Genomic DNA, 55475 nt, shown 5'->3' with positions numbered 1-55475 from the left:
GTCTCGGCCGCGAACAGCGTCTCTGGCTCGCGCTGCTTGGCCGACGCGATCAATTCACGCCAGACCTCGGCCGGTACCTTGTAGGCGGCATCGCAGCGGAAGCCGCGCACGCCGAGGCCCTGGAGCCGCGCGACGTAGGCGTCGAAGATCCGCGTCAGTTCGTGCCGGGCGTGCTCCGTATGATAGTCGAGCTCGATCAGGTCGCCCCAGACGGTCTTCTTGGACGGATCGTCCGGATCGACCGCGCCGGGGCTGACCGGCTTACCCTCGCCATCACGCAGGAAAAGCTCGGGTCGTTCCTGCAGCAGGCGGGCGTTGTCGGCGGTGTGGTTCACGACGAGGTCGGTCATCACCGCGACGCCCTGCGCCTCGGCCGCCCGGCAGAAGCGAGCGATCTGCTCGTCGTCCGTTGTGCCGTCGCCATCGCGAAAGCGCTCGTCGAGTCGATCCGGATCCTGGACGGCGTAGAGGCTGCGCGAGCCACCGGTCTGGTGGAACGGATTGAGGTAGATCCAGTCGAAGCCGAGGCCGGCAACGCGCGGAAGCTCGGCCGTCCAATCGGAGACCGTGCCGACGAGGAGCGGGAAGAGGTTGTAGATCCGCGGCCCTTCGGCCCGCGGAGCCAGTGACGCCGGCAATCCCACCGTTCCGGCGTCGGTGCGCACTGCGGCGCTCTTAGGCGTGGTCGGTGCGTTCATGGTCGGCCTCCCTCGGCACGCGTCTTCCGCGCGTCGTCGTCACATGGGGGTAAGTCGGTGAGGCTCAGGCGGTTCGCCTGAGCACGGCATAGGGCAGCGCGTCGAACAGCGCGCCGAGGTCGAGCTGTCCGTTCTCGGCGGATCGGCTGGCGCCGCTGACGATGTCGGCCCAGCGGCTGCCATCCGGTACCGGAAGCGTGGTGGTCCGGAACGGCTCGGCCGACCATGCGCCGGCGTCGATAAAGCGCCCGACGAGGCGCGGCACGGCGACGAGCAGGTCGCCCTCCCCGCCCCCGTTCTCGGAACGGAGATACGCCACGACATGGTCGGCTCGCTCGCCGGTTGCCGTGACGGCCTGATATCCGGCATCGGCATAGAAGGCCGGCCGCGCGGCCCGGTCGGCCAGCAGGCGCGCCAGCGTCGCCTGCTTCACACGGCCATCCGGCCAGTGGGCAAGCAGCTGGCCGGCGGAAGCCTCCTCTGACAGCGCCCGCTCCCGCTGGCCGTAATCCACCGGCCGGCGGTTGTCGGGATCGACGAACGAGAAGTCCCAGAACTCGGTGCCCTGGTAGACGTCCGGAATGCCCGGCAGAGTAGCCTTGAGCACCGTGCGCCCCAGCCCGGCGATCATGCCGAGATGAGCGAGGCGCTTGGCGAAGGGCCGTACCCGCACCAGGAACTCCGAGCCCGGCGCGATCAGTTTGGCAAAGAGCACATGCACGGCGCCCTCGTAGGCCTCGTCGACATTCACCCAGCTCGACCGGCGCTTGCCCTCGCGCAGGGCCTTTTCGGAATAGGCGTCGAGGCGCTTGCGGAAGTCTTCGATGGCGTCCGCGTCGTCGGTCTCCAGCAATTCGAGCGGCCACGCCCCAAGGATGGCCTGCAGGAACATCCACTGGTCGTTGCGGTCTGGCGCCGGCTCGTCCTCGATGGTCGTGAGATGCGGCGCGGCGGCGCGGCGCCAGGCATCCCAGGCGCGCGCCCATTCCTCAGGCAGTTCCGACAGAGCGAGCTGACGCGAGCGGGCATCCTCGCCGCGCTTGGTGTCGTGCGTCGCCGTGGTGATCATCGCGTTCGGCCAGTCGCGGGCGCGGGCGGCCTGGAGCGCGTGGAAGTGGGGCACGTCGATGCCATACTCGCCAGGATCGCCGCCGACTTCGTTCAGGGCCAGAAGCTCGCTGAAGCGGTAGAACAGCGTGTCCTCCAGACTCTTGGCCATGACCGGGCCGGTGAGCTGCTGGAAGCGGCGGCGGAAGCGGAGGATCACCCGCGGATCGGGCCGCGCCGTCCCCGTCGTTTCGATCCGCCCGATCAGCGCGTCGGCCGCGAAATCGTGGACCGAACGGTCCGGCAGGGCGCTCCAGCGCTTGGCCTTGCGCACCGTCGTCTCGATCAGGCTCACATCCTCGGCCTCGACGTCGCTCTCGTCGAGATCGCCCGGCAGGTAACTGCGATAGGTCGGGAAGCGGGCGATGATCTCGATCAGCGCGCGCCGGATGGCGTTCATCGAGAAGTCGCGGGTGCTCCGGTCGGCGTCGGCGATCTCCTTCAGGTCCGCGGCGAGTACTTCGAGCTCGCTCGCGAAGCTGATCTCCAGGATCTCGGCCTTGGCCGCCCGAAGCTGGAACTTGTAGGGTTCGTCGACGCCGGTCGCCCACTCGTAGAAGCGCTTGATCCGCGGCTTGAAGGCTTGGTCGACGTGCAGGCCGTCGAGCTGGTTCAGAACGTCGTAGCCGGTGGTGCCGGCGACGGGCCAGGGACGCAGCTTCTCGCCCGGCTCTAGGATCTTCTCAACGACGACATAGAAGCCGGGGCCGACGGCGGCCTGCAGCGCGCGGGCATAGCCGAGCGGGTCGGCGAGCCCGTCGATGTGGTCGATGCGCAGGCCGTCGATCCGGCCTTCGGCGACGAGGCGAAACAGCAGCGCATGCGATTTCTGGAAGATGTCGGATTTCTCGACGCGCAAGCCGGCGAGCGAATTCACGTCGAAGAAGCGGCGATAGTTGATATCGCTCGATGCGATCCGCCAATGAGCCAACCGGTAAGACTGGCTCTCCAGTAGGCGATGCAGCGGCCCGAACGTGTCGGGATAGTCCTTGTTGCCGTTCAGGAGCTGCAGCGCCCGGTAGATCGCGGCGGCGATCTGCGGCGAGGCCCGCACGGCATCGGCGAGATCCTGCTTCAGGCCCTCGGCCTCGGCCGGCAGGGCACGGCGGCGGTCGAGGCTCGTCTCCGCGTTCATGCCGCGCAGGCGCTCCGAGATGGCGAGCACGTCGGCGGACGGGTCGTCGCCGATCTCGCCGAGCGCCGCGAGCGCTCGGTTGAGGATCGTCGGATATTGCAGCGGGCAGATCGGGAACTGGTGCTCGTAGTGCCAGACGCTGAAGGCGCCGGCTGCTTCATCGAACTTCAGTTCGAGATGGCCCTGCTCCAGCGCATCGCCGTAGCGCTCGCCGAGAAACGGGATCACGAGCTTGCGGTTCGCACCAAGGCGTTCCCAGTCGATGTCGAAGGCATGTGCGAAGGGCGACAGACCACCCCATTCGAGCACCGAGAGCCACCAGGGATTGTCGGCGCCGCCGACGCCCATGTGGTTCGGCACGATATCGACGAGGAGCTTCAGACCCTCCATCTGCAGCGCGTCGGAGAAGGCGATGAAGCCGGCCTCGCCGCCGATCTCCGGGTTGATCTGCGAATGGTCGACGATGTCGTAGCCGTGGGTCGAGCCCGGCCGCGCCATCTGCAGCGGCGAGGCGTAGACGTGGCTGATGCCGAGCTTCGCTAAGTACGGCACGATCTTCTGGGCATCCGCGAAGGTGAACCCCTCGTGGAACTGTAGCCGGTAGGTGGCACGCGGCGGCGGCGAGCTGAGACGCGCGGCGCCCGAGCGCGGGCCGCGATCCTCGTCGGCGAGCGAGGCGGCAAGCTTCGCGAGCGGACCGCCGGGGGCGGCGATGGCCTCAAGCGTGCGATCGAGCTTGCGCCGCCAGTTGGGATGCCCCTCGGTCGAACCCGGCACGTTCGCCTGGGAGAGTTCGGAGACGACGTCCTCGTACTGGACGGCGGTGAGGATCGAGGGCGCGCGGGCGAGATAACGTGCGGCAGCCTCGAAGGGGGCGGCGTCGGGCGGCTCCGCACCCGTGAGCAACTGCTCGGAATGCAGAGCCTCGGCGAGGCGGCGCCGCTCGGTGACACGCTCGGCCCGCTCGGCGTCGGCCCGCTCGGAATCGTAGAGGCCGAGCGACTGCCGCGTGTCGGTATCGACGCCGCGCCACCAGCCCAAAAAAGTCGGCAGGTCGTGGGTGGTGATCGCCGTCAGCGCGTCGTGCGGATAGGCCGCCGGCGGCTTGAAGGCACCGCCGTCCTGACGCTCGAAGGCGAGGATGCGGTAACTCAGGATGCCAGCCGCCATCAGCGCATCGGAGAAACCCTCCGGGGCCGTGCCGAGATCCTCGGCGATGACGAGGCATTTGGAACGGTGGCTCTCCAGGCGCAGCACCGCGAGCATCGGCTCGAACGGCATCGCCACGTAGGCCCCGGCTCGCGCGGACTGGCCGAGGGGAATGAGAAACAGCCGCGCCAGCTGGAAGGCGTGATCGATCCGGATCGCGCCGGCATGGCGCATGTTGGCCTGAACGAGGTCGCGAAACGCCTTGAGGCCATCGCGCTCCAGTTCGAGCGGGTGGAAGGCCGGCAGACCCCAATCCTGACCCTTCGGGGCGAGCAGATCCGGCGGTGCGCCAATGGAGACGCCATTGGCGAAACGCTCGGGATGCGACCAGATCTCGGAGCCGCCACGATCCGCGCCCACCGCGAGATCGCGATAAAGGCCGATGCGCATGCCGGCATCGAGCGCAGCCTGCGAGGCTTGGCGAAGTTGCAGATCGGCGAGGTATTGCAGCCAGATGTGAAAGCTCACACGCTCGGCATTTGCTTCGGCGAAGGCGCGGACGTCCGGCGTGCCGGCGCGCTGGAACGCCTCCGGCCACTCGCCGAGCCAGTGCGCACCCTCGGCCTTGAAGTGCTCGGACAAGGTCTCGAAGACGGCATGGGATTCCAGATTCTCTCCGCCTTCGGTGCGAAAGGCGGCGAAGCCGGCATCGGTGCCGTCGCGTGCGGCCGCTTCCAGCCACAGCGCTTCGAGCACCGGCGAGAGCACCGCCCAGATGCCGGCGTGGTCGACCAGGGTGGCGTCGCGCAGGGCGTCGAGGCGCGGACGCATCTCGTTGAGCAAGGTCTCGGCGCGGCTGCCAACGAAGCCCGGCATCGCGCCGGGCTCGATGTAGAGCGTTTCGAGAAACAGCCGCGACGAGGGCGAATACGGCGAGATCTTCTCGCGGTCGGTCGGGAAGAGCGCGTGGACCGGGCTGAGGCCCAGAAACGACGCGCCGCGCAGGCCGGCATCCGCTGCGGCGCGGCCCGCGTCAGCGAAAGTGCCGATGCCGAGATTGTGCGGCGAGCGCAGGCCATAGAGCTGTGCGGCGAGGCCCCAATCGCGGGCGCCCTCCTCCGCGTAGGCGCGAGGCCGCCAGCAACGCTGCGGCGCGGCGATGATCCAGGCCTGCCCCCGGCGCTCGCCGAGCGTCGCCGTCAAGTGGTGATAGCCTGGCGTCAGTGGCGGCAAGTCGAAGCCGGGGCCGCTTTCGGCGGCCGACAGGGAGGCCCGGCCTTCGACGGCACGGCCGCGCTCATCGAGCAACCGCCAGCTGATCGATCCGACCGCGCCATCGGTGAGAACCGGCACGCGCAGCACACGGCGCGCTTCCGCCGGCAGCAGCGGCGGGATCAGCCCGTTGCGAAGCGCCTCGACGCTTTGCAAGCTGTTCGCGATCTCATCGTCGGTCGCGACGGCGAAGCCGAGCGCCGCGAGCATGCCGCAGCGGGTCTCGTCGGACGTCTCGACGGCGTTGCCGAAAGCGTCGGTGTAGCCCTTGGCGATGCCGACGAGGTCGGCGAGGCGGGTCAGCTGGTCGCTCATGCCGGGGCTCCGACCAGGAACACGCCGGTCCATGGCGGCAATTGCAGCGCCTCTCGCGACAGGGCGCTCGACCAGATCACCTGACCACCCTCGCTCGACGCCGAATACTCATCGGTGCCGACATTGGCGACGAAGCGCAGGGTGCCGGCCTCGAAGCGCCAGGTACAGTCGACGACGCCGGGTGCCGGCACTTTCGCGTCAGCTCCGCGAAACGCGGTCTTGGTGAGAGGCACAACGGTCTGATGGCGGATCTGCAGGAGGTTGCGGGTGTCTGCCCAGACCCCGCGATGCGGAGCCTTTTCGGCCTCGTCCCAATCGATCTTGGACTGCGAAAACGTCGTCCCCTCGGTCGGATCGGGAATCACCGAAGTGTCGTCGGCAAACGCGGCAAAGCTCTTGAACTCGCGGCGGCGGCCCTCGCGGACGGCCTTGTTCAGCTCCTCGTCCGGCGCGAAGTCGACGAAGAACAGGAACGGCGTGGTGGCCGACCACTCTTCGCCCATCCAGAGCATCGGGATTTGCGGCGCCAGCAGCAGCCCGGCGCGGGCGAGCGCCAGCTTCTCCGGATCGGCCAGCTGGCACAAGCGCTCGCCGAGCGCCCGGTTACCGACCTGATCGTGGTTCTGGAGGAAGGTCACGAAGGCCGAGGGCGGCAAATGCGCGGATGGCTCCCCACGGGGATGGTCGTCCAGCGTCTTGAACGGCTCGCCCTGATACGCAAAACCCTCGGCGAGGCAGCGCGCGAGGTGCTGCACCGGCTTGTCCGCGAAGCTCTCGTAGTAGCCGGAATCCTCGCCCGTCAGCAGTACGTGCCAGCAATGGTGCAGATCGTCCGCCCATTGCGCGCTGTGCTGGACGGGCCTGGCGTCGGCATCGCGTTCCAGCCAGCGGGCCTGGTTCGCTTCGTTCTCCAGAACGAGATGGATATGGCGACCGGGCAGCCTTGCGCGGATGGTCTCGGCCAGCTCACCGATGAAGTGTCTTTCGGAATCGTCGAGGATGGCGTGGACCGCGTCGAAGCGGATACCGTCGAAATGGTATTCGTCCAGCCAGTAGAGCGCGTTCTCGATGAAGTAGTCCCGGACCGTGCGGCCGCTTTCCTTACCGTCGAAATTGATGCCGGCCCCCCACGGGGTCTGGTGGCGCTCGGTGAAGAAGCTCTTGGCGTAGGCGTGAAGATAGTTCCCAGCCGGGCCGAAGTGATTGTAGACGCAATCGAGCATGACCATCAGCCCTTTGCCGTGGGCCGTGTCGATCAGGTGCTTGAGTTCGTCGGGACGGCCATAGACGGCATCCGGGGCGTAGGGCAGCACGCCGTCGTAACCCCAGTTCCGGGTACCCTTGAAGTCGGCCAGCGGCAGCAGCTCGATGGCGGTGATGCCGAGATCGACGAGGTCGTCGAGTTTTGCCTCCAGCGCGGCGTAAGTGCCCTCCGGCGTCGCCGTGCCGACATGCAGCTCGTAGATCACCGCCTCTTCCCAAGTCCGGCCGGTCCAGGCGCCATCGGCCCAGACATAGGCGGCCGGATCGATCAGCTCGCTGAGTCCCGAGACGTCGTCCGGCTGGAAGCGGGATGCCGGATCGGGGACCACGAGGTCGCCGTCGATGCGGAAGCCGTAGCGCGCGCCGGCTTGGACGCCCGGCACCTCCGCCCTGCGCCAGCCCTCGCCGACATCCGGGATCGGGTGGTCGGTGCCGTCGAGGACGAGTGCCACATCCTTTGCCGAGGGGGCCCAGAGGGCGAAGCGGGCACCGCCGTTCCCGGTCAATTCGCTACCGTAGGCCATCGCATGGCTGCGCCGCATCAGGCCGTGATCCTTGTGTCTCGAAAGTCGCCGGGTCGGGCCGTAACGCCTTCAGGCAGAAGGCATGCCCCCGCGATCGGTTCCGCCACCGGACTTATGGCAGCCAAGCCAACCGACAACCGCATGGCAGCATGGATTTGCGAGGAATCTCGCAGATGCGAAAAGGGCTCCCCGCCGGATGCGGAGAGCCCTTTCGGATTGCAGACCGTCGAGGCCTGGATCAGGCGTCGATGGTCGGGCCACCGCCCTCGGAGCGCTTCTTGGCCATGTAGGCGTCGAACTGCTCGCGGTCCTTGGCGCGCTTCAGCTCGTCGACGAACTCGGTGAAGGCGCGGCTTTCTTCCTGAAGCGCGCGACGGCGGGCTTCGAGGCGGTCCAGTTCGGCCTTGCGGTACTCGTCGAAAGCGAAGTTGCCGGTGCCCGAACGGTGAAGACCGCGATCCTTTGCGGCCTCGTAGGCCTTGGCGAACCGCGACCCGCCGCTGGACGACCCGAAGCTCCATGACCCGTTCTGGGCATATTCACGCATCTGGCTGAGCGCAGGGTAACCCGCGATCTTCCACGCGACATAGGCGACCGCCAGCGGCCACCAGTAGATGAAACCGACGACGATGGCGCCGATCTCGAGTGAGCGGCGGGGAAAGGGACCGCTTCGGCAGGCGCGACCGCCGGCCCAGGGAGAGGAGGCAGAAGACGTGCTCACGGGTGATGGCTCCGGGGTGGTATGTGAACGACATTCACATGCGGAGCCGAACCCGTCGTTTCAAGGGGCCGAATCGGTGGCGGGGTCGGAGCTCCTCGTCGGCACGCCAGCGCCATGAACCAGGGCGAGCACGCCGGCCCGCAACAACTCGTACTTGTCCGGCCCGGTCTTCGGCAGGTGACCGGAGGCGGCGAGCGTGGCGATCCCGTGCGACAGCGCCCACACTTCCATGGCTACGAAGCGCGGATCGACGCCGCCGAAGCCATCGGGGAAGGTCGATCTTAGGGCCTCGACCAGCAGGTCGAACGGGTTGAGGCGGTCCGGGCTCGGATCCGCGCCCGGCATGCGCACGTCGAAGATCGCCGCGTAGTAGCCCGGCTCTTCCTCGGCGAAGGCGAGGTAAGCTTCACCCATGCGGGTGAAGCGCTCCAGCGGGGTGCCGCGGCCTCCGAGGGCTCGGGCGAGACGTTCGGCGAGATCCTTGAAGCCGCGACCGGCGACTTCTTCCAGCAACGCCTCGCGTCCCCGGAAATGGCGATAAAGCGCGGCAGGCGTGACGCCGACGAGACGGGCCGCATCGACCAGCGTGAAGCCGCCGACGCCGCGCTCCGCGATGAAGCGGCGTGCCGCTTCGATCAGCGCCTCCTTGAGGTTGCCGTGGTGGTAGCTGCGCCTATCGTCCGGCCGCTCACGCCAGGGTCGCACGAACCGTCTCCTCCAAGCTCACCGGCAGCCTGTTCGAAAAAGCCGCATCGGCTGGCGAGGTTGCACGCGATCATTGCCGATACGTTGCTATCGGGCATCCGTGTCGACGAGTCGACGATTTCTCGAAAACCGCGGTTGACAGATGTGGTCGAAAGAAATGTTATACTGTTACATAACGCGATGAGATTCGTATGACATCGATCGGCGCCCGCCTCCCCGTCACCGTGCTCTCCGGCTTCCTAGGGGCCGGCAAGACGACATTGCTGAACCATGTCCTGAGCAACCGTGAAGGCCGTCGCGTCGCCGTGATCGTCAATGACATGAGCGAGGTGAACATCGACGCCGACCTCGTGCGAGATGGGGGCGCCAATCTTTCGCGCACGGACGAGAGACTGGTTGAGCTGACCAACGGCTGCATCTGCTGCACCTTGCGCGACGATCTCTTGGCCGAGGTGCGCCGACTCGCGGAGGAAGGCCGCTACGACTACCTCCTGATCGAGGGTACCGGCATCGCGGAGCCGCTGCCGGTGGCGAGCACCTTCTCCTTTCGCGACGACGACGGTCATGCGCTGAGCGACGTCGCGCGTCTCGACACCATGGTCACCGTGGTGGACGCCGTGAACCTGCTGCGCGACTACGGCTCCAACGCCTTTCTGCGCGACCGCGGCGAGACGGCTGGCGACGAGGACAACCGCACGCTGGTCGATCTGCTGGTCGAGCAGATCGAATTCGCCGACGTCGTCGTCATCAACAAGGTCGAGGACGTCTCGGCCGATCAGCTCGCCCTCGTACGTTCGGTGGTGCGCGGATTGAACGCCGACGCCCGCATGGTCGAGACCTCGCACGGCCGGGCGCCGCTCAACGCCATCCTCGATACCGGCCTGTTCGACGAGGAGAAGGCGCAGGCGCATCCGCTCTGGTTCAAGGAACTCTACGGCGCTCACGAGCACGTGCCGGAGACCGAGGAATACGGCGTGTCCAGCTTCGTCTATCGGGCACGCCGGCCGTTCGACCCGGGAAAGTTCAATGCGTTCATCGACCGCACCTGGCCGGGCCTGATCCGCGCCAAAGGCCATTTCTGGCTGGCGACACGACCCGACTGGGTCGGCGAATTTTCGCTGGCCGGGGCGATCGCGCGGGTCTCAGCCATGGGCTTCTGGTGGGCGGCCGTGCCGCGTGCGCGCTGGCCCGACGAGGCGACCTGGACGGGTCATCTCGAAAAGAACTGGAGCGAGGTCTGGGGCGATCGCCGGCAGGAGCTCGTCTTCATCGGCACCGGCATGGACCGCGACGCCATCACCGCCGCCCTCGATGCCTGCCTCGTCGGCTCGGAGACCATCACGCGCTTCGACCCGGCCGCCTATCACCGCCTACCCGACCCGTTTCCGGAATGGCGTCGGGCGGCCTGAGCGCATGGGCTTCATCAGCCTCAAATCTTGGCGCGCCCGCAGCGCCGCCCAGACCGAGGCGGTCGCAGCACTCAAGCTGCAATTGGTCGAGGCGCTCGCCCTCGGCCCCGACGATGCGCTGACGGTGAACGCCATCGCCTGCGCAGATCCAGGCTGCCCGGACCTGGAAACGATCGTGCTGGTGATGCGTGTGGGCGAACCGACCCGCGCTGTAAAAATCCGGCGGCCGATCGAAGCGGTCGAACTGGCGGATGTTTTGGGCGTGGTGCTGGAAGAGCGGCGGCTTCGCGCAGGGCGGTCTGAGCGGGCTCGCCCTCCCCTTCGCCCCGCTTGTGGGGAGAGGGCCGAGCCCCCCTTGCCGGGGGCGAGGCAAGCGGAGGCGAAGCCGACCCGAGGGTGAGGGGCCGACTCCGAACGGGGCGTATCCGGCCAGGCCCCCGCAGCGTCGGCTGCCGCCTCGCCGCGCCGACGACGAGGTGGTCGCGGCCCGCTCCCCGCAAGCGGGGCAAGGGGTGCGCACCACCGGCCATGGCTCAAGTCGGCTACCACCAACTCTTGCCGGCCCCTGCGTCACTCAGCCCAAGGTGCCGCGCCACCGTCGCCCCGATGTCGGAAAACGTCTCGCGCCGCCCGATAGGCCCCGGCGCGACGCCCGGACCGAACGCCAGGATCGGTACCTGCTCGCGCGTGTGCTCCGTCCCGCGCCACGTCGGGTCGTTGCCGTGGTCGGCGGTGATCACGCAGAGATCGCCATCGCGCAGCGCCGCCCGGATCGCGGGAATGCGCGCGTCGAAGGCTTCCAGTTCGGCGGCGTAGCCCGGCACGTCGCGGCGGTGGCCGTGCTCGGTGTCGAAATCGACGAGGTTGACGAAAACAAACCCGCCGTCGCCGAGCCTCGCGAGGGTGTCGAGCGCAGCTTCGACGCCGGCTCCGTTGCTTGCGGTCTTCACCTCGCGGCCGGTGCTGCGATGGGCGAAGATGTCGCCGATCTTGCCGATGCTGACGACCTCCCTGCCGGCGGCCACGAGCCGGTCGAGCAGCGTCGCCTCCGGCGGCGACACCGAGAAATCCTTGCGGTTCTTCGTTCGCCGAAAGCCTTCCGTCTCCGAGCCGACGAAGGGCCGTGCGATGACCCGGCCGACGCGCCAGTCGTCGCAGATCGTTCGCGCGATCCGGCAGGTCTCGTAGAGTCGGTCCAGCCCGAAAGACTCTTCGTGAGCGGCGACCTGGAAGACGCTGTCGGCAGAGGTGTAGCAGATCGGCTTGCCGGTTCGGACGTGCTCGGCCCCGAGGGCTTCGATGACGGTGATGCCGGAGGCGTGGCAATCGCCGAGGATGCCGGGCAACCCGGCCTGCGCGACCAGGGCATCGGTCAGCTCTGCCGGAAAGCTGGGTCGCGTCTCCGGGAAGTGGCCCCAATCCTCCAGCACGGCCAAGCCGGCGATCTCCCAGTGGCCGGACGGCGTGTCCTTGCCCGTCGCCGTCTCGACGGCATGGCCGTAGGCCCCTTCGCTGCGGCCGACCGGCGCCAGTCCCGGCGGCACACGACCCGTTGCGCCTTCGGCGGCGAGGCCGAGACCGAGCGCTGTCAGGTTCGGCAGATGGAGCGGGCCGGAGCGCAGGCCTCCGCGGTCACCGTCCCCAAGGGCGCAGGCTTCGGCGATATGGCCGACCGTATCCGAGCCTGCATCGCCATAGCGGGCTGCGTCGGGTGCACCGCCGATGCCGACGGAATCGAGGACGATGAGCAGGGCGCGGGGCATGTCCGCCGGACGATCCCCTCAGGCCGGAACGGCGTCGGCATGTGCCGGCGGGGTCGCATCGTCGATCACCTCCGCCTCCATGTCGAAAGCGGCTGCGAACAAGGTGCGGGTGTACTCGGTCTTCGGGTTGGCGAAGATGTCGGCGGTCGGACCCTCTTCGACCACACGGCCGTTCTGCATCACGAGCACGTAGTTGGCGAGCGCACGCACGACCTTGAGATCGTGGCTGATGAACAGGTAGGCGAGGCGGCGTTCGCGCTGCAGGTCGCGGAGCAGCGTCACGATCTGCGCCTGCACGGAGCGGTCGAGCGCCGAGGTCGGCTCGTCGAGGACGATGAAGCGCGGGTTCAGAACGATGGCGCGCGCGATGGCGATGCGCTGGCGCTGGCCGCCGGAGAATTCGTGCGGGTAGCGGTCCATCGCTGCCGGATCAAGCCCGACATCGGTGAGCGCCTTGGCGACGATGGCGCGTCGCTCGGTGCGCGACTTCGCCTGCCCCTGCACCACCAGCCCCTCGGCGACGATGTCGGTGATCGACATGCGCGGCGAGAGCGAGCCGTAGGGATCCTGGAAGACCACCTGCATGTCGCGCCGGAGCGGCCGCATCGCGCGCGGAGAAAATTCGTCGATCGGCTTGCCGAGAAACACGATCGGTCCCTCGGAGGCGGTCAGACGCAACAGGGCGAGGCCCAACGTGGTCTTGCCCGAACCGGACTCGCCGACGACGCCGACCGTCTCGCCCTGGCGCACGATCAGGCTGACGCCATCCACCGCCTTGACGTGATCGGTGGTGCGCCGGAGCAGGCCCTGCTTGATCGGGAACCAGACCTTGATCGGTCCGGCATTGATCAGCATCTCGGCGCCGCTGCCGACCGGGTTGGCGCGGCCGGTCGGCTCCGAAGCCAGCAGGCGCTGCGTGTATTCATGCTGCGGCCGGTCGAACACCTCGGCGACCGGGCCGGCCTCGACGATGCGGCCGCGCAGCATCACGCAGACCGAGGTCGCGATGCGCCGGACGATGCCGAGATCGTGGGTGATGAACAGCATCGCCATGCCGAGCCGCTTCTGCAGGTCGGCGAGGAGCGTCAGAATCTGCGCCTGCACGGTGACGTCGAGCGCCGTCGTCGGCTCGTCGGCGACGAGCAGGTCCGGTTCGCAGGCGAGTGCCATGGCGATCATCACACGCTGGCGCTGGCCGCCCGATAGTTCGTGCGGATAGGCCCCGAGCCGGCGCTCGGCATCGCGGATGCCGACGAGGTCGAGCAGTTCGAGGATGCGGGCGCGCGCCTTCTTGCCCGTCAAACCGCGATGGAGCTGAAGCACCTCGCCGATCTGCCGCTGGATCGAATGCAGCGGGTTCAGGGAGGTCATCGGCTCCTGAAACACCATGGTAATGTCGGCGCCCCGGACCTTTCGGAGATCGCGCTCGGGCAGCTGCAGCAGGTCGCGGCCCTTGAAGACGATCCGGCCGCCCGGGTGATGTGCCGCCCCGTCGAGCAGCCGCAGGATGGACAAGGCCGTCACCGACTTGCCGGAGCCCGACTCGCCGACGAGCGCGAGCGTGTCGCCGGGCGCGATGGAAAAACTCACGCGGTCGACGGCCAGCGTCTCGCCCTCCGACGAGCGGAAGGCCACCGAGAGATCCTGAACGGAGAGAAGCGGGTCGGTCATCGGCACCGCGCGTGAGGCAGCCACGGCCGGGCGGCCGAGAGAAGGTGCGTGGGGTTATAGCGCCGCGATCGGCCGAGGGCGAATGCTCGGCGCCGACGAACGAGCGGCCCTGTACCGATTTCCTTCCGAGCCGGCGCACGTCTAGATGGCAGCCGTGCCGCGCCTTTCGCTCATCCTCACCACCTTCCTCGCGTTTCTCTGGGCTGCCCCGATCGCCGATGCCGCCGCGGGCGGGGCCGGCGGCGACGGCGAAACCGTGACACAGGCCCTCTGCCGGCTGATCGAGGATTCCGCAAAAGCGCGGGCGATCCCCGTGCCATTCCTGACGCGGCTGATCTTTCGCGAAAGTGCGTTCCGCGTGACCGCCGTCAGCCCGGTCGGGGCGCAGGGCGTCGCGCAGTTCATGCCGGGTACCGCCAGGGAGCGCGGGCTGCTCGATCCGTTCGACCCGGAGCAGGCGATCCCGCATGCGGCGCATCTACTCGCGGACCTGCGTACCCAATTCGGCAATCTCGGCCTCGCCGCAGCCGCTTACAATGGCGGCCCGGGCCGTGTGTCGAAGTGGCTCGCCGGCACCGGCGGCCTGCCGTCGGAAACCCGCGCCTACGTCATCGCCCTGACTGGCCGCCCCGCCGAGGATTGGCGTCCGGGGGTGCAGATCGAGATAGCGCCGGAGGAGGGCGAACCGGCGAAGAAGTCGGACGCGAAACCGTCGGAGACCACACAGGCGCCGGACGCGGCCAAAGGCGTGACGAAGGACGCCGTCGCCGAGCCGGCCCAGACCTGCATCCAGGTTACGGCCCTGTTGCGCATCCCCTCGCGCGGCGACCGCTTCGCGCTGCCGGTCGAGGGCGGGGTGACGGCACCCTGGGGTATCCAGCTTGCCGGCAACTTTTCGAAGTCCCTGGCGCTCGCGAGTTTTTCGCGGACACGCTCCCTCTACGCCGGTGTGATCGGCGACGTCCGCCCAATGATCATCGGGACGCGTCTACGCTTCCGCGGGACGCGGGCGTTCTATCGCATCCGAATCCCGGCCGAGACGCGGGCCGCGGGCGATACGCTCTGTAACCGCATCCGCAAGGCCGGCGGCGCCTGCATCGTTCTGCGGACCTGATGCGGCATTGAAAACCAGGCCGCGCTTCGCCGCGCCTCGGCCATGAATCCGCCCCGTCTGCCCCATCACGTGGCATCGAACGCCAGCCCTCGGGAGTTGCATGATCCGGGTCCTCGTCGCCGTACTCTCGTTCGGCTGCCTCCTGCTCTCCACCCTCGGAATGTCCGGCTGCTCGCCCCTGGCGCTGTTCGATGCGCTCGGACCGCGCGATGCCGGCGCGCGGCTCTCGCTGAGGGACGTGGCCTATGGCGAGGATCCGCGACAGCGCCTCGACGTATTCACGCCGATCACGGACGTGACCAACGCGCCGGTGCTGGTGTTCTTCTATGGCGGTTCCTGGAAGAACGGCTCGAAGGACGACTACGCCTTCGCCGCGCAAGCCCTGGCCGCTCAGGGCTTCGTGACGGTGCTGCCGGACTACCGGCTCTACCCGCAGGTGCGTTTTCCGGATTTTCTCGACGACGGTGCCCGGGCCATAGCCTGGGTGCGCGACAACATCGCAGCCTATGGCGGCGACCCGAAGAAGATCGTCCTCGCGGGCCATTCGGCCGGCGCCTACAACGCGGTGATGCTCGGGCTCGATCCTAGCTATCTGCGCCGCGCCGGGGTCGATCCGCGGGTGATCCGCGCGGTGGCCGGCCTCTCCGGTCCCTACGACTTTTTCCCCTTCGACCAGGCGACCTCGGTCGACGTCTTCGGCCAAGCGTCCGATCCGCAGGCGACGCAGCCCGTGAACTTCGCCGGCCCGAACGCCCCGCCCGCCTTCCTCGCCACGGGCGACGCCGACACCACCGTTCGGCCACGGAATACGAAGAGCCTCGCGGCGCGGCTGCGCGAGGCCCGCGTGCCGGTGCAGGAGCGGGTCTATGCCGGCCTCGACCACGCCGACACGTTGCTCGCGCTTTCCATCACCTTCCGCTCAAAGGCCCCCGTGCTCTCCGAGATGGCCGCTTTCCTGCACCAGCATGCCGAACGGCGGCAGCTCTCATCGGTGCGGATGCGCTAAGCCTTCTCAGGCGGTACAGGACGCGGCCGCCGGTCCGGCCCGATCGCCACGAAGGTGAAGAGCGCCTGCGTTACCTTCATGGTTTCCTCGCTCTCGCGTTCCCGCCGCCAGACCTCGACCTGGATCTTCAGCGAGGAGCGGCCCACGGAAACGATCCACGCGTAGAGGCTGACTTCGTCGCCGACAAAGACCGGATGGTGGAAGGTCATCGCCTCCGCCGAGATTGTGGCGCAGCGGCCCCGAGCGCGCCGCGCCGCGACGTTGCCGGCGGCGAGATCCATCTGTGCCATCAGCCAGCCGCCGAAGATGTCGCCGGCCGGGTTGGTGTCGGCCGGCATGGCGACGGTGCGGATGACCGGTGGCCCGCGATCGATGGGCTGACCCTTCGACGCTGCGTCATTCTCGGTCATGGGCTGTCCTCCGCGACTCGACACGAAGGAGCCGGGCGCGCCGCGCGTTCAGCATGGCACGGCGTGCAGATCCGCTACATCCCCGGACCGGGCTCCGGTAGCGCAACCGCTTGGCCGGCGCGCCGGCCACGGGCGACCCGCTGCGCGCTCGGCAGCGAGGCCGGTACCAGCGTCGCGCTCACGGGATTCGGGAAGTGGTCGAAGGCCGCGCCTGTCACCGCATCGACTCCGATGCCGACGACGCCGCCGAGCAAGATGTTCCCGGCCATGCCGGCAGCCCCTGTACCCACGACCTTCGTCCGCACCGGCACGATCACCGGCCGATAGCCGGCGGGATCTTACGGATCATCCGGTGTGCTCAGCTTCGATCGATCCGGCGTGAGGGCATGGCAGTCGTCGCCGACGCGATGTCCGGAACGGCCCGGACGCTCTCGGACGGCGCCGGCCGCTCGCTGATCGCAGCGAAGGTCAGGAGGCCGAGGCTGAGGAGCACGTGCGGCAGGACGAGCGGGATGCCCCATCGGGCTGTGGGTGAGGTCGTGCGCGGCTGGGCCATCGCTGCATCTCCTTGGCCCGGTGCGGGAGACGATCCCGCGGGGCGATGGAGATGGGTCGCGGCAGCGGCGCGCCCGGTTCACTGCAGGCCGAAAAAAATCTGCTGCGTGTGCGGCAGCCTTCGATTTCGACATGCGCCCGTCGGCCGGCGACGGCCGAGCCGGATCGGCAGACCCGACAAAGCATCGTACGCTCGGCCCCGTGCAGATCGAGCCTCTGAAACGGCGTTGCCTTCGTTGGCTTCGCGGCGACTTCAGGCGCCTTAAAAAAACCGTCGCGACAAAATTTCAAAAAATATGCGGCCGGCAATGAACCGGCGAGTGCCTTGGCGCGACCCACTCGTATCCGGGCCGCATCGGGCGGGCCGGCCCGCTAAAGGACCCCACGCCATGTCGCTCCTCGCCGCTCTCTCCGCTATCCGCACCCGCAAGACCGTGCTTGCCGCGATCTCCGCCACGATGATCGCCGGCGGCCTCGGCCTGCCGAACACGGCCAGCGCCAAGCCGTTTCCCTACTATGGCTATGGATACGGTTATGGCGCCGCTGCCCTGGCCGGTGGACTCGCCCTGGGAGCGATCGCTGCGAGTGCGGCCAGCGCCGGCACCGGAGACTGTGTGATCGAGCGGCGTCGCTTGGTCGATCAAGACGGCTTCGTCTACGTGCGCAGCGTTCGCGTCTGCTACTGAGCGCATCCGCACAGTGTTCGCGAGTGGGGAGCGGAACGCCGAGAGCGCTCCGCGCCTTCCGCGCGTCAGCGCCGATAATGTTCGCGATGTCGATGACTGCGTGGACGAGCGATGGTCATTCGGACACAGTGTGAGCATTGCCGCGAAGCGTGATCGCGGCGAATCGAGATGGTGACGTCGCGAAGGACCGCGGAGATTTTCCATGATGGGACGCGCGGGATCCAATCGGTCGATGGCGCTCGCGGGGGCCTGGGTACTCCTTGCCCTCGCGCCGCTCCCGGCGCTGGCCCAGTATCGAGGCATGCCGGGCGGACAGAGCGGCGGCTATGGTGGCGGAGGTCTTGGTGGCGGGGCCGGGATCGGCCTCGGGATCGGGGGCGCCATCCTTGGCGGCGTGGTCGGGTCCATGGCCCGCGAACGGGCGTCACGGGCCGAAGAGGCAGAGGAATCCCCTCCCCCACGCCGTCCCGGCCGAGTGGTGGAACCGCCGACCCGACAGCGGCCCATTGTCGACCGCCCCGTCCGGCTTCGCCCGACCGAGCCGCCGCTCCGGGTCGTGAGGCCATCACGCGTCGTGCCGGTGGAGACTGCCAAGGCCCAGCCTGCCGCACGGCCCGCGCGCATCGCCCCGGTGGCGAAGGCCCCGCCCCCGCGTCCGCCGAAGCAGATCGTCCCCGCAGCACCTGCTCCCGTGGCGGCCTTTCGGAGCGAGGAGCCGGGCACCGTGCCCCGCGAGGTGCTGATCGAGCTGAAGACCGGCGCGCCGGGTGGCACGCTGACGCGGCTCGCGCGCCGCGAGCGCCTGGACCCGATCGAATCCGACACCTTCAGTCTGGTCCCGCTGACCCTGCACCGCTACCGTATCCGTGACGGTCGCCTCGTCGCTGCGGTCGTGCGGGCGCTCCAGGCCGATCCACAGGTCGCCTCGGCCCAGGCGAACCACGCCTATGCGCTGGTCGGCGACGCGACCGCGGCCCTGCCCTTCGCCGGTGCGCAATACGCCGTGGCCAAGCTCCATCTGGACGAAGCCCATCGGGCCGCGACCGGGCGCGGCGTCGCCATCGCAGTGATTGATTCCGGCATCGACGGCGGACACCCGGCCCTCGCCGGCTCCCTCGCGGAGAGTTGGGACGCCATCGGCAAGGCCGCGCTGCCGGCGGGCGATGTGGACGCGCATGGCACGGCGGTGGCGGGCATCGTCGGCGCGCGGGCGCAACTCGCCAGCGCCGCTCCCGAGGCGCGCCTCGTGGCGCTCCGCGCCTTCACCGGCCGCGCCGGGGACAAACCCGGGGCCCAGGGCACCACGATCCACGTCTTGCGCGCGATCGATCGGGCGGCGACGGCCGGCGCTCGCGTCGTCAATATGAGCTTCGCCGGGCCTGCCGACGCGAAGCTGTCGCAGTTCCTTGCGGCCGGCACCGCCAAGGGGTTTGTGTACGTGGCCGCCGCCGGCAATGGCGGCCTGTCTTCGCCGCCGCTATATCCGGCGGCCGATCCCAACGTGATCGCCGTCACCGCCACCGACGCCGAGGACAAGCTGTTTCCCGGAGCCAATCGGGGGCCGCACCTTTGCGTCTCCGCGCCCGGCGTCGAGGTGTTCGTGGTCGCCCCCGGTGGCACCTACGGCTTCCTGACCGGCACCTCCATGGCCGCGCCGCAGGTCGCCGGCATCGTCGCGATGATGCTCGAGGCCAAGCCCGAGCTGACCCTGGCAACGCTGCGGGAGGCTTTGACGACGAGCGCACGCGACCTCGGCCCGGCCGGCCCCGACGCGGATTTCGGCGCGGGCTCGGCGGATGCGCGCGAGGCGCTTCGGGCCATCGGGATGTCGTTTCCGGCACCGGCCGTCAGCGAGGTGAAACCGACGGAGACGGCGAAAGCCGAACCGCCACCGGTTGGCATGGCCGTTCCGGCCGCAGCCGGTGGTGGTGGTGCGGAGAAATGAACCTGGGAGCGAAGCCGGGCGGACCGAGCTGCATCCCCTGTCTCCGCACACGGGGAGAGGGGATGGCGTCCCGCGTCCCGCACAAAATCTTGCGCGCGATTGAACCGGCATCGCACGCGGTGCGACCAATATTCAGCCCCACCGCATGACCGGCGCCTCCGACGAGGCGCTGGTCATGCGGGTCGCGGGCGGCGATGCGGTCGCGATGCAGGGCCTCTACGCGCGGCATTCCACCCGCGTGTTCCGGTTTCTCGTGCGCCTCGTGCGGGATGCGACGCAGGCGGAGGACCTGATGAGCGATGTGTTCTTCGATGTCTGGCAGCAGGCGGCGCGCTTCGAGGGGCGCTCCAGCGTCTCCACCTGGATGCTGTCCATCGCCCGGTTCAAGGCGCTCTCGCACCTGCGCAAGCGGCCGCACCATGCCCTCGAACCCGAGACGGCCGAGGCGATCGCGGACGAGGCCGACACCCCCGAGATCCTGCTTCAGAAGGTCGGCAAGGCGGAGGTGATCCGCCGCTGCCTCGCTGACCTGTCGCTGGAGCACCGCGAGGTGATCGACCTCGTCTACTACCACGAGCGCAGCGTCGACGAGGTGGCCGAGATCGTCGGCGTCCCAACCGGCACGGTCAAGACGCGCCTGTTTCACGCCCGCAAGCGCCTCTCGGACAAGCTGACGGAGCTGGGCATCGATCGGGGTTGGCCATGACCGGGCAGGACGAGAAGGCACCCGACGAGATCGACCTGCTGCTTCCCTGGCATGCGGTGGAGCGGCTCTCGCCCGCGGAGGCCGAGCGGGTCGCGGCGGCCCTGCGCGCCGATCCGGAACGCGTCCGCCATCTCGACATCGCCCGCGAAGAGCATGTCGAGACGGTGGCGCTGAACCAGTCTCTCGGCCTGCCCTCGCGGGGCGCGCGCGACGCGCTGTTCTCGCGGATCGCGGCGGAAGGACGGAAGCCTGCCGAGACCTTCGCGCAGAGATGGCGCGGCTGGCTGGCCGCGCTGTCGCCCCGCGCACTCGCCGTCTCAGGCGTGGCGGCGGCCCTGGTGATCGCGGTGCAAGCCGGCTTTCTGGCAAAGGTCTATCTGAGTGAGCAAGGCTCCGGCTACGAGACGGCCTCGGCCCCGGTCGCCGCGCCCGGATCGGACGGGGCTTATGCCCTCGTCGCCTTTGCGCCGGGCGCGACCGCTGCCCGGATCGAGGCGCTGCTGCGCGAGACCCGCAGCCGCATCGTCGACGGTCCCCGCCCCGGCGGTCTCTACCGTCTGCGGCTTGGCGACGGCGCCACGACACCGACGGCGGCGGCCGCCTTGATCGACCGGCTCAAGGCCGAGACGGAGGTCGTCCGGCTGGCGGCCCCGGAGGCGCCTGCAACCCGTTAACCGATCTTTAACCGAATGATTGCCGCCGGAGGCCGGCTGTGAGACGTTCGTTAACAGAAGCTTAACGGGGTTCACCGAAGCCATGCGTACCGGCGTTTCGAAGCGGATGACGGCCCCGGTTCGCGGCCTGATCGCAGGTCTCGCGACGCTCACCGCCCTTGCCGCCGGTAGCCCCGCTCGGGCGCAGACCCTTGCCTCCCTGCCGTCCTCGGGGCTCGCCGCCTCGATCACCGGATCGGCCCGGCCGATCGCCGCTTGGACCGAGTTCTGCGAGCGCTATGCCAGCGAATGCGCGGTGGACCGCAGCGAAGCCGCCTCGATCACCCTGACCCCCGCGATCTGGCAGACCATCAATACGGTGAACCGCCGGGTGAACAAGGCGATCCACGCCGTGACCGACCAGGACCATTGGGGCGTCGCCGACCGCTGGGACCTTGCCGAGGACGGCCAGGGCGATTGCGAGGATTTCCAGCTGCGCAAGCGTGCGCTCCTCGCCGATGCCGGGCTGCCCCGCCGCGCCCTGCGCATGACCGTGGTGATCGACGAGAAGGGCGAGGGCCACGCGGTCCTGACCATCATCACCGATCGCGGCGACCTCGTCCTCGACAACAAGACCAGCGTCGTCCTGCCCTGGCGCCAGACCGGCTACACCTTCATCAAGCGCGAAAGCCAGGACGCCGTCGCATGGGTCGGACTTGGCGTGGCAATCTCCCCGGTGACGACCGCGAACCGCTGAGCACCGGTGGCGGACGCTGGATACCGGACCATCCGGTACAATCCAGCAAAACAGAAAAAATCCCGAAACGGGACGGCCGCGCCGGGTGGATCGTCGCGGACGCTTAAGATCTTGGACGCAAGGGTTACCGGAGCGTTTCGCTGGTCCCGCGAATGCGCAGCGTTTTTCTCCGCCGAGCGCCCCGACGGGTCCGGCGAAGACCCGGAGTCCCTGCGATGGTCTCGGCTCGCACGATCGCCCGCACCGCCCTGATCGCCTGCCTTATGAGCGCCGGCCCCGTCATGGCCGAGGGCAGCGTGAGCGATCGCCACGACGCCTGGCACGCCTGCCTCACCGACGCCTTCACCCTCCGCGCCGCCCTCTCCGGCCGTGCGCTCGCCGCCGAGACGGCACTGCGCGAATGCCGCGAGAGCGAGACCGCCTACCTCTCAGCCCTCTCCGCCTCCCCGCTGATCGACGAAGAGGACGTCACCCGCGTGCGCCCGGCGCTCCTCGTACGGGCGCGAACCTGGCTGCTCACGGGCAAGACGAGCCGCAGCCTGTAGGGCGCATAGCGCGAGCGAAGCCTCGCTCCACCGACTGCCGATTGTTCGAAATGTACAGCCGTTGGTTGCTCGCATCCACGGATGCGGCCGCCGCGCGCACATGGTCGCGCTGCCGCCTATCGCCTTCGGTCCGCCTCGTCCGAGGTATCCCGGTAACCTGGCCCTTGTTTGCCGCTGACAAACTGGCTGGGGCGGGAGGATTCGAACCTCCGAATGGCGGTACCAAAAACCGCTGCCTTACCACTTGGCGACGCCCCATCGCGCTTGGCCGGGCGTGTCTAGACGGCGGCTGGGGTGCTTGCAACTGGTGACGGTGGGCGCGACACCGGTGCCGTCGTGTTTCGGAGGGATGCAGCCGGATGGGCGGGATCGCGATCGTCACGGGGGCCGGGACCGGCGTCGGACGGGCCGTGAGCCTGGGGCTCGCGGCGGCGGGTTGGCGCATGATCCTGACGGGGCGGCGTCCGGAGCCGCTGGAGATGGTGGCGGATGCGATCGCATCGGCCGGCGGAGAGGCCTGCGCAATGCCCGCGGATGTCGGAGATGCGGCCTCCGTCGATCGACTGTTCGCGCAGACCGTCGAACGCTTCGGCCGAGTCGACCTGCTGTTCAACAATGCCGGCATCTTCACGCCGGCCGTGCCGGTGGACGAGATCACCGACGCGGACTGGCTGGCGTCGGTCGGCACGAACCTGACCGGCGTGTTCTATGCCACGCGAGCTGCATTCCGGCAGATGAAGGCGCAGTCGCCGCGCGGCGGACGCATCATCAACAACGGCTCGATCGCCGCCTCCGTACCGCGGCCGAACTCGGCGCCCTACACGGCGACGAAGCACGCCATCACCGGACTGACACGCGCGACGGCGCTCGACGGCCGCGTCTTCGACATCGCCTGCGGCCAGATCGACATCGGCAATGCCGAGACCGAGATGACCCGATCGTTCAAGGACGGGGCGCGGCAGGCCGACGGCTCGATGCGGCCCGAGGCCGTGATGGATGCCCGCCATGCTGCCGACGCCGTCGTCTACATGGCCGGGTTGCCGCTCGACGCGAACGTGCTGTTCATGACGGTGATGGCGACGACGATGCCGTATGTCGGGCGGGGGTGAAGTTCGCTCCGGTCTTTGCGCGCGCGCGGCGGAACGCGTAGAGAGCGGGCTCTACCTCCAGGACCTCGTACGAGCGGCCGCCTCGCCGGCGGCCGGTGCATGCCATGCTGATGCAGACCGATCCGAAACCCGCGAGCACCGACGGGGCCAACAAGACGGCCGACCCGGTCGCGCGCCGGCGTACCTTCGCGATCATCTCGCACCCCGATGCGGGCAAGACCACGCTCACCGAAAAGCTGCTGCTGTTCGGCGGCGCGATCCAGCTCGCCGGCGAGGTGAAGGCCAAGCGTAACCGCGTCTCGACCCGCTCCGACTGGATGGGCATCGAGAAGGAGCGTGGCATCTCGGTGGTCACTTCGGTGATGACCTTCGAGTATGGAGACTGCGTCTTCAACCTGCTCGACACGCCGGGCCACGAAGACTTTTCGGAGGATACCTATCGGACGCTGACCGCGGTCGACTCGGCTGTCATGGTGATCGACGCGGCCAAGGGCATCGAGGCCAGAACGCGAAAACTGTTCGAGGTCTGCCGCCTGCGGGACATCCCGATCGTCACCTTCGTGAACAAGCTCGACCGCGAGGCCCGCGATCCGTTCGAGCTCCTCGACGAGATCGAGAAGACGCTGGCGCTCGACGTGGCGCCGGTCACTTGGCCGATCGGGCGCGGGCGCTCCTTCGCCGGCACCTACGACCTCGGCAACAACCGCGTGCGCCGGCTCGACGCGGCGGACGATGCCGGTACCGTGCCGGTCTCCGGCATCGACGATCCGCTTTTCGACCAGTTGCTGACCGAGCAGGGCGAGGCCGCGACCTGGCGCGAGGAGGCGGAACTCGCCGAGGGCGGCCTCAAGCGCTTCGATCTCGCGGCGTTTCGCGAGGGACATCTGACCCCCGTGTTCTTCGGCTCGGCGCTCCGCAACTTCGGCGTGCGCGACCTGATCGACGGGCTGGCCCGCGTCGCGCCGCCGCCGCGCGGTCAGGATGCGGACAAGCGCCGGATCGAGCCGACTGAGCCGAAGATGACGGGCTTCGTGTTCAAGATCCAGGCGAACATGGATCCGAACCACCGCGACCGCATCGCCTTCATGCGGGTCTGCTCGGGCCAGCTGCGCCGCGGCATGAAGGCCAAGCTGGTGCGCACCGGCAAGCCGATCCCGCTGACGGCGCCGCAGTTCTTCTTCGCCCAGGACCGGGCCATCGCAGACGAAGCATTCGCCGGCGACGTGGTCGGCATCCCGAACCACGGCACTCTGCGCATCGGCGACACCCTCACCGAGGGCGAGGAGATCGTGTTTCGCGGCGTGCCGAGCTTCGCGCCGGAGATCATGCGGCGGATCAAGCTCGGCGATGCGATGAAGGCCAAGAAGCTCAAGGAAGCCCTTCAGCAGATGGGCGAGGAGGGCGTCGTCCAGGTCTTCGTGCCACAGGACGGCTCCCAGGCCATCGTCGGCGTCGTCGGCGCGCTGCAGCTGGACGTGCTGAAGGAGCGCCTCCAGGCGGAATACGGCCTGCCGGTCGACTACGACCAGACCCGGTTCTCGGTCTGCCGCTGGATCGAGTCGGACACGGAGATCGAGATCGACAAATTCGTCGAATCCCACGGCTCGGCCATGGCCAAGGATCTCGACGGCGCCCCGGTCTTCATGGCGGCCACTGCGTTTTCGCTGCGCTACGAACAGGAGCGCTGGGAGAAGATCCGGTTCACGGACGTGAAGGACTATCAGAAGCGGGCGGTCTGAGCGGGACGCCCATCAGGCCCGGGGATCGAGCAGCCCCTGCAGCACACGGATGTCGTGACGGGCGCAGGTGTCCGGTAGCCGCGGCTCGGCCCATCCGCGATCCGAGACCGTGTAGCCGACGGCCTCCATCAAGCCGGCTACGAGTGGTGCGGGCGCGCCGTAGACGCCGTGGGTTTCGACGAGCAGGACGCGCGGCCGGATCGTCATCTCGCGCAGGATCTGCACCTCGGCGCCCTCGCAATCGAGTTCGAGTACGTCGCAGGCAGGCAGTTCCTGGGGTGGAACGACCGTTCCGACCTCGGATGCGCTGCCGTAGACGGCGATGTTCCGGCCGACGACGGCGTGATGGACGGTGAGATTCTCGATCGCGTTCAGGCTGGCCGTCCGCTGGACGAAGCCGCAATTCTCCGAGCTGCCCTCGAAGCATTCGACATGGCCGGTGGGGCCGGTGCGCAATGCCGCGACGACTACGGTGACGCCGATGCCGCCTCCGACGACCACGACCCGGTCGCCCGGCCTGACATGCGCGTTGAGGCCTGACACCAGCGCCGCTTCGTAGCTCGGGCAACCGCTCGGATCGCTCATCCACCACGGCAGCCAGGAGGTCGGCACGAACCGGTCGGCGGTCTTGACGTCGTAACAGGTCAGGACGCCGCCGAGACGTGCCGGCGGCCCCTCCGGCAGAAACGGGCGCACGCCCCGTCGGTAACCCACGCCGATGCCCCGGCTCAGGACGGCCCGCGTGCCGCCCTCGCCGAAAATCTGCCGGACCTTTTCCAAAACCGCCATGTGCGTGCACCCGGCCATGTCCGGCAAAACCAGACGATCAGTCCCGCGAAGGCTGCCTTCTTCCAAGGGGCCGTGGGCGATGTAAAGTCGCACCCGGAAGAAAGGTTCGTGCGCGGCCTGAGCATCGAGGGAAGACGGGCACAGCTGGTGCTGGCAGTGTCGCCCCATGACGGACACCGCCATCCTCGTGACGCCCGAAGCGGACCCGGCCCTGCCGATGGTCATCGCGGCCACAGGTTTCGCCTTCTTGCTCGTCCAGCTCGACGTTTCGATCGTGAACGTCGCGCTGGCGGCGATGGGAAGCGGGCTCGGCACGGACGTCGATGGGCTGCAGTGGATCGTCGACGCCTATACCCTGGCCTTCGCGGCCCTGCTGCTCTTCGCCGGAACGCTCGGCGACAGGATCGGCGCGCGAAAGGTGTTTCTGAGCGGCTTCGCATTGTTCATTGGCTCGTCTGCCGCCTGCGGGCTGGCGACAGGCCTCGTCGCGCTCGTGATGGCGCGCGTGGCGCAGGGCGCGGGTGCGGCGCTGATGGTGCCATCCTCCCTGGCTCTGCTGAACAACGCCTGTGCCGGCGATGCGGCCGTCCGGTCGCGGGCGGTCGGGCTGTGGACCGCGACCGGGAGCGCCGGGCTCGCGGCGGGTCCGGTGCTTGGCGGCTTCCTCGTCGATGCCTTCGGTTGGCGCAGCGTGTTTCTCGTGAACGTGCCCGTCGGCGTCCTCGGCATTGCCTTGACGCTGCGGTTCGTCCGCGAGGCCGCGCGGCGGCCGGGCAGCTTCGATGCGGCGGGGCAGGTGCTCGGCATCGTCGCGCTGGTCGCGATCGTCGGCGCGGCGATCGAGGCGGGCTCGCGCGGTTGGCTCTCGCCGATCCCGCTGACCGCCGTCGTGACGGCGTTCGTGGCGGCGAGTGCCTTTCTCTGGGTCGAGGCGCGCAGCCGCGATCCGATGCTGCCGCTGGCGTTCTTCCGCAATCCCGCCTTCAGTGCGGCAACCCTCGTGGGACTTTGCGTCAACCTGACGCTCTACGGCATCCTGTTCGTGCTGAGCCTCTACCTCCAGCACGAGCGCGGCTATTCCCCCGCCGAGGCCGGTCGCGCCTTCCTCCCCTTCACCGTGGTGCTCGCTCTCGCAAACGTCGTGGCCGGGCGGATCGCCGGGCGGGTGACGGCACGTCCGCTGATGCTCGCGGGGCTCTGCATCGGCGCAGCGGCCTATGCCGCGCTGAGCGCGACCGGCGAAGCACACGACGCGCTGGCACTCCACGGCGGACTCATCGGGCTAGCGATCGGGATCGGCATCACCGTGCCGACGATGACGAGCACGCTGCTCGCCGGTGTGCCGGCCGAGCGCGGGGGCGTCGCGTCGGGCGTGCTGAATACCGTGCGGCAGGCGGGAGGCGCGCTCGGCGTCGCGCTGTTCGGAACCTTGCTGGCCTCCGATGCACGGATGGGCCTGCACGCGGCCGCATTGGTTTCGGCCGGCTTGCTCGCTTTGGCCGCCATCGTGGTGGCGTTCGCCGTCGGCAGGCGATCAGCCGAGTAGCGCCGCCTTGTCGACGTCGAGCGCTGCGGCCAGAGCGTCGAGTACCTTGTGCTCGGTTTCGGTCACGCCGCCCTTGTCGGCGACGTCGGCAGCGATCAGGAAGACGTGCTGGCGATGCTCCAGCGGCCGGTCGGCGATCGCAGCGACGAGGGTCGTGTTCTCGAGCCGGCCTGCCCGCAATTCGGCCCGCGCCAGCGCCTCGTAGAGCTCTTTCTCGAGGGCGAGCGTGTCGTAGGATTTCGCGAGGATCGGATTGGCGCGCATGCTGACGAGGGCGGATTCGATCTCCTCCTCGTCGGTCTCGCCGTCGGCGACGATGACGTTGGCCGCTGCGGCAACCGCAGCCTGCATGAACACGGCATCGCCCGCATAGGACATGACGGCGCGGTTGATGCGGACGAGCGCGTCCTGAAAGAACCCCATCCCGGTCTCCTCGCGACGGCCGCCTCGGCCTCCAAGGATTGGCCGGAACCGTCGCCGGATCGTTCACAGTCGCTTGCGCTCGCGTCAAGCCGCGCTTCACTGCTTGCGGTCACCCTCGCCTGTGGATGTCGGACGACGAGGTGGCTACGCGCACGATACAAGCGACCGCAACCATGAGCTCCTAGAACGATCGGCTGCAGGCAAGTGCGAAAGCGCGCTGTCGCCGATGCGGCGTTCAGCCCTGGAGGTGGCAGCCGTGAAGTCCACTGGTGTCGTCGATCTCGGACAGTCGACCCCTCAACGCAACAATTGCGATGCCTCCGACGAACCGCGCTTGGTGATCCGCCACTTGATCGGACCGGGCTGCTCCTCGTCCTCGCGGTCGACGAGGCCGCGCATCCAGAGTTGGAGCATCGCCAGATGCTCGTCCTGCGGCTCCTGGCCCGTGAAGGTCATGGGGTTGCGGCGCAATGCCAGCAATAAAAACCGCTGTTTCTCACTCAGGTCCATATGACTAGGACGAGCGGGGCAGGATGCGATTTAGCCCGGTTTTGGCCGATCCTTGGCGCAAATCGAGACTTTCGCCATTCAGGGCTGCTTCTGTCGGACTGGTGAGGCTCTCGGCGGCCGACCGCGCTGCACGACTTACGGCATAACGCCCAAGAGCTTCAGCCCCGCAGCCAGTAAAATCGCGACCGCGGACAAGGCGAATTCGAGCGGTACCGATTTCCAGAGCGCAGGCGATGGCTCCGCCGCGCGCACGACGCAGGTGAGGGTCTCGTCCATGGGCGTTCTCCCGGGTGCCCCGTCTTACGCGGCGCTCCTGAGGACGCAGTATAGTGCAAAATAGTGTCTTTCGGGAAGCGCCGGTTCGATGCACCTCCCGAACGGTTCAGGCGATCTGCGTCGTCATGTCGACGGTCGGAGCCTCTGTGCTCGCCTTCACCAGTCCGATGGCATGCTCGCAATCTTCGCGGCGGACATAGCCCTCGCCGGAATCGGCGACGACGTTGCCGTTCTGGACCCTCAGCCGCCAGCGCCATTCGCCGCCGGCATCCCGATACAGTTCGAACCGCATGCGCTGACACTCCAAGCTGCAATGGCTCCGGACAAAAAGATGGGGCCGTCGGGCCCGAGCGACAACGCCCGGAGCCGATGGCCCCTATCGAATCATGCCGGTCGGATCAGGAACGCGGAGCGCGGTCCAGCCAACCGATATTGCGGCCTTCGCCGCCGCCACCGCCCGCCGGACGGGGGGCGCGGCCCTGCTGAGGACGGGCGTCGTTGCGGGTGTCGGTACGCTGGCCCTGGCGAACGGCCGGACGCTGGTCCTGTCGTTCACCCGGACGAGCATCCTGGTGTGCGACGCGATTGACCACGGAAGCACCGTCGCGACGGGCCGGACGGCCTGCCTCCTGACGGTTGTTCGGACGGCCGTTGTTGCGGCCGGCTCCGGGAGCGCCGCCGCCGGGGCGGCCCTGACGCTGGCCGGGACGGCCCTGCGGTTGACGCGGCGGACGGCGTGCCTCGTCGGCGGCGGTCTCGGCCGCTTCCTGGCGCGACGGGGCGGAGAACCCCTCGGGGAAGGCGCCGACCGGCACCTTCTGGCGGGTGATCCGCTCGATGTCGCGCAGGTAGGCCCGCTCCTCGTCGTTGCAGAACGAGACGGCGAGACCGGTCTTGCCGGCGCGCGCCGTGCGGCCGATGCGGTGCACGTAGCTCTCCGGCACGTTCGGCAGGTCGTAGTTCACGACGTGACTGACGGACTCGACGTCGATGCCGCGGGCGGCGATGTCAGTTGCGACCAAAACCCGGCAGGAGCCGTCCTTGAAGGCGGCAAGCGCCCGCTCGCGCTGGGGCTGGGATTTGTTGCCGTGGATCGCCGAAGCGTTGACGCCGGCCTTCTCAAGACCCTTCACGACGCGGTCGGCTCCGTGCTTGGTGCGGGTGAAGACCAGAACGCGCTCGTAATCCGGATCGCGCAGGATGTGGTTCAGCAGCGCCTGCTTGGCGCCGGTGTGGACGAAGATCACCTGCTGATCGACGCGCTCGGCGGTGGTCGCAACCGGCGTCACGGCGACCTGGATCGGATCGCGCAGATACTGGTCGGCCAGCCCGGCGATGTTCTTCGGCATGGTGGCCGAGAAGAACAGGCTCTGGCGCTCCTTCGGCAGCATCTTCACGATTCGCTTGAGAGCGTGGATGAAGCCGAGGTCGAGCATCTGGTCGGCCTCGTCGAGGACGAGGATCTCGACGCCTTCCAGCGTCAGTGAGCGGCGCTCGATCAGGTCGATCAGGCGGCCGGGCGTGGCGACGAGGATGTCGACGCCGTTGGCGAGCGCGCGCTCCTGCCGGCTGATGGTCACGCCGCCGAACACGACGGTGCTCGTCAGCGGCAGGTGCTTGCCGTAATCCGAAAAGCTCTCGGCGATCTGGCTGGCGAGCTCACGCGTCGGCGAGAGGACGAGGACGCGACAGCCCCGGCGGGGAGCGCGGGTGCGCTTCAGGGACAGGCGGTGCAGGATCGGCAGCGCGAAGGCCGCGGTCTTGCCGGTGCCGGTCTGGGCGATGCCGCAGATGTCGCGGCCTTCCATGGCGGGGGCGATGGCCTGCGCCTGAATCGGAGTCGGCGTGGTGTAGCCGGCCTCCTCCAGCGCCTTCAGCACGGGCTGGGCGAGGCCGAAATCGGTAAACTGGGTCAAGTGGTGTCTTTCGGGCAGCGGGACCGCGACTCGATCGCCATAGGACGGCGCGAGAATGTGATGGGTCCGTTGTCTCGGGGACGGCCCGCGTGATGGGGCAGTCAGGGTGCATGCACGTTATGAAGAGAGGGGCCGGAACGCGTCCGACGCGAAGCGCGGACATGGACCGTCACGCAGCCCTCTCAAGCGAACCCTGTTCGGTCGCTGACGCTGCAGTTGCACTATGCGCATGCCGCAGTGCAAAGTCAACGCCGGTCATGCATCGCAATATTGTTCCTCGGCCCCGCAAGGCTTGGCAGTGCGGCACGGCGAGTGCACTGCACAGCTCCGGATAGCGCGCACCGGACGCAGATGTTTCGAGATGACACGATCGCGACGGGGTCCGCGTCGCGACGACGGGCGATGGTGCGGAAGCGGGACCGTAACGTATCCTATGCTACAAAAGCTCGAGGCGCACCGACGCGCGGGTTCGAGCCCGGTCCAGTCACGCTTGCGTCGGGGACCGGGATGATCGCGCGCCACACCCTCACCTATGTCGGATCTCGCGCGGTGGCTGCGGCGCTCAACATGGCTTCGCTCGCCGTGTTCACGCGGCTGGCGCCCGTCGACACCTTCGGCACTTACCTGTTCATCCTGTCCTGGGCGATCGTGCTTTACGGCGCGACCTGCCAATGGCCGAAATTCGCGTTCTTCGCGCTCTACGACGAGGCACGCGCGCCGGAGCAGATCGGCACCCTCGTCCGGATCCTTGCGGGCCTCTTGGGCCTGACCGCCCTGGCAACGGCTGCGGCCGCGATCTTCGGATTCGTCGAAGCGCGTTTCGCGGCCGCGGTGATCGCTGCGACGGCCGGCACGACCATCTTCGAAGGCATTCTCGAGATCGCGCGCACCCGGCTCGCCGCCGAGACCGTCGCCATGTCCGTCGTATCGCGGGGCGCCCTGGTGCTCGGGCTTGGCAGCATGGCTCTCGCGTATGAAGGCGACGCGCGCGATCTGGTCCTCGCCGTCGGGCTCGCCAACGCGCTCGCGGCGATTCCCGCCGGGCTCTCGGTCTGGCCGCTGGTCCGGCGCGGCCGCGGCAGCATGCCGGAGGCGCGGCGGCTCCTGGCCTATGGCTGGCCGCTGGTGCTCTCGTTCGGCATCGCCGCCCTGGCCCAGACCATCGACCGGCTGATCATCGGCAAGACGGTCGGCACGGAGGATCTCGGCTCCTATGGCGCGATCGGCGACTTTCTGCGCCAGAGCTTCGTCGTGTTCGGCGAGAGCATCGCGCTATCGATGATCTCGATCGCCAAGCGTGACGCACGCGACGGCGGTATGGAGGCTGCGCGGCCGGTGCTCCGCGACGCTGCGCGGGCGCTAACGCTGATCGGTGCCTTCGGCGCCGTGTTCTTCCTGACCTTCGACGAGGCGATCGTGTCGATCCTGCTCGGGCCGAGCTATCGGGACTCCGCGATGGCGGTGGCGCCGTTTCTGATCGCAGCGAGCATCTGCATGATGTTCCGCGCCTACTACTTCGGTCAGGTGATCTACTTCACCGGGTCGAGCACGCTGGACGCGATCGCCTCGACGGTCCTGCTCGTCGCAACCGGCGGCTTGTCGCTGCTGCTGATCCCCCAGCAAGGGGTCAAGGGCGCGGCGATCGCCCTCGCCGCCGGGCAGGCGCTGGCCTGCCTCGTCTACATCTTCGGAGCCAACGGTCGGATCCGGATGCCGCTGCCCGTTCTCGACATCGCGCTCATCACGGCCTGCGCGCTCGGCGCCTACGCGGCAATCGCCAGCCTCGATCTGCTGATCGGCGGCACGATGCCAGCGCTTCTCGCGCTCAAGGCCATCGTCATCGGTCTCGCCGCGGCGGGAGCCGCATGGCATTTCAACATCATCGGACTGGCGGAAAGCATCATGCGGCGAGCACGGCGCACAACTTGATGCGGACCACGAGGGGCCAAAGCCGCTTGGGCCGGACGCCCGACGGGCTCGTCGTCTCGGTGCGTCCGCTCGGGGCGACGGCGCCGATGCTAGAAGCCTGGCGTACTCTCGGTCGCGACAGCCTCGTCGAGAACCTGTTCTTCGAGGCGGATTTCGCCATGGCCGCCGCCGAGGCCTTCGGCGCGGGTATCCGTATCCTGAGCGTCAGCGATCGGCCGCCGGAGGAGCCGGGGGCACGCCTCTTGGCGCTCTGGCCCTGCCGCATCGTCCGCCGTTGGGGCATCCCGCTGCCGGCTCTGATGGGCTGGACCCATGGTTTTTCGATTTTCGGGGCTCCGCTTCTCGCACGCGACGATGCGGAGCGCGGGTTGAGGGCGCTGCTCGATGCCCCGAGGTGCCTCGGATTGCCGCGTCGTCTCCTGATGCCCTACCTGCCGCTCGACGGCCCGTTCGCCGCGCTGCTCGACCGTATCCTCGCCGAAACCGGCCAGCGCCGGGCTGATTTCTGGGCACACGAGCGCGGATTTCTCGACGTGTCGGGGAGCAAGGCATCGGCGCGCGAGAGCTATCTCGCGGCTCATGTCTCGCCGCGCAAGATGAGCCAGCTCGCCCGCTGCCTTCGGCGAATGTCGGCAGGCGGCGCGGTCGAGTATCAGATCGTTCGCGATCCCGCGGACCTCGCGGATGCGCTCGCCGACTACGTCGCCTTGGAGGCAGCGGGCTGGAAGGGACGTGCCGGCACGGCAATCGGACAGCGGCCGGCGGAGGCCGAGTTTCTGAGCAGACTGATCGCGTCGTATGGCGCGAACGGCCGTGTACGTTTCGACCGCCTGCGCCGCGACGGCTGCAGCCTCGCGTCCTCCCTGGCGCTGGAGAGCGCGTCGACCTTCTGGTTCCTGAAGATCTCGCACGACGAGACCGAGGCGAAGAACTCGCCCGGCGCGCAACTCGTCGAGCGGGTGACACGGTCGCTGCTCGCCGACCGCCGGATCAAGACGGCCGATTCCTGCGCTCCCCCGAATTTCCCGCTGATCAAGACCTTCTGGAGCGAGCGGCGCCGGCTGGCGCACGGATTGATCGAGGCCGGCGGCGGCGACCCGCTGTTTCGTGTGGCCGCCGGTCTCGAAGGTCTGCGGGCCCAGGCGAGCCGCGTCCGCTCCGGCAAACCGGGATAACCGGATCCGGACGCTTAGCCGCCGGGCTCGTCGAACCGGCTCCAGCGAAACACCTCCCGCCCGGCGCCGTCGATCACCCGAACCGCCTCGGCGCGGGTCTGGGAACGCTGCGGCGCGCGTGCTCGGGCGAACACGCGCAGGGCTCGTTCGGTGGCGCTCTCCAGATCGCTCACCCGTACGGAAATGCGCTGCTGTACAGGGATTGCAGGCGTGCCATCGTCGAGCCCGAGAAGCTCGATGTGAAAGGTCTCGCGGACGGTCAAAGGCCTGGCGGCTCCGATGGGCGGTTCGGTTCTTCAGATAGACGATCGCGCGCCCGGCGGCAGGCCCAATGGTGCCACGTCGTGGCAGATCCGGCGGAGATCGGGCAGGCCAGCCGATAAGTCGGGTTCCTGCGTAGAACCATGCCCGACGGCTTTGGCATTGCGGTGAAACATGCGAATGCAACTCCGCTGCGTCCGCTGGATCTCGACACGCGAATCGTGCGTGTCCATCCGATCTGGAACGAAAGCACCTGCGTCCTCGCCTGGGGTGCATGCCTGCGCCAGATGTGATTGACTGGTCTCGAGAAGGCGACGAACGAGAACAATCATGGCGACCAAGCCCTTCGTCACGTCGGACTGGCTGAAAGAGCATCTCACCGCGCCCGACATCGTCGTGCTCGACGCCTCCTGGTATCTGCCGGCACAGGGCCGCGATGCCGAGGCCGAATACCGTGCCGCGCATATTCCCGGCGCGATCCGCTTCGACATCGATGCGGTCAGCGACGAGACCTCGTCACTGCCGCACATGCTGCCGCGCCCCGAGGTGTTTTCCTCGCGGATGCGTGCGCTCGGCATCGGCGATGGTGCACATATCATCGTCTATGACGGGCTCGGTCTGTTCTCGGCGCCCCGCGCCTGGTGGATGTTGCGGACCTTCGGTGCGCGCGATGTCGAAATCCTCGAAGGCGGCCTGCCGGCCTGGATCGCCGCGGGCTATCCGACCGAGGATGGCGAGGCACTGCCGCGCCAGCGCCGACACTTCAGCGCCCGGCTCGATCACGGCTCGGTCGCCGATGCGAGCGACGTTGCACGCGCGCTCGATCGAAATGGCGCTCAGGTCGTCGATGCCCGCTCCGGCCCGCGCTTCCGCGGCGAAGAGGCCGAGCCCCGTCCCGGCGTCCGTCCGGGCCACATGCCGGGCGCCCGCAATGTCCACTATGCGGCGCTTCAGGCCAACGGCCGGCTGAAGGACGAGGCATCGCTGCGCGCGGCGTTCGCCGAAGCCGGCGTCGATCTCGATCGTCCCGTCATTACCACCTGTGGCTCCGGCGTAACCGCCGCCATCATTTCCCTCGCTCTGGAAATGCTGGGCCGTCCGTCACGCGCGCTCTATGATGGATCGTGGGCCGATTGGGGATCTGACACATCTCGGCCCGTCGCAACCGGCCCGGTCTAAACGTCGGAGGCCGGGCGTCCTCGTCCGCACGGCCGTCGCGACCCGAGCGCAATGTTCGTCTCCTAAAACGATGCGCTTTCGCCACACAGGCGACGCCACGATGAGCATCACCGATTCACGTCTTGTAACATTATCACATCCAAGCAATGAAACGTTGTAACGTTCATTTGTGAGGCGTGATGCGGGACAAGACGGCGGCCGGAGGAGGTATTGGGTCTCGGCGGAGCGTGCTGCTGACCGGAACCGTGTTGTCGATCGGACTGCTGCCTCTCGCCGCGCTGGCGGCCCCGCAGGCCGAGACGACATTGGACGAACTCAGCGTGACCTCGGTGAGTCCTGTCCAGGCCAAAGGTACGGCTGGATCGCGGGTCCCGACCGGCGTGCTGCCGGTGGTCACGGACACGTTCTCGCCGGTCACGATGGTCACGCAGGACCAGATCTCCCGCAACCAGCCGACGTCCCTCGGCGATGCCCTCTTCGACCGGCCGGGCCTGTCGTCGTCGAGCTACGCACCCGGTGCAGCCTCCCGGCCGATCATTCGCGGACTCGATAACGCCCGGGTGCGCATCCAGGAGAACGGCGTCGTCAGCGGCGACGTTTCGGAACTCGGTGAGGATCACGCGGTCCCGATCAACCCGCTGGTCTCCGACCGGATCGAGGTGATCCGCGGTCCCGCGACCCTGCGCTACGGGTCCGGCGCGATCGGCGGCGTGGTCTCGGCCGAGAACAACCGTGTGCCGACCTTTATTCCGCCCAACGGCGTCCAGGGCCAGGTCACCACCGGCTTCTCCAGCGTCGACAATGGAAGGCTCGGCGCCGCCACGGTCGATGCCGGTGGCGACGGGGTCGCGATCCATGCCGACGGGTTTCGGTCAGCCGCCGACAGCTACGACACGCCGGCCGGCAACCAGCGGAATTCCGCGAACGAATCGCAGGGCGGCTCCGTCGGCATCTCGGCGATCGGCGACCGCGGCTTCGTCGGCGTCTCCTTCAGCCACTACGACGCGCTCTACCAGATCCCCGGCGGCGAGGCCGCCGAGAGCCGCACCCGGCTCGATCCGCGCCAGGACCGTGTGATCTCCCGCGGTGAGTACCGCCCGATCGACGGCCCGTTCGAGGTGATCCGCTACTGGGCCGGCGCCTCGGTCTACCGCCACGACGAGATCGGGATCGGCGGCGACGGCATCGACGGCATCCAGGCGACCTTCAAGAACCGCGAGGCGGAGGGCCGGGTCGAGCTGCAGCACGTCCCGGTGACGACCGTGCTCGGAACGCTCACCGGCGCCCTCGGCCTCCAGAGCGGCCGCCGCGTGCTGAACACCCAAGGCGAGAGCTTCCTGCCGCAGACGGAATCACGCTCGAACGCGCTCTACCTATTCGAGGAACTCACGCCCGTGCAGGGCCTGCGTTTCCAGGCGGCCGGCCGCATCGAGGGTGATCGGCTCAACAGCACCGCCCGGCAATTCCCGAGCGATTATCTCCCGGTCGCAGGCGAAGACCCGGCCGCCTACGCGCTGACGCGCCGCTTCGCCCCGAAGAGCCTCAGCCTCGGCGTTCTGCAGGACCTGCCCTACGGCTTCGTCGCCAGCCTGAACGGCTCCTATGTCGAGCGCGCCCCCACCGGCTACGAGCTGTTCTCGCAGGGGCCGCACGACGCCACCGAGACCTTCGAGATCGGCGACCCGACCCTGAGGCTCGAACGCGCCCGCACCGTCGAGGTCGCGATCCGACGGGCCGAAGGGCCGCTGCGCCTCGACGCGACCGGTTACTACACGCGCTACACCGGCTTCATCTACAAGCGCGACACCGGCATCCGCTGCGGGGACGATTTCGGCTCCTGCGGCAGCGACGACGAACTGCGCCAGATCGTCTACTCGCAGCAGAACGCTACCTTCTACGGGGCTGAGATCGGCGCCCAGCTCGACGCGGTACCCGTGGGTAACGGCTGGGCGGGCGTCGAGGCGCAGTACGACTTCGTGCGGGCGCAGTTCGACGACGGCAGCAACGTGCCGCGCATCCCGCCGCACCGCCTCGGCGGCGGCGTCTTTCTGCGGGCGGACGGCTGGTTCGCGCGGGTGAACCTGCTCCACGCGTTCGATCACACCGAGATCGCCCCCTTCGAAACGACGACGCCCGGCTGGAACGATCTGCGCGCGGAGGTCAGCTACACGAAGCCGCTGGATCCGGGCATCTACGGCATCAGCGAAGTCACGCTCGGCCTGCAGGGGCGAAACCTGCTCAACGACGACATCCGCAACTCGGCATCCTTCAAGAAGGACGAAATTCTGCTGCCGGGCCGCAACATCCGGCTCACTCTGACCGCGCGGTTCTGAAACGAGAAGGGCGCGCCCGCGAGGACGCGCCCTTCATGGCTCCGAGCGGGTCGGATCAGCCGTGGCAGGCGCAGCCGGCATGGTCGCAGCCGGAATGATCCGGATGGCCGTCGGCACACTCGTCACAGCAGAACGCTTTCTCATCGCGCTTCACGGCCTTCTCGACCGAGACCACGCAGACGCAGTCGGGGCAGGCGCACTTCACCATGTTGACGTCGACGCTGGCCATTTCGCTCTCCCGAAAATGTGTTCCGCAGCATGAACGAAGCGGATGCGGCGCAGACTGTAGAACGAAAAAGCCAGGCTCGCGAGGAGCCCGGCTCAAGATCGCTTTCGGTTTTCGAAAGGGTGAGGCGCCGACGCATCGAAACCGGGATCGATCGCCTCAGCGACGGATCTTCACCTTGGCCTTGCGTGCGGCATAGCGGGCATCGCGTTGCGCCTTGCGTTCCGCGGTTTCCGCGGCCTTGCGTTCGGCGAAGGCGAGGGCTTCGGCTTCTTCGCGCTCGATCTGCGCCTTGAGTTCCGCCTCTTCGCGCAGGCGCTTCTCTTCGGCCGCCTTGCGCTCGGTTTCGACGCGGATGCGTTCCCGTTCGCGGGCGCGGTCCTCTCGAGCTTGGGCGACTTGCTGGCGGTGCTTGGCCTTGGCGATCATCTCCGGATCGTCGAGGGAAGGCCGGGACTTGAACTTCTCAAGCAGGGCCGCCTTGGCATTCTGCGAGTGCTGGCGGCGGTCGTCGAAATTACGATAGTCGAATGCGCTCATATGACCTTTCTCATGTCGTAACGCAGTGACCCTCCGGAGCGGCGTTGCTGCACAGTCCGGCGGAAGCGGCCCCTCTGTGGGCTCGTGGGTGGCCGAAAGCGGCCGGGTTGCTGACGCGGGCAGTCGATGCACGACCTGACATGAACATTCAACGAAGACCGTTGCTGTAGATCGTGGATCGGCGCTGTTTTTTCGGGACCGTTGCGCGAACGAAACCGCTGGTATCGCCGCCGCGTGTGCTCAACTCGCCTGAAGATTGATCGCGGCCGGTTTGCCGCTACGGCGGTCGTTCTCGATCTCGAAACTCAGCTTCTGGCCCTCGGCGAGGACGCGCAGGCCTGCCGCCTGCACGGCGGAGACGTGGACGAACACGTCCCTGCCCCCGGTATCCGGCTGTATGAAGCCGTAACCCTTGATTTCATCGAACCATTTGACGGTGCCAGTCTGCATGCGTTCATCTCCGTTTGGTCGACCCCGTCCGAGGAAAGGGTGTCCGGGCGCCGGCCTGAAGCCATTGCCGCCGTCGATGTGGAAAAGGTCGTCCGGCCGCGGCTTGCCGTCACGCGGACGGTGTCTAAAGACATGCGGTCGACGGGGTTGCGCGATGAAAATTAGGTAGGTCGCGCCCTCGCGAGGGGCAAGAGTCCGTGGCCTGCTCGGTGCAGCCGTAGAGGGTCTCACAGAAGTGGAGCGTTCGCCGGTCAAGGTTGCCCCGGGCACGCCCTTGCAGCTAGGCTTGAGCCCAACGAAGGTCGCAATGCGGCGCACCGGTCGAGCCTTGCCGCTCCATCTGTGCCGCCGAGCGGCAGATCCGTCGAGGGGTTGGGCAGATGGTAGACGGTTCGTTCGAGATTTGCGGGCACAGCTCCGTCGAGCGGCGACGTTCGGCCGGATGAGATCCCGCGATTAAGTGCCAGTCCTGACCCTGTCCCAGGGCCCCCATCACAACGGCCGGCGTGCCGTGCGTCGGCTTGCCTCTGCGATGCTGGCAACGAGCGCGCTTGCCTTGGCCGTGCCGCAGCCGGCGCGGGCCTTCGACCTGTTCGGCCTGTTCGGCTCCGAGGACGAGCCGCCGCAGCCGACCGCCACCGCCCTGCCTTACAGCGTGCGCATCACCGGCGTCGACGACAGCGATATCGTCCAGGCGCTTCAGGACACCTCGACGCTCTACCGCCTGCGCCAAGAGGCTCCGCCCGACGGCGAGGGACTCGTGCGCCGGGCTGAGGCCGACCAGCGCCGGCTGACCGACGTGCTGTCGGGCTATGGCTACTATCAGGGAACGGTCACGATCCGGGTCGCCGACATCGCCGTCGCCGGCGAAGCCGCGCTCAATGCTGCCGCACGCGCGGCGGAGCGGTCGCGCGCCCGTACTCTCGTGCCGGTCAAGATCGCTGTCGATCTGGGGCCGGCCTACACCGTGCGTTCGGTGTCGGTGCGCGACCGGGCCGGACGGTCGTTCCCGAGCGACGTGCTACCCGAGCGCTTCACCCGTACCGACGACGATGTGCCGGCCCGCTCCGCCACCCTGCTCGCCCGCGAGGCCAGGATCGTCGACCGCTTCCGGGCGCTCGGCTACTCCTTCGCGAAGGCCTTGTCCCGCGATCCGGTGGTCGACGACGCGGCCCACGTCATGGACGTGACCTTCACTATCGATCCCGGCCCGAAGGCGGGGATCGGCGAGGTCAGCGTGACGGGCGCCGAGGGTATCGACCCGGCGGTGATCCGCTCCTTCATCTATTCCGAGCCGGGCGACCCGTATTCGCCGAAGGCCATCGCCGAAATCCGCCGGACGATTGCAAAGGTCGAGGGCGTAGGATCGGTTCGCGTGCGCGAGGGCGAGAGCCTCGACGCGAACGGCAACCTGCCGGTCTTCGTCGAACTCGGCGAACGCGAGCGGAACCTGCTCGGCGTATCGGCCCGCTATTCCACCGTCGACGGTCCGGGCGTGCGCGCCTACTACGCCAACCGCAACCTGTTCGGCGGCGGCGAGACCTTCCGGCTCGACGCCGACATCTACTATCTCGGCCTCGGCTACGATCCGTTCGCGCAGCAGCGCAAGCTCGCCGGCATCGACACGTCGGGACTCGGCGGCCGGCTCTCGGCGACCTTCGTCAAGCCGGCGCTCGACGGCAGCCGCAACGACCTGCTCGCCAACGTCTTCGTAACCCGCGAGGTGCAGCAGAGCTATCTCGTCGACGCCGCAGGCGCGTCGGTCGGCCTGCGCCACCGCTTCTCCGACAGCTTCTCGGCCCAGGTCGGGCTCGACGGGCAGGTCGGCCGCTCGCAGGATGCGCTCGGCAAGGTCGATTACCGGCTGATCGGCGTGCCGGTCTCGGTGACCTACGATTCCACCGACAGCCTGCTCGATCCGACGCAGGGGTTCCGCCTGCTCGCCTCGGCAACGCCCTATCCGAGCTTCCTCGGCTCGGACCCGGGCATCTTCGTCGCGAAGGCGCAGGGCTCGACCTATTACGCCCTCGACGAGGAAGCGAACACGGTGCTGGCCGGCCGCCTCGGCTTCGGTTCGGTCTCCGGCGCCTCGCTGGCCGAGATCCCCGACAACTTCCGCTTCTTCGCGGGCGGCGGTGGATCGGTGCGCGGCTTCGCCTTCCGGACGCTTGGGCCCCGCGGCCCATTCAACCTGCCGATCGGCGGGCGCAGCCTGCTCGAGATGTCGCTCGAGGCGCGCATCAAGGTCACCGATACCATCGGCATCGTGCCGTTCTTCGACGCGGGCACGGCCTTCGCCTCGTCCCTGCCCGATTTCGATGAGCGTATCCGCAAGGCGGTCGGGCTCGGTCTTCGCTACTACACCGGCATCGGGCCGATCCGCGTGGACCTCGCCTTCCCCCTCGACCGGATCAAGGGCAACCGCGAGCGCCCGGTCGCCCTGTATATCAGCTTGGGTCAGGCCTTTTGATGGTGGTTGCCGGGATCGGACGAAGCCACGCTCTCGCCGCCCTGCTCTGCGTTCTCCTCCTCGCGGTGCTGGTTCCGGCCGGGTTCTCCCGCGCGGCCGACGGCGAGAAGACCGTCCTCGGCGGTCTGCTCTCGAAGGCGCTCTCGACATCCGCATCGAAGGTGTCGATCGGCGCCGTCGATGGGGCGCTGTCCTCGGACTCCATCATCCGCGACGTCACGATCAGCGATCGCGACGGTGTTTGGCTGAAGCTCGACCGCGCCCGGCTGGTCTGGAGCCGCCTCGCCCTGCTCTCGGGCCGGCTCGAAGTCGACAGTCTGGAAATCGGCCGTCTCGACGTCCTGCGCAGGCCGCTGCCCGATCCGAATGCGGTTCCGGTCGAGGCGCCGGACGGCAAGTTGCTTCCGGACCTTCCCGTGAAGGTCGAGATCAAGGGCTTCAAGCTCGCCGAACTGGTTCTCGGCGAGACGATCGCCGGCCAAGCCGCTCGGCTCGCGGCCGACGGCAAGGTCAAGCTCGGCAATCCGTCCGAGGGTCTCGACCTCAACGTCGACGCCCGCCGCCTCGACGCGGCCGGGCGCTTCATCGCCAAGCTGCTATTCGTGCCGAAGGGCGAGACGCTCGAACTGAAAGCCAGCCTCGTCGAGCCGGCCGGCGGCCTTCTTTCGCGGGCCGGCAACCTGCCCGGCGAACCGCCGATCAATCTCGATCTTGACGGCCGCGGTACGCTCGATGCCTGGAATGCCCGGCTCGATTTCGACGCCGGCCCCGACATCGGCGCCAAGGGAAGCGCCCGCATCTCGCGCATCGGTACGGACCGGCGCCTGAGCCTCGACCTCGTCTCGCGCATCGAGGGGCTCGTCCCCGGCCCTGCCGCCGCGATCTTCTCCGGCACGACGAAGCTCGACGGGGGCTTGAGCTTTTCGGATAGCGGCGCTTTCCGGATCGATCGGCTCGACCTGACCTCGCGAACGGCCCGCCTCATCCTCGGCGGCGGCATCACCGCGGATCGCGTCGCCGACCTGACTATCCAGGCTCGCGCCGTCCCGACCGAGGGCGGCGTCACCAGGGCCGCCGAGACCGAGTTGCAGACCCTCGTCTTCGATGGGAGCGTCAGAGGTCCCCTCGCCTCTCCCGTGGTGAAGGGCGCCCTGAACGCGAAAGGCTTGCGCACCAAGGACTCGTCCCTCGACCGGATCGAGGCGAAGGTCGGCGCGGAGCCGATCGGAGCCGATCCGAAGGCCACGCGCTTCGCCCTCACTGCGGATGCCAGGATAGAGGGCCTGCGCCTCGCCGACCCGGCTTTCCGCCGCGCGATCGGCTCGCGCGCCGCCCTCACATTGCGCGCGACTTCGACGCCGGACGGCAACCTGGACATCGCCAGCCTCGTGCTCGATTCCGATACGGCCAACCTGAAATACGCCGGCCGCATCGGACAGAACGTCCTGACGGGCACTGTCGAGGCGGCGCTGGCGGATATCGGCGTCTTCTCCAACGTGGCCGGCCGCGCCCTTGCGGGGCGTCTCGATGCGAAGGCGGCGCTGAGCGGCGATCCGGCGCGCAAGTCCGTCTCTGCGGATCTCGACCTACGCGGGCAGGATCTCGTCCTCGGGATTGCGGCAGTGGACGACCTTCTCGGACGGGCGCCCAGCATCACGGGCCGCGTATCGCAGGCCTTCGATGGCTATGGCTTCGAGGGGGTCAGGCTCGCCGGCGCGGCGACGACGGCGACGCTCCAGGGCCAGGCGACGGCAACGCGGGCCGACGTCACCGGGCGGATCGACCTCACCGACCTCGCGGCCCTCGACGAACGGCTGACGGGCCGTGCGAATCTCGATGCCCATCTCACCGGCTCCCTGAACCGGCCCGATCTCGCCCTGACGATCGCCGCACCGACCGCCACGGCGAATGCCAAGGCCATCCGGGATCTGCGCGTCGACGCGACCCTGGCCGATCTCACCGGCGCCATGAACGGCGATGTCCGCCTGAGTGGAAGCGTGGCCGGCAAGCCGCTCACCGGCACGGCGCGGATCGCGCGCCAGACCCAGCAGGATTGGTCCCTCGATTCGCTCGCCTTGGCGCTCGGCTCCGTCGCGATCGACGGGCGCGCGGCGGTCGACGTCGGGACGCTGCTGAGCGAGGGCCGACTCGCAATCCACGCCGGCAATCTCGACGACCTCTCCCCGCTGGCGCTCGTGCCGATGGCCGGTTCTCTCGATGCGAACGTCACGCTGTCGCGAGACGGCGGCCGGCAGGATGCCGCGATCCGCGCCACCGGCGCCTCCCTGCGCTACGACCGCTTCGGTCTCGCCCGGCTCGATGCCGACCTGACGGCGCGCGATGCTTTCGCACGGCCGGTCATCGACGGCCGGCTCAGTGCGGATCGTCTCGTTGCGGCGGGCCAGACCATCGACACAGTCCGGCTCACCGCAGCCGGTACCCCGCAGGCGAGCGACGTCACCCTGACGGCACAGGCGCGCGGGTTCGCCCTCGACGGCGCAGCGCGGCTCGTTCCGGGCGAGGCCACGCGGATCGAGCTGCAGCGCTTCTCGGCGGCGCGCGGCGGCGACCGGGTTGCGCTCGCTGGCCCGGCCAGCATCACGCTCGAAGACGGAGCGGCGGTCATCGACGGCCTCAGCCTCGCGGCGGGCTCGGGCCGCGTGACCGTACAGGGTCGCGCCGGACAAGCGCTCGACCTCAAGATCGGCATCCGCGCCCTTCCCCTGGCCTTGGCGCGGATCGCCGCGCCGAGCCTCGCCCTTTCCGGCACGCTCGACGGCGACGCCGACGTGCATGGTTCGGCCGAACGTCCCGCGGGGCGCTACGCCCTCACGGTCTCGCGCCTCGTCGCGCCGGAGACCCGCAAGGCCGGGCTGCCGCCGATCGATGCCAAGGCGAGCGGCACGCTGGGCGACGGCAACGCCAGCATCGACGGTCGCGTCTCGGCCGGACGCGGCGCGGAGGTCACCGTGACCGGCTCGCTGCCGATCGAGACCGGTGGCGCGCTGGCGCTGCGGGCACGCGGTAATCTCGACGCGGCCATGGCGAATTCGCTGCTCAGCACCGGCGGCCAGCGCATCGGCGGCCGGGTCGCCCTCGATGCCGGCGTGTCGGGGACGCTCGCCGCGCCCCGCGTCGAAGGCTCGGCCACGCTCTCGGGCGGCAGCGTCAGCGATCCGCTCAACGGCATCCGCCTCACCGACATCCAGGGCCGCGTCAACGGCCAGGGCGAGACACTCGTGCTCGAACGGCTTACGGCCGCGACCCGCAACGGCGGCCGTCTCTCTGTCGATGGCCGGGTCGCCCTGCAGCCGGCCTCCGGTTTCCCGGGTTCACTTCGCATCGTCGCCGACCGGGCCGAGCTGGTATCGAGCCCGCTGATGACGGCCGTGACGAACCTCAACCTCGCGCTGAGCGGCCCCCTCGCCCGCACGCCCCGCGTCTCGGGCCGGGTCGACGTCGTCTCCATCGACGTCTCGGTACCCGATCGCCTGCCCGCGACGGTGCAGCCGCTCCCCGGCATCCGTCACGTCAACACCACCCCCGAGATCCGCGAAAGACTTGCGAAGCGGGCGGACCGCAAGGCGCAGGTCGCTGCGGCCGGCCGCAGGGGCAAGAGCGCGGCGGCGTTCGATGCCACCCTCGATCTCGTCATCAGCGCTCCGAACCGCATCTTCGTGCGAGGCCGCGGCATCGATGCGGAGCTCGGCGGGGAGCTTCACGTCACCGGCTCTTCGCGCGATCCACGCGCCAACGGCGATTTCGAGATGCGGCGCGGCCGCATCAGCATCGTCGGCCAACGCCTGGACTTCACCCGCGGCCGCCTGAATTTTGCGGGCGACGTCACCGCGCCCGACCTCGACTTCGTCGCGGAGACAAAGGCTTCGGATGTCACCGCCCGCGTTGCCGTCTCCGGCCCGGCCAATCAGCCCGTGTTCGCACTGACCTCCGACCCGGCCCTGCCGCAGGACGAGGTGCTGTCCCGGATCCTGTTCAAGAAGGCTTCCGGCAACCTTTCGCCGTTCCAGGCGCTCCAACTGGCCCAAGCTGCGGCGCAATTTTCCGGCGCGGCCGGCGGCCCGGATGCGTTCGAGGCGGCCCGCAAAGGCCTCGGGCTCGACAGTCTCGATGTCTCCACGGGTGCGAGCGGCGGCCCGGCTATCGGCGCATCGCGCTACCTCGCGAAGGATTTGAGCGTCGGTGTGAAGGCTGGCGCCAAGCCCGCGGATACGGCGGCCACCGTCGATTACGACGTGACCCGTCGGATCAAGCTCAAGGGCGAGGCCGGCAGCGATGGCCGCACCTCCGTCGGCGTCGGTGCGGAATGGGAGTGGTAGCGTATCGCTCATGCTGCCCAGCGCGCATGAAAAAGGGGCCGGTTGCCCGACCCCTTCGACAGTTGTTCGCTGCCTGTAATCTCAATAATCGTAGTCGCGGCGATAGCCTCTGTCACGATCGCGGTAGCGCTGCTGGCGGTAATAGCCATCTTCGCGGTCACGGCGCGAGAACTCGCGGTCCCGCTGGCGCTGATTGCGGTTACGCAAATCGATGCCCGGCCCATCGGGGCCGATGGTCAGTCGTTGCGCGGAAGCCGGAACGGTCGCACCCATGGTGGCAGCCAGAACGGCGCCGGCGAGCAGAATTTTTATGGTCTTCACGATGAGACCTCCTTTCCCATGTTGCAGTTATCGGCCCCAACACATGAGGGCCGGCATCGTTCCTACAAAAATCGCCAGGCGCTGATTCACGAAATGATTTGCTTCGGTCCGAACCGAACACGAAATTCCTCTTACTGTCGGATCGACTGACGGTCGGATCGCCTCATCGTTACCCATAACCATCAATAGTGTCCGGCTGGCTTCCGAGATGACTGCGCGCGATCTGATTTTGTTTCCCGACCCTCGCTTGAAGATCGTGGCCCGCCCGGTCGAGGCCTGGGACGAGCGCCTTCGCGCGGTCACCGATGACGTGCTCGACACGCTGCGTGCCGTCTCCGCCATCGGCCTGACGGCGCCCCATATCGGGGAGCCCGTCAGGATCGTGGTGATCCGTCTGCAGCCCGACATGCCGCACATCGTCTACGTCAATCCCGTGATCGTCGAGGCCTCGGACGAGCGGGCTCCGCAGATGGAGGGAAGCGTCTCGATGCCCGGGATCACCGAGTCCATCGAGCGAGCCGAGCGGATCCGTGTGCGCTATCGCGATCTCGACGGGATCGAGCACGAAGAGGCGGCGGAGGGATTCGCCGCCGCATGCCTTCAGCATGAAATCGATCAGCTCGACGGCATCTTCTGGATCGAGCGCCTGACGCGGCTGCGGCGGGAGCGGGCCCTGAAGCGCTTCGCGAAGCTGAAGCGCGTGACGCCGTGACCGCGGGTGATATCGATCCGTCGGGCGACGCCGTGCTAATGCACAATCGATCTCTTACGGATGGGTCGATGCACGCCGGTCTCCCGATCGCAATTCTGTTCTTCGCTGCGTCGCCGCTCACGGCTTCGGCGCAAGTGCAGCCGAGATCGACCGACACGACACCGCCTTCCACGAGCGCGGCGGCCCCTCCTCCGGTCATATCCTGCGCGTCGCTGGCGAACCTGCGCACGGTCCTGCGCGACGCGAAAGATGATGCCGTCGCAGCGATCCCGGTGATCACCGACCCGAAATCCGACCTCGGCTGCAGCCTGCTCGATCGCAGGGCCGTCACCGGCACCGCCGATCACGTGGCGCTGAATGGCCGTGCCTACGAATGCCTGAGCTTGCAGGGCACCAATGTCTGCCACTGGACCGTGGCAGGCTCTGCGACCCCTCCGACGACGGCTGCAGCGCCGACCCGCCCGGCTCCGTCCCCTTCGTCCCAGGGCAAGAGCAAACGCTGACACGGCGGTCTCCCACATCCGTCATCGCGATCAGTGCAGCCGTGGAGGCGAGGATGTTCGAGCGCCGCCCATGGGCAAACGCGGCAGTCGACCTAGCTCAGGCGTATCCCCATCGGAGGTTGCGCCTTGCGGCTATTCCTGATCACCTGCCTCGTTCTCACTTGCACTGGCGCATCCGCCGAGTCGCCGCCCGGCCCACGGACGATCGTGGCCTGCGACAACCTCGTGACCCTGCGCCGCCTGATGGCCCAGGATCCGGAGGGCGACACGATCCCAGCCGAGTTCGGCGGTTGTCGCGCGATCCCGCCGGATGGGATCGGCGACGTCGAGAAGCGTGCCATGATCGGCGACGCGCCCTACGAGTGCAGAACCCTCAAGGACGGCCCATGCCTCTGGGTGCGCCCGTGAGGGTCGAAGGGTCGCGGTACCGTGTTGATCACGCGGCGTTCAGTCTTTCGCCCCTCTTGCCGAAGCCGCCCGCTATCGTTCAGACGGATGACGGAGCCGCTTGCGTAGCAGGGTTCCGCACCGTGGGCGGCGTGCTCGCGGAACGAAATCTCGATGGAGCCATCCCGATGCCGCGCCTCGCCGCCCGCACGAGCGGGACATCCGGTTCGCTCGGTGCGATGCTGTTTCTCGCGAGCCTGGCGTTCGCGGGTTCTGCGTTGGCAGAAGAGGCTCCGATCACCAGCCTGCAAGACGCCGCCTGTCGCGCCGAGGCCAAGGCCCGGGTGTTTTCGATTCCCGATCCGCTGAACCTCGGTCTGCGCGAAATCGGTAAGCAGCTCTATTTCGGCTGCATGAAGCGCTCCACCCGCCCGGCGCATCATAGCATGAAGCGACGGCAGCGCCGGCGCTAGATCGCGCTCCGAGCCGGGATAGCCGGTCAGCTCGCCAAGGGCGCACCGATGCGGGCACGCAGCTGCGCACGCAGGTTCTCGTTGGTCGGACTCTTGTCCGCCTCGATCGCCCACATCAGCCGCAGGAGCTTGCTGATCGGTAGGGAGTGATTGCCCATGGCCTCGGCGACCTGCTGCTGCAATGGGTTGGTCGTCAGCATGGAGCTCGACTCGGCCGTCGTCTGCATGATCAGGTCCCGCTGGGGCGTATCTCGACGCGGCCCTGTACGGCTTTCTGTCGCGTCACGCCATAGCTTTGCCGACTATCCCCAGGCTGCCCACAGCTGGGCGATACGCCAGCGCAACACCGCCATGCATCCAGGGAAGTGCACCTTCGGCGCCGCTACGGAACTGAAGGTGGCTCTATTGGGGGAATAGCTGCAGGCCGTCGTCGGGCAGAAGATTGCGTGCCGGGCCACCGGTCTGCTGGCCGCGCCCCTGCTGATAGTAGGGCAGTTCCGGCCTGCGGTCGTTGCCACTACCGGAATCGTACTCCCAGGGTCGACTCCATGGTGCCCGCCCACCGGGGGATCCAACCGGTTGACCGATGAGGAGCGGGGCCGCCTGCCGATCACGCCCATACGGTGCGGCAGAGGCCGGCACCGGCAGCACGACCAAGGCGCTCAGCAGCAAGATTAGGGGTCGCATCGCGTTCGTCCTCGCCGCACAGGCCGTCACTAGCCGATCAACGGCCAAGCTCACGTCGTGTTCCCTGGGAGCATCGTGTGGACAAGCGGAAGGCGGATTCCCGGAAACATCGTGCCATCGAAAAGAGGGAGAAAACGCGCGAGGCCCGCCGCCCGGGTTTCGGGCGACGGGCCTCGGGAATGTTTCGTCCGCGTCAGTGGAGGGCGACACCGACCTCGGCGCGAGCAGTCTTCTGGGGCTTGGCCGGTGCCTTGGCGGCGACAGCCTTGGGTGCCTTGACCACAGCAGTCTTGGCGGACGTCTTCGCAGCAACCTTGGGCGCAGCAGCCTTGGAGCGACCCGGCACCTTGGTCGCGGCCTCGGACACACTCGCTGCAGCAGCGGGCGTGATCTCGGTGCCGGCAGCGGCGAACTCGGCCTCGGCCTGTAGCCAATGGGCGTCGGCCCGGCCGGTGACGCGGCCTTCGCCTTCCCAGATGTAGTAGGCGCGCTCACGCACCCGGTGCTCGATCATGTCCATGAAGCTCTCCTGTGGTCCGTCCATGTCGGACGATGGGAGGCCATGGTTAAGAGGGGGTTAACATGCGTGCGCCGCACCATGTGTGCGGACGGTACAACCGTTGCGCGTTACATCCACGACACGCACCTTGCTCAGCGAGTCCCCGTCAGCCGAAGCTGGTTCGCGCGAACCTTGCGGCGATAGCCGGAGACGACGCTCTGGGTCGAGCCGCCGGAGGCGACCAGCATCGCGGTCTCGCCGGCCGCGAACATCTTCTCGCTGACCATGCGCTGCATCTCGGCCTGCGCGCCTGCACCCCCTGCCGCGAGCTTCGCCATCCGCAAGCCGATCACAGCCTGCGATTCGAAGGCGAGCATCGCGGTATCCATGCTGAGCTTCCACCACGGTCCGAACATACGAAGGGCTCCAGGGATGAGGCACGTTAAAGTGCCGCTTGGCCCCAAGCGTTCCCTGGTGGACCTCAATCGAAGTCGAAGTTGCGTCCTTTTGCGGCCGAACCGCCGAGGCTGATCTTCTTGGCCGGGGGCTTCGCCTGCGCGCCGCCGAGGCTGACCTTCTTCGCCGGCGGCGGCGCCTTCGGATCGACGGTCACGGGGGCGGGCTTGAGCGAGGCCTGGCCGTGGATGACCGACCCGATCTCGCCCATCGCACGGATCAGGTCGTCGCGCTCGCAGGCGCGGGCGACCTTCAGGCCGAGCTGGTGCATGTGGCTCTTGCTGTAGAGGTAGCCTGCGAGCCGGGCGCGCAGCAGGGGCGGGATCTCTTCCAGTATGTAGGGCAGGTCGTAATCGTCGGCCCGGTAGACCTGTCCGAGCAGCTCCAGGGAGACGGGGCAATCGACGTCAGGTTCCGCGCCGGTGGTCGGATGGGACTGCGTCATGGGTCACCTGCTGTGGCGGGGGCGGAAGGCGGGTTCGAGATCGAACCGGTCGTGGCGATATCGGGCTCGGCACCGCCGGCCGGGCTCGGGGCCGCGAGCGGCTTCAGGCATCCGGTGCAGACGGAGGCGATGGCGATGCGTGCGCGACGGTCGCTACGCGCCCAGACCTCCTCCCGCAAGGCCCGCGCCCGTGCGGCGACGGCCACGTCGTCGTTTGGCCGGATGCGTAGAAAAAGCGGTTCGTCGTCGGCACGGGCCGGCCCTGCGATCAGGCATGAACCGGCGAGGACGGCAAGTACGAGCTTCCTCACGCAAAGCCCCCGCTGTCGTGTCCGAAGAGTGAGAGGATCGGAGGCCATGGTTAAGCGCCGATTAACCCTGCGCCGTCGGCAGCGATGACGCAGCGACCGCGCGTCGGCTCGACCCCACCGGCGCCGATGTCGTTCATGGCCGGCATGGACATCATGCTCCTCGGCCTCGCGCCCCTGTCGCTCATGGCAGCCGCCCTCGCCTATTCCGGACTGATGATCATCGCGATGCGGCGATGATGGGGCCTTCGAAGGGCTGACCCGCGTTCGCTTGCCGCCGGACGGGCCCCTGCGATAGAGCCGGGGGCTCAAGTCCTGCCTCCAGAACGATCGACACCCTCATGACGGGCGACACCCCCAAGGCGCGGCTGCCCCGCGGCTTTCTCGACCGAAGCGAATCCGAGATCGTGGCCCAGCACCGGATGCTGGAGACGATCAAGCAGGCGTTCGAGCTCTACGGCTTCGAGGCGCTGGAGACGCCGTTCATCGAGTACACCGAGGCGCTGGGTAAATTCCTGCCCGATCTCGACCGGCCGAACGAGGGTGTGTTTTCGTTCCAGGACGACGACGAGCAGTGGCTGAGCCTGCGCTACGACCTCACCGCACCCCTAGCCCGCCACGTCGCCGAGCATTTCGACGCGATCCCGAAGCCATACCGCAGCTATCGGGCCGGTTACGTCTTTCGCAACGAGAAGCCGGGTCCGGGCCGCTTCCGCCAGTTCATGCAGTTCGACGCCGACATCGTCGGTGCGGCGAGCGTCGCGGCGGATGCCGAGGTCTGTATGCTGATGGCCGACACGCTCGATAAGCTCGGGCTGGCCGGCCAATACGTGGTGAAGGTCAACAACCGGAAGGTGCTCGACGGCGTCATGGAAGCCTGTGGGCTCGCCGGTTCCGGCAAGGCGGGCCAGCGCCTCACGGTGCTACGCGCCATCGACAAGCTGGACCGGCTCGGTGCCGATGGCGTGCGGCAACTACTCGGAGCGGGCCGCAAGGACGAGAGCGGCGACTTCACGAAAGGCGCGGCGCTCGAAGCCGACGCCATCGAGCGCATCCTGGCCTACGTCTCGTTCGAGGCGTCGCCGAACGAGGGCGGCGACCGCATGGCGTTCTGGGAGAAGTTGTTCGGGACCTGGCAGGACGTCGTTGGCGAGTCCGAGACCGGACGCGAGGGCATCGCCGAGCTACATGCGATCATGCGGCTCTGCAATGCCGCCGGCTACGGCCACGACCGCGTCCGCGCCGACGCCTCGGTGGTGCGCGGCCTCGAGTATTACACCGGCCCCGTCTACGAGGCCGAGCTCACCTTCCCCGTGCAGAACGAGGACGGGCAGACCGTGCGCTTCGGCTCCGTCGCAGGAGGCGGACGGTATGACGGCCTCGTCGGACGCTTCCGCTCCGAGCCAGTACCGGCCACCGGCTTTTCCATCGGCGTCTCGCGGTTGTTTTCGGCGCTGCAGCTCGTGAAAAGCCCGCTGCTCGAAGGCACCGCGAAGCCCGGCCCGGTCGTGGTGCTCGTGCTCGACCGCGAAAACATCGCCGAGTACCAGGCCCACGTCGCTGCTCTGCGCAACGCCGGCATCCGGGCCGAGCTCTATCTCGGCTCGTCCGGGATGAAGGCGCAGATGAAGTATGCCGACCGCCGCCGTTCACCAATCGCGCTGATCCAAGGCTCGAACGAGCGTGAGGCCGGCGAGATCCAGATCAAGGATCTCATCGAGGGCGCCAAGGCCGCACAGAACATCGGCAGCAACGCCGAGTGGAAGGCCGCCCGTCCGGCTCAGGTCTCGGTCCCGGTCGCCGAGATGGTCGAACGGGTCCGCGAGATCCTGGCCCGCCATTACGGCTGAGGCGGCCTATGATCGACCGCCACGGCGGTGCGCGTTCCCCCCTCTCCCAGCGTGCGGGGATTGGGCATGCACACCATCCGAACCGATCGTACGGACACGGTTCGACGCCGCCGATCAGAAAAAGAACGTCGTGGTCAGGTACCCGTAGATCGTATCGCCGGTCCTTGGGGCGTTCGGCGCGTTCTCCAAGAAGCTGCCCTTGATCAGGTAGGCGACGCCGGCATCGACCAGCACCGAGCGCGGCACGAGCCAGTGACGGGCGCGGGTCTCGATCTGCTGGCCGGCGAAGCGGCCGGATTGGCCGGTGCGGTCGCGGACGCCGGTGGAGGCGAAGCTGTCTGTCGGGTCCTCCAGCCAGAGGCCGCGATAGTCGACGTAGAAATCCCAGTCCGCATTCGGCGAGATCTCCAGGCGGACGCTCGGCGAGATCAGGTTGGCGCGCTGCACGGCGCCGTAGAGGCTCGTCGGGCCGTAGTCGAAGCGCCGTGCGCCGAAGAGCGTATCGAACCGGTTGTAGCTCCCGTCGCTGCGGCCGTCGCCGCTGGCATGGTCGTAGTGCAGCGAGAGGCGCGGCACCCACGGCACGTCGAAGGTGTAGCCGGCCTCGGCATGGACGAAATAGGCCGAGACCGGCACGTCCGTAACGTCCGTGACCGCAGTCGTGTTGCGGGCGATGCCGGTCTGATAGATCGCCTCGAGCTCATGGTCGAACTGGCCGGCCTTCGGCGCCCGAAAGAGCCGGAAACCCGGGGTGAACAGGCGCCGATCGCGGGTCTGGATGCCTTCGAGCTGCGTGCCGTCGTCACGTTCGAGGAAGCCGTAGCCGTAGGCCTCTAGGATCCCGCCGAGCACGTTCGCCTTGGTGAAGATGCCGCCGAAGAGCTGCGCGTCGAAGCCTTCGTGGTCCCATTCGACGCTGTTGCTCAGGATGCCGGCGCGGTCGTCGGGCAGGCGGTAATGCGGCAGGGTGTAGAACAGGCGCAGCTTATCCTTCTCCGCATTCTGAAAGTCGTAGGCAATGCCGGTGAAGGCATTGATCGTGTTGCGGAACTGGTTGCGGGCGATGAGACGCCGCGAGCCGATGTTCTGCGTGAAGCGCCCGACCGTCAGCGTGCTCACGGTGCCGGCGCCGACCGCGTCTTCGAGGTCGAAGCCGAGATAGGCCTGTCCGAGTTCGAGCGCATTCACCTCGGTGGTGGCGATGGAGTTCGAGTTCCGGCGCTGGAAGTAGGCGCGGCTGTCGAAGATCTCGCCGCCGATCCTGACCGGACCGGTGTCGTACTCAGCGAACAGCGTCATCTGCATCGAAAACAGGTCGTTGGTCGCAGGCGAGGGCGAAGGCCGGAACTGGCCGCCGAGCCCGTCGTATCGTGGCCGGATCGTACCGGAGATCTTCCAGCCATCGGGTTTGCCGAGTGCCTCGTAGAGCGCGAAGTACGGGGTCTGCTTCAACTGCTGGCCGGGCGCCACCTGGGTGGACGCGGGTTTCGCGGGAGCGCCCTGACCGGATGCGGCCTGAGCGAAGGCGACGGCCGGGATGACCGCCCCGAAAAGGGCGGCGCACACGGTGAGACGCGTGGCGGCTCTGCTCCAAGCACAGGCTCCTGCCTGCGCGGTGATAGCGGCCATATGATCATGGCCGGCCCCAAGATGAGGCGCCGCTCGGCGGCCCCGTTCGGTCCTGCCGGTATCGTTGTCTAGAGTCATCACCACGTACCTTCAGCCAGAACGCCATCGTGTTGCTTCCGTTCTTCTTGAGTAACCGGAAAAGAACGATATTTATGCATGGAGCTTACTATTATTTGGCAATCGAATCCGTTTTTCAATCTTATATTTCAAATCTTATCGGATAAAAATGATATTTCTTTTATAGCTCTACATATGAAATCTAATTTCATAGAACGATATTTTCGGAAGTATTTTCAATTTGAATGGATATATCTATCACATAGACCAGTGAAATCACAGATTACCTTGATTTTATTGGTTGGACACGGATGATTCCTTCGCCGGTGACGTATCGGTCTGTCGTCTCTATTGGGATGAACGCGGCACGAAGCGTCTTCATCCGCAGCCTCATAGGACCGCAGGATGGTGTTGCGCTTCGGCAACGCGCCCGTTGAGCGGCGACAAGGCCGCTAACGTCTCGTTCACCATGCGGTGACAGGGTACATCCTCAGGCGCGAGGTCGACGATGCACGCAGTACGATGGAGGGTAGCCGGCCGCTCCCTGCTGCTCTCGACGCTCGGCATAGCGCTCGGCTTCACCGCGACGGTACGGGCCGCCGATTTTCCGGAACTGGTCGACGAGGCTCTGGTCGCACCGGCGCCCCGCTACTTTCCGCGCGGCGAGGGCGAGGTCGACGCCTCGGGGCTTGCGCCGCGTCCGGCCCGACGACGGCTTGCCGGCTGTGCGCCCTGGCGTGTCCCGGTCCCGACAGACGCACCGGACGATCCCAGCTATGTCGGCTCGGAATACGGCCTTGGGAAACCGAGCTATTACGGCTTCCGTCCCGGCCTGGGCCGCGACGACCCGTTCGGACGGCCGCTGCGCTACTGCCCTTGAGCTGTCGCAGCCATCGACGGATACAGACGTGCTTGGCTCCGGCCCGTTTTGCGTCGGCTCATCCTGCGCCGAGAACGAACGGATAGGCCGTCTCGACCACGTAGGGTCCACCGCCGCGAGAGGCCCGTGCCGAGAAAAGCGCGACGCGGCTCGCGATAAATCCAATGCGCGAAAAACCCCCGGTCTGGGACAGGTAATGGGCGACCGCCTCGGCGCCCGTGCTGCGATTGAGGCGCGCCAGAGTCACGTGCGGCGTGAATTTTCGCGGTTCGGGTTCGAGCCCCGCATGACGGGCGATGCGCTCGTGCTCGGCCTGAAGGTCGGCGAGTTCGGCGTTGGCGGCGACGGCGGCATAGACGGCACGCGGCTTGGTGCCGCCGAAGATCGCCAGGCCGTCGAGGTCGATCGCCAGGGGGGCGCGTGGCCGCGCCTCTTCGAGCAGCGCATGAACCTCGTTCGCCGTGTCCGTGTCGATATCGCCGAGGAAGCGCAGGGTGATATGGAGGTCCGTGGGGTCGACCCAGCGCGCTCCGGGCAAGCCGCCGCGAAAGAGCGCGAGCTGCTGCGTTACGGCTTCGGGGATCTCCAATCCCGTAAACAGGCGCGGCATTCAGCGCCCGCTCGGCTGGAGACGCGCCAGGAAGGTCTCGACCGATCGCAGGATGCCCTCGACGATCCGCGCGACGCCCTTCGCATTCGGATGCAGCCTGTCCGGCAGAGCGAGAGCGGGATCGCCTGCGACGCCGCTTAGGAAGAACGGGTACAGAACCAGCCCGTAGCGGGCGGCGAGATCGGGATAGATGCCATCGAACTTGGCGACGTAGTCCGGCCCGAGATTGGTGGAGGCACGCATGCCGGTGAGCAGCACGGGAATGCCGCGCGCCTTGAGCCGGGCGACGATCGTGTCGAGGGCCGTGCGGGGGACGGTCGGATCGGTGCCGCGCAGCATGT

At 68.0% G+C, this 55475-nt stretch carries 55 protein-coding genes, 1 tRNA gene and 1 pseudogene (2 of these 57 running past the window's edge); 26 read left to right on the top strand and 31 right to left on the bottom strand.

The window, feature by feature from the left end:
- The 5 genes from MHA02_RS05325 to MHA02_RS05305 all read right to left on the bottom strand — a co-directional run.
- Window positions 1-698, bottom strand: the 5' portion of a protein-coding gene (locus tag MHA02_RS05325; protein WP_147077299.1) for a maltotransferase domain-containing protein. 2686 nt of this gene lie to the left of the window's left edge; 698 of the gene's 3384 nt are visible here — the first part of the coding sequence; the start codon lies at window positions 696-698; the stop codon falls past the left edge of the window.
- 64 nt (window positions 699-762) lie between these two features.
- Entirely contained in the window at window positions 763-5676 is a 4914-nt protein-coding gene (locus MHA02_RS05320) for a malto-oligosyltrehalose synthase (RefSeq protein ID WP_147077296.1), read from the bottom strand.
- Complete coding sequence (treZ, locus tag MHA02_RS05315) at window positions 5673-7481, bottom strand: malto-oligosyltrehalose trehalohydrolase (RefSeq protein ID WP_147077294.1); 1809 nt, start codon at window positions 7479-7481, stop codon at window positions 5673-5675. Before treZ ends, MHA02_RS05320 begins: the two co-directional genes overlap by 4 nt.
- A gap of 220 nt (window positions 7482-7701) precedes the next feature.
- Window positions 7702-8184: a DUF2852 domain-containing protein gene (locus MHA02_RS05310; protein ID WP_147077293.1), complete on the bottom strand. Its 483-nt coding sequence runs from the start codon at window positions 8182-8184 to the stop codon at window positions 7702-7704.
- A 60-nt stretch (window positions 8185-8244) separates the two neighbouring features.
- Window positions 8245-8889: a TetR/AcrR family transcriptional regulator gene (locus MHA02_RS05305; RefSeq protein WP_147077291.1), complete on the bottom strand. Its 645-nt coding sequence runs from the start codon at window positions 8887-8889 to the stop codon at window positions 8245-8247.
- A gap of 191 nt (window positions 8890-9080) precedes the next feature.
- Here MHA02_RS05305 and zigA point away from each other — a divergent pair, with 191 nt between their 5' ends.
- Window positions 9081-10298: a zinc metallochaperone GTPase ZigA gene (gene zigA, locus MHA02_RS05300; protein ID WP_147077289.1), complete on the top strand. Its 1218-nt coding sequence runs from the start codon at window positions 9081-9083 to the stop codon at window positions 10296-10298.
- 4 nt (window positions 10299-10302) lie between these two features.
- Window positions 10303-10590 (top strand): annotated as a pseudogene (locus MHA02_RS05295) (hypothetical protein); the annotation flags it as partial.
- A 250-nt stretch (window positions 10591-10840) separates the two neighbouring features.
- Here MHA02_RS05295 and MHA02_RS05290 read toward each other — a convergent pair.
- Window positions 10841-12061: a phosphopentomutase gene (locus MHA02_RS05290; protein ID WP_147077287.1), complete on the bottom strand. Its 1221-nt coding sequence runs from the start codon at window positions 12059-12061 to the stop codon at window positions 10841-10843.
- A gap of 18 nt (window positions 12062-12079) precedes the next feature.
- The gene (locus MHA02_RS05285; protein ID WP_147077285.1) at window positions 12080-13732 is read right to left on the bottom strand and encodes an ABC transporter ATP-binding protein; all 1653 of its coding nucleotides are present in this window, start codon (window positions 13730-13732) and stop codon (window positions 12080-12082) included.
- A 145-nt stretch (window positions 13733-13877) separates the two neighbouring features.
- Here MHA02_RS05285 and MHA02_RS05280 point away from each other — a divergent pair, with 145 nt between their 5' ends.
- Both MHA02_RS05280 and MHA02_RS05275 read left to right on the top strand, forming a co-directional pair.
- On the top strand, window positions 13878-14846 hold the full coding sequence (locus MHA02_RS05280; protein WP_147077283.1) for a lytic transglycosylase domain-containing protein: 969 nt from the start codon (window positions 13878-13880) through the stop codon (window positions 14844-14846).
- Window positions 14847-14946: 100 nt separating this feature from the next.
- On the top strand, window positions 14947-15852 hold the full coding sequence (locus MHA02_RS05275; protein ID WP_147077281.1) for an alpha/beta hydrolase: 906 nt from the start codon (window positions 14947-14949) through the stop codon (window positions 15850-15852).
- On the opposite strand, the gene MHA02_RS05270 is transcribed toward MHA02_RS05275, so the two are convergent.
- The 3 genes from MHA02_RS05270 to MHA02_RS05260 all read right to left on the bottom strand — a co-directional run bounded on the left by MHA02_RS05270 (window position 15849) and on the right by MHA02_RS05260 (window position 16818).
- A complete protein-coding gene (locus tag MHA02_RS05270) occupies window positions 15849-16262 on the bottom strand; it encodes an acyl-CoA thioesterase (protein WP_147077279.1) in 414 nt (137 codons plus the stop codon). The two genes, MHA02_RS05275 and MHA02_RS05270, sit on opposite strands and share 4 nt — an antisense overlap.
- 74 nt (window positions 16263-16336) lie before the next feature.
- Window positions 16337-16531, bottom strand: a complete 195-nt coding sequence (locus tag MHA02_RS05265) for a hypothetical protein (protein WP_373318360.1) — start codon at window positions 16529-16531, stop codon at window positions 16337-16339.
- A gap of 89 nt (window positions 16532-16620) precedes the next feature.
- Complete coding sequence (locus MHA02_RS05260) at window positions 16621-16818, bottom strand: hypothetical protein (RefSeq protein ID WP_147077277.1); 198 nt, start codon at window positions 16816-16818, stop codon at window positions 16621-16623.
- Window positions 16819-17206: 388 nt separating this feature from the next.
- On the opposite strand from MHA02_RS05260, the gene MHA02_RS05255 reads away from it, so the two are divergent.
- The 6 genes from MHA02_RS05255 to MHA02_RS05230 all read left to right on the top strand — a co-directional run bounded on the left by MHA02_RS05255 (window position 17207) and on the right by MHA02_RS05230 (window position 22109).
- Entirely contained in the window at window positions 17207-17503 is a 297-nt protein-coding gene (locus MHA02_RS05255) for a hypothetical protein (RefSeq protein WP_147077275.1), read from the top strand.
- Window positions 17504-18059: 556 nt separating this feature from the next.
- Entirely contained in the window at window positions 18060-19448 is a 1389-nt protein-coding gene (locus MHA02_RS05250) for a S8 family peptidase (RefSeq protein ID WP_280177959.1), read from the top strand.
- A 145-nt stretch (window positions 19449-19593) separates the two neighbouring features.
- Window positions 19594-20154, top strand: a complete 561-nt coding sequence (locus MHA02_RS05245) for a sigma-70 family RNA polymerase sigma factor (protein ID WP_147077271.1) — start codon at window positions 19594-19596, stop codon at window positions 20152-20154.
- Window positions 20151-20828, top strand: coding sequence for a hypothetical protein (locus MHA02_RS05240; protein WP_147077269.1), 678 nt, complete (start codon window positions 20151-20153; stop codon window positions 20826-20828). Before MHA02_RS05245 ends, MHA02_RS05240 begins: the two co-directional genes overlap by 4 nt.
- An 82-nt stretch (window positions 20829-20910) precedes the next feature.
- A complete protein-coding gene (locus MHA02_RS05235; RefSeq protein WP_147077267.1) occupies window positions 20911-21564 on the top strand; it encodes a transglutaminase-like cysteine peptidase in 654 nt (217 codons plus the stop codon).
- A gap of 215 nt (window positions 21565-21779) precedes the next feature.
- Window positions 21780-22109: a hypothetical protein gene (locus tag MHA02_RS05230; RefSeq protein WP_147077264.1), complete on the top strand. Its 330-nt coding sequence runs from the start codon at window positions 21780-21782 to the stop codon at window positions 22107-22109.
- Window positions 22110-22292: 183 nt separating this feature from the next.
- On the opposite strand, the gene MHA02_RS05225 is transcribed toward MHA02_RS05230, so the two are convergent.
- Window positions 22293-22367: transfer RNA gene (locus MHA02_RS05225), tRNA-Gln, on the bottom strand.
- Between the two features lie 101 nt (window positions 22368-22468).
- Between MHA02_RS05225 and MHA02_RS05220 the strand changes: the two genes are divergently transcribed.
- Both MHA02_RS05220 and MHA02_RS05215 read left to right on the top strand, forming a co-directional pair.
- The gene (locus MHA02_RS05220) at window positions 22469-23218 is read left to right on the top strand and encodes an SDR family oxidoreductase (protein WP_147077262.1); all 750 of its coding nucleotides are present in this window, start codon (window positions 22469-22471) and stop codon (window positions 23216-23218) included.
- Between the two features lie 104 nt (window positions 23219-23322).
- The gene (locus MHA02_RS05215; RefSeq protein WP_147077260.1) at window positions 23323-24957 is read left to right on the top strand and encodes a peptide chain release factor 3; all 1635 of its coding nucleotides are present in this window, start codon (window positions 23323-23325) and stop codon (window positions 24955-24957) included.
- Between the two features lie 12 nt (window positions 24958-24969).
- On the opposite strand, the gene MHA02_RS05210 is transcribed toward MHA02_RS05215, so the two are convergent.
- Window positions 24970-25746, bottom strand: coding sequence for a class I SAM-dependent methyltransferase (locus MHA02_RS05210; RefSeq protein WP_147077258.1), 777 nt, complete (start codon window positions 25744-25746; stop codon window positions 24970-24972).
- A gap of 166 nt (window positions 25747-25912) precedes the next feature.
- Between MHA02_RS05210 and MHA02_RS05205 the strand changes: the two genes are divergently transcribed.
- Window positions 25913-27292: an MFS transporter gene (locus MHA02_RS05205; protein ID WP_147077256.1), complete on the top strand. Its 1380-nt coding sequence runs from the start codon at window positions 25913-25915 to the stop codon at window positions 27290-27292.
- Here MHA02_RS05205 and MHA02_RS05200 read toward each other — a convergent pair.
- The 5 genes from MHA02_RS05200 to MHA02_RS05190 form a co-directional block, all read right to left on the bottom strand.
- Entirely contained in the window at window positions 27281-27715 is a 435-nt protein-coding gene (locus MHA02_RS05200) for a tellurite resistance TerB family protein (RefSeq protein WP_147077254.1), read from the bottom strand. The genes MHA02_RS05205 and MHA02_RS05200 overlap by 12 nt on opposite strands.
- Before the next feature lie 297 nt (window positions 27716-28012).
- Window positions 28013-28171, bottom strand: coding sequence for a hypothetical protein (locus tag MHA02_RS22030; RefSeq protein ID WP_170249037.1), 159 nt, complete (start codon window positions 28169-28171; stop codon window positions 28013-28015).
- A 189-nt stretch (window positions 28172-28360) separates the two neighbouring features.
- Window positions 28361-28501, bottom strand: a complete 141-nt coding sequence (locus MHA02_RS22025; RefSeq protein WP_170249036.1) for a hypothetical protein — start codon at window positions 28499-28501, stop codon at window positions 28361-28363.
- Between the two features lie 106 nt (window positions 28502-28607).
- Window positions 28608-28793 carry a YegP family protein gene (locus MHA02_RS05195; RefSeq protein WP_147077252.1) on the bottom strand — a complete coding sequence of 62 codons (186 nt, stop codon included), beginning with the start codon at window positions 28791-28793 and terminating at the stop codon, window positions 28608-28610.
- A 106-nt stretch (window positions 28794-28899) separates the two neighbouring features.
- Entirely contained in the window at window positions 28900-30417 is a 1518-nt protein-coding gene (locus MHA02_RS05190) for a DEAD/DEAH box helicase (protein WP_147077250.1), read from the bottom strand.
- Window positions 30418-30924: 507 nt separating this feature from the next.
- On the opposite strand from MHA02_RS05190, the gene MHA02_RS05185 reads away from it, so the two are divergent.
- Both MHA02_RS05185 and MHA02_RS05180 read left to right on the top strand, forming a co-directional pair.
- Entirely contained in the window at window positions 30925-32346 is a 1422-nt protein-coding gene (locus MHA02_RS05185) for a lipopolysaccharide biosynthesis protein (protein ID WP_147077248.1), read from the top strand.
- Between the two features lie 26 nt (window positions 32347-32372).
- The gene (locus MHA02_RS05180) at window positions 32373-33521 is read left to right on the top strand and encodes a GNAT family N-acetyltransferase (RefSeq protein WP_238180303.1); all 1149 of its coding nucleotides are present in this window, start codon (window positions 32373-32375) and stop codon (window positions 33519-33521) included.
- Between the two features lie 14 nt (window positions 33522-33535).
- Here the strand turns inward: MHA02_RS05180 and MHA02_RS05175 are convergent, their stop codons facing one another.
- A complete protein-coding gene (locus MHA02_RS05175) occupies window positions 33536-33784 on the bottom strand; it encodes a hypothetical protein (RefSeq protein WP_147077244.1) in 249 nt (82 codons plus the stop codon).
- A 328-nt stretch (window positions 33785-34112) separates the two neighbouring features.
- Between MHA02_RS05175 and sseA the strand changes: the two genes are divergently transcribed.
- Both sseA and MHA02_RS05165 read left to right on the top strand, forming a co-directional pair.
- Window positions 34113-34961: a 3-mercaptopyruvate sulfurtransferase gene (sseA, locus tag MHA02_RS05170; protein ID WP_147077242.1), complete on the top strand. Its 849-nt coding sequence runs from the start codon at window positions 34113-34115 to the stop codon at window positions 34959-34961.
- Between the two features lie 179 nt (window positions 34962-35140).
- Window positions 35141-37294 carry a TonB-dependent receptor gene (locus MHA02_RS05165; protein ID WP_147077240.1) on the top strand — a complete coding sequence of 718 codons (2154 nt, stop codon included), beginning with the start codon at window positions 35141-35143 and terminating at the stop codon, window positions 37292-37294.
- Between the two features lie 55 nt (window positions 37295-37349).
- On the opposite strand, the gene MHA02_RS05160 is transcribed toward MHA02_RS05165, so the two are convergent.
- From MHA02_RS05160 to MHA02_RS05150, 3 genes are all read right to left on the bottom strand, one after another.
- Window positions 37350-37523, bottom strand: coding sequence for a metallothionein (locus tag MHA02_RS05160; protein ID WP_147077238.1), 174 nt, complete (start codon window positions 37521-37523; stop codon window positions 37350-37352).
- A gap of 156 nt (window positions 37524-37679) precedes the next feature.
- Window positions 37680-38060 carry a DUF6481 family protein gene (locus MHA02_RS05155; protein WP_147077236.1) on the bottom strand — a complete coding sequence of 127 codons (381 nt, stop codon included), beginning with the start codon at window positions 38058-38060 and terminating at the stop codon, window positions 37680-37682.
- 240 nt (window positions 38061-38300) lie between these two features.
- Complete coding sequence (locus MHA02_RS05150) at window positions 38301-38510, bottom strand: cold-shock protein (RefSeq protein ID WP_147077234.1); 210 nt, start codon at window positions 38508-38510, stop codon at window positions 38301-38303.
- A gap of 532 nt (window positions 38511-39042) precedes the next feature.
- On the opposite strand from MHA02_RS05150, the gene MHA02_RS05145 reads away from it, so the two are divergent.
- Window positions 39043-40980: an autotransporter assembly complex protein TamA gene (locus MHA02_RS05145; protein WP_147077232.1), complete on the top strand. Its 1938-nt coding sequence runs from the start codon at window positions 39043-39045 to the stop codon at window positions 40978-40980.
- The gene (locus MHA02_RS05140; RefSeq protein WP_147077229.1) at window positions 40980-45317 is read left to right on the top strand and encodes a translocation/assembly module TamB domain-containing protein; all 4338 of its coding nucleotides are present in this window, start codon (window positions 40980-40982) and stop codon (window positions 45315-45317) included. Before MHA02_RS05145 ends, MHA02_RS05140 begins: the two co-directional genes overlap by 1 nt.
- 81 nt (window positions 45318-45398) lie before the next feature.
- Here MHA02_RS05140 and MHA02_RS05135 read toward each other — a convergent pair whose 3' ends face one another.
- Complete coding sequence (locus tag MHA02_RS05135; RefSeq protein ID WP_147077227.1) at window positions 45399-45638, bottom strand: hypothetical protein; 240 nt, start codon at window positions 45636-45638, stop codon at window positions 45399-45401.
- 208 nt (window positions 45639-45846) lie between these two features.
- On the opposite strand from MHA02_RS05135, the gene MHA02_RS05130 reads away from it, so the two are divergent.
- From MHA02_RS05130 to MHA02_RS05115, 4 genes are all read left to right on the top strand, one after another.
- The gene (locus MHA02_RS05130) at window positions 45847-46350 is read left to right on the top strand and encodes a peptide deformylase (RefSeq protein ID WP_147077225.1); all 504 of its coding nucleotides are present in this window, start codon (window positions 45847-45849) and stop codon (window positions 46348-46350) included.
- 68 nt (window positions 46351-46418) lie between these two features.
- Complete coding sequence (locus MHA02_RS22370) at window positions 46419-46853, top strand: hypothetical protein (protein ID WP_174804649.1); 435 nt, start codon at window positions 46419-46421, stop codon at window positions 46851-46853.
- A 126-nt stretch (window positions 46854-46979) separates the two neighbouring features.
- Window positions 46980-47261 carry a hypothetical protein gene (locus MHA02_RS05120; RefSeq protein WP_170249032.1) on the top strand — a complete coding sequence of 94 codons (282 nt, stop codon included), beginning with the start codon at window positions 46980-46982 and terminating at the stop codon, window positions 47259-47261.
- A gap of 122 nt (window positions 47262-47383) precedes the next feature.
- Window positions 47384-47713: a hypothetical protein gene (locus tag MHA02_RS05115; protein ID WP_244612400.1), complete on the top strand. Its 330-nt coding sequence runs from the start codon at window positions 47384-47386 to the stop codon at window positions 47711-47713.
- A gap of 26 nt (window positions 47714-47739) precedes the next feature.
- Here the strand turns inward: MHA02_RS05115 and MHA02_RS05110 are convergent, their stop codons facing one another.
- The 6 genes from MHA02_RS05110 to MHA02_RS05085 form a co-directional block, all read right to left on the bottom strand.
- Window positions 47740-47940, bottom strand: coding sequence for a hypothetical protein (locus tag MHA02_RS05110; RefSeq protein ID WP_147077221.1), 201 nt, complete (start codon window positions 47938-47940; stop codon window positions 47740-47742).
- Between the two features lie 175 nt (window positions 47941-48115).
- Entirely contained in the window at window positions 48116-48400 is a 285-nt protein-coding gene (locus tag MHA02_RS22605; RefSeq protein WP_147077219.1) for a hypothetical protein, read from the bottom strand.
- A 193-nt stretch (window positions 48401-48593) separates the two neighbouring features.
- The gene (locus MHA02_RS05100) at window positions 48594-48920 is read right to left on the bottom strand and encodes a DUF2934 domain-containing protein (protein WP_147077217.1); all 327 of its coding nucleotides are present in this window, start codon (window positions 48918-48920) and stop codon (window positions 48594-48596) included.
- A 131-nt stretch (window positions 48921-49051) separates the two neighbouring features.
- Entirely contained in the window at window positions 49052-49315 is a 264-nt protein-coding gene (locus MHA02_RS05095; RefSeq protein WP_147077215.1) for a hypothetical protein, read from the bottom strand.
- A gap of 65 nt (window positions 49316-49380) precedes the next feature.
- Entirely contained in the window at window positions 49381-49800 is a 420-nt protein-coding gene (locus MHA02_RS05090; RefSeq protein ID WP_147077213.1) for a hypothetical protein, read from the bottom strand.
- On the bottom strand, window positions 49797-50111 hold the full coding sequence (locus tag MHA02_RS05085; RefSeq protein ID WP_170249030.1) for a hypothetical protein: 315 nt from the start codon (window positions 50109-50111) through the stop codon (window positions 49797-49799). Before MHA02_RS05085 ends, MHA02_RS05090 begins: the two co-directional genes overlap by 4 nt.
- Before the next feature lie 84 nt (window positions 50112-50195).
- Between MHA02_RS05085 and MHA02_RS22015 the strand changes: the two genes are divergently transcribed.
- Both MHA02_RS22015 and hisS read left to right on the top strand, forming a co-directional pair.
- Window positions 50196-50348 (top strand): hypothetical protein, encoded by a 153-nt coding sequence (locus MHA02_RS22015; RefSeq protein WP_170249028.1) that lies wholly within the window; start codon window positions 50196-50198, stop codon window positions 50346-50348.
- Between the two features lie 101 nt (window positions 50349-50449).
- Window positions 50450-51958 (top strand): histidine--tRNA ligase, encoded by a 1509-nt coding sequence (gene hisS, locus MHA02_RS05080; RefSeq protein WP_147077209.1) that lies wholly within the window; start codon window positions 50450-50452, stop codon window positions 51956-51958.
- A gap of 114 nt (window positions 51959-52072) precedes the next feature.
- Here hisS and MHA02_RS05075 read toward each other — a convergent pair whose 3' ends face one another.
- The gene (locus tag MHA02_RS05075; RefSeq protein WP_147077207.1) at window positions 52073-53587 is read right to left on the bottom strand and encodes an alginate export family protein; all 1515 of its coding nucleotides are present in this window, start codon (window positions 53585-53587) and stop codon (window positions 52073-52075) included.
- A gap of 565 nt (window positions 53588-54152) precedes the next feature.
- On the opposite strand from MHA02_RS05075, the gene MHA02_RS05070 reads away from it, so the two are divergent.
- Window positions 54153-54524: a hypothetical protein gene (locus MHA02_RS05070; RefSeq protein WP_238180306.1), complete on the top strand. Its 372-nt coding sequence runs from the start codon at window positions 54153-54155 to the stop codon at window positions 54522-54524.
- A 58-nt stretch (window positions 54525-54582) separates the two neighbouring features.
- Here the strand turns inward: MHA02_RS05070 and thpR are convergent, their stop codons facing one another.
- Together thpR and MHA02_RS05060 are read right to left on the bottom strand one after the other, a co-directional pair.
- Window positions 54583-55134 (bottom strand): RNA 2',3'-cyclic phosphodiesterase, encoded by a 552-nt coding sequence (thpR, locus tag MHA02_RS05065; protein ID WP_147077205.1) that lies wholly within the window; start codon window positions 55132-55134, stop codon window positions 54583-54585.
- A protein-coding gene (locus tag MHA02_RS05060; protein ID WP_147077377.1) for an arylesterase crosses the window boundary here: on the bottom strand, window positions 55135-55475 show its 3' portion. Its footprint extends 286 nt past the window's final position; 341 of the gene's 627 nt are visible here — the last part of the coding sequence; its start codon lies off the right edge, out of view; the stop codon is at window positions 55135-55137.

Source organism: Methylobacterium haplocladii (assembly GCF_007992175.1).
Taxonomy (GTDB): Bacteria; Pseudomonadota; Alphaproteobacteria; order Rhizobiales; family Beijerinckiaceae; genus Methylobacterium; species Methylobacterium haplocladii.
Note: the sequence above shows the minus strand (reverse complement) of the source record. Positions and strands in the feature narration are given on the sequence as shown.

Excerpts from the sequence above, each read along its gene's own strand:
- MHA02_RS05220 (WP_147077262.1), top strand. The coding sequence starts at position 22,469 with ATGGGCGGGATCGCGATCGTCACGGGGGCCGGGACCGGCGTCGGACGG.
- MHA02_RS05290 (WP_147077287.1), bottom strand. The coding sequence starts at position 12,061 with ATGCCCCGCGCCCTGCTCATCGTCCTCGATTCCGTCGGCATCGGCGGT.
- MHA02_RS05090 (WP_147077213.1), bottom strand. The coding sequence starts at position 49,800 with ATGACGCAGTCCCATCCGACCACCGGCGCGGAACCTGACGTCGATTGC.
- MHA02_RS22015 (WP_170249028.1), top strand. The coding sequence starts at position 50,196 with ATGACGCAGCGACCGCGCGTCGGCTCGACCCCACCGGCGCCGATGTCG.
- MHA02_RS05150 (WP_147077234.1), bottom strand. The coding sequence starts at position 38,510 with ATGCAGACTGGCACCGTCAAATGGTTCGATGAAATCAAGGGTTACGGC.
- MHA02_RS05075 (WP_147077207.1), bottom strand. The coding sequence starts at position 53,587 with ATGGCCGCTATCACCGCGCAGGCAGGAGCCTGTGCTTGGAGCAGAGCC.
- MHA02_RS05195 (WP_147077252.1), bottom strand. The coding sequence starts at position 28,793 with ATGCGGTTCGAACTGTATCGGGATGCCGGCGGCGAATGGCGCTGGCGG.
- MHA02_RS05260 (WP_147077277.1), bottom strand. The coding sequence starts at position 16,818 with ATGGCCCAGCCGCGCACGACCTCACCCACAGCCCGATGGGGCATCCCG.
- MHA02_RS22605 (WP_147077219.1), bottom strand. The coding sequence starts at position 48,400 with ATGCGACCCCTAATCTTGCTGCTGAGCGCCTTGGTCGTGCTGCCGGTG.
- MHA02_RS05100 (WP_147077217.1), bottom strand. The coding sequence starts at position 48,920 with ATGGACATGATCGAGCACCGGGTGCGTGAGCGCGCCTACTACATCTGG.
- sseA (WP_147077242.1), top strand. The coding sequence starts at position 34,113 with ATGGCGACCAAGCCCTTCGTCACGTCGGACTGGCTGAAAGAGCATCTC.
- MHA02_RS05185 (WP_147077248.1), top strand. The coding sequence starts at position 30,925 with ATGATCGCGCGCCACACCCTCACCTATGTCGGATCTCGCGCGGTGGCT.
- MHA02_RS05270 (WP_147077279.1), bottom strand. The coding sequence starts at position 16,262 with ATGACCGAGAATGACGCAGCGTCGAAGGGTCAGCCCATCGATCGCGGG.
- MHA02_RS22370 (WP_174804649.1), top strand. The coding sequence starts at position 46,419 with ATGCACGCCGGTCTCCCGATCGCAATTCTGTTCTTCGCTGCGTCGCCG.
- MHA02_RS05130 (WP_147077225.1), top strand. The coding sequence starts at position 45,847 with ATGACTGCGCGCGATCTGATTTTGTTTCCCGACCCTCGCTTGAAGATC.
- MHA02_RS05235 (WP_147077267.1), top strand. The coding sequence starts at position 20,911 with ATGCGTACCGGCGTTTCGAAGCGGATGACGGCCCCGGTTCGCGGCCTG.
- MHA02_RS05145 (WP_147077232.1), top strand. The coding sequence starts at position 39,043 with ATGCTGGCAACGAGCGCGCTTGCCTTGGCCGTGCCGCAGCCGGCGCGG.
- MHA02_RS05320 (WP_147077296.1), bottom strand. The coding sequence starts at position 5,676 with ATGAGCGACCAGCTGACCCGCCTCGCCGACCTCGTCGGCATCGCCAAG.
- MHA02_RS05200 (WP_147077254.1), bottom strand. The coding sequence starts at position 27,715 with ATGGGGTTCTTTCAGGACGCGCTCGTCCGCATCAACCGCGCCGTCATG.
- MHA02_RS05275 (WP_147077281.1), top strand. The coding sequence starts at position 14,947 with ATGATCCGGGTCCTCGTCGCCGTACTCTCGTTCGGCTGCCTCCTGCTC.
- MHA02_RS05245 (WP_147077271.1), top strand. The coding sequence starts at position 19,594 with ATGACCGGCGCCTCCGACGAGGCGCTGGTCATGCGGGTCGCGGGCGGC.
- MHA02_RS05165 (WP_147077240.1), top strand. The coding sequence starts at position 35,141 with ATGCGGGACAAGACGGCGGCCGGAGGAGGTATTGGGTCTCGGCGGAGC.
- MHA02_RS05205 (WP_147077256.1), top strand. The coding sequence starts at position 25,913 with ATGACGGACACCGCCATCCTCGTGACGCCCGAAGCGGACCCGGCCCTG.
- hisS (WP_147077209.1), top strand. The coding sequence starts at position 50,450 with ATGACGGGCGACACCCCCAAGGCGCGGCTGCCCCGCGGCTTTCTCGAC.
- MHA02_RS05230 (WP_147077264.1), top strand. The coding sequence starts at position 21,780 with ATGGTCTCGGCTCGCACGATCGCCCGCACCGCCCTGATCGCCTGCCTT.
- MHA02_RS05255 (WP_147077275.1), top strand. The coding sequence starts at position 17,207 with ATGTCGCTCCTCGCCGCTCTCTCCGCTATCCGCACCCGCAAGACCGTG.
- MHA02_RS22025 (WP_170249036.1), bottom strand. The coding sequence starts at position 28,501 with ATGGACGAGACCCTCACCTGCGTCGTGCGCGCGGCGGAGCCATCGCCT.
- MHA02_RS05140 (WP_147077229.1), top strand. The coding sequence starts at position 40,980 with ATGGTGGTTGCCGGGATCGGACGAAGCCACGCTCTCGCCGCCCTGCTC.
- MHA02_RS05070 (WP_238180306.1), top strand. The coding sequence starts at position 54,153 with ATGCACGCAGTACGATGGAGGGTAGCCGGCCGCTCCCTGCTGCTCTCG.
- MHA02_RS05160 (WP_147077238.1), bottom strand. The coding sequence starts at position 37,523 with ATGGCCAGCGTCGACGTCAACATGGTGAAGTGCGCCTGCCCCGACTGC.
- zigA (WP_147077289.1), top strand. The coding sequence starts at position 9,081 with ATGACATCGATCGGCGCCCGCCTCCCCGTCACCGTGCTCTCCGGCTTC.
- MHA02_RS05095 (WP_147077215.1), bottom strand. The coding sequence starts at position 49,315 with ATGTTCGGACCGTGGTGGAAGCTCAGCATGGATACCGCGATGCTCGCC.
- MHA02_RS05240 (WP_147077269.1), top strand. The coding sequence starts at position 20,151 with ATGACCGGGCAGGACGAGAAGGCACCCGACGAGATCGACCTGCTGCTT.
- MHA02_RS22030 (WP_170249037.1), bottom strand. The coding sequence starts at position 28,171 with ATGACCTTCACGGGCCAGGAGCCGCAGGACGAGCATCTGGCGATGCTC.
- MHA02_RS05280 (WP_147077283.1), top strand. The coding sequence starts at position 13,878 with ATGGCAGCCGTGCCGCGCCTTTCGCTCATCCTCACCACCTTCCTCGCG.
- MHA02_RS05285 (WP_147077285.1), bottom strand. The coding sequence starts at position 13,732 with ATGACCGACCCGCTTCTCTCCGTTCAGGATCTCTCGGTGGCCTTCCGC.
- MHA02_RS05155 (WP_147077236.1), bottom strand. The coding sequence starts at position 38,060 with ATGAGCGCATTCGACTATCGTAATTTCGACGACCGCCGCCAGCACTCG.
- thpR (WP_147077205.1), bottom strand. The coding sequence starts at position 55,134 with ATGCCGCGCCTGTTTACGGGATTGGAGATCCCCGAAGCCGTAACGCAG.
- MHA02_RS05110 (WP_147077221.1), bottom strand. The coding sequence starts at position 47,940 with ATGCAGACGACGGCCGAGTCGAGCTCCATGCTGACGACCAACCCATTG.
- MHA02_RS05265 (WP_373318360.1), bottom strand. The coding sequence starts at position 16,531 with ATGGCCGGGAACATCTTGCTCGGCGGCGTCGTCGGCATCGGAGTCGAT.
- MHA02_RS05215 (WP_147077260.1), top strand. The coding sequence starts at position 23,323 with ATGCTGATGCAGACCGATCCGAAACCCGCGAGCACCGACGGGGCCAAC.
- treZ (WP_147077294.1), bottom strand. The coding sequence starts at position 7,481 with ATGCGGCGCAGCCATGCGATGGCCTACGGTAGCGAATTGACCGGGAAC.
- MHA02_RS05210 (WP_147077258.1), bottom strand. The coding sequence starts at position 25,746 with ATGGCGGTTTTGGAAAAGGTCCGGCAGATTTTCGGCGAGGGCGGCACG.